Below are 40729 nucleotides of genomic sequence, written 5' to 3' on the forward strand. Positions count from 1 at the left end.
ATTAATATTTTACTTATTCAGTCTTTTTCTAACGATTGCTGAGATAGTCTTTCCATCTGCTCTACCAGCTAATCTCGCCGTAGAAGCACCCATCACTTTTCCCATATCCTGCATTCCAGAAGCACCGGTTACAGCGATCACCTGATCTACCTCTTTCTCAATATCAGCTTCGCTCAATTGTTCTGGAAGAAATTCTTCGATAACAGCAGCCTGAGCCAATTCAGGTTCAGCAAGATCTTCTCTACCCTGTTCCTTATATATTTCAGCACTATCCTTTCGCTGCTTCACAAGTTTCTGCAATAACTTCATTTCTTCGTCTTCGGTAAGTCCGTCTTTAGAAGATGATCCTGTGTTCGCCAAAAGTATTTCACTTTTAACAGCACGCAAAGCCTCCAACTTCACACTATCCTTTGCTCTCATGGCCGCTTTCATTTCGACCATTACTTGTTCCTGTAAACTCATGACTGAAAAATTATGCAGCGAAGATAAAATTTTCTACAAGAAAACACTATAGAATCATAGAAGGAAAATGAAGTAATACTATTAAAACAATTCCGTATAAATCATCAGCATATCCACTCTGCTAGAAATCAACAGATTTCAATAAAAAAGCCCCGGGAGCAAAAACCTAAACCCGGGGCCAACAAACTAAAACTTACGATTTAAATTAGGTGGAAATCAACTTTCTTTCTTATTCTTCCGGAGCTATTCTCATAGCATTTATGTAGAAGAAACCATTGCCGTTGTCATTGTTAGCTCCTGAAGTAACTTCTATTATGATCTCTCCATTTGCATCTGCCTGGATTCCCTGAACGCAGGCAACCTCATCAGTATTACTCGCGGCGTTTATTGCTGCTGAACCAGAATTACTTCCTATCACCGTATAAAGCGTTTCGCGATTATCGCTGGCCGTTCTCGAACCGAAGAAACAGAATTCATAAGTGCTATCGTCCTGGAAGCCGCTTAGCTTAAGCACGCCCTTTTCTATTAATAATCCTGCCCATTCACCTTTGGAGTTTCCGTAGAATGAATTTCCGGAAACTTCTGCCGGCATATTAAATGGCGTTGAAGTTGCGGTTTCACCTGCAGTATTTTGCCCGTTAAACCTGCTGGTTACCGTTAATTCGATTCCGGTGAATTCGTTGTCTTCATATTTAAGGTTAGGGATAGTGGCGTCTTCCAGGAAGCTGGTCAAACCGTTCCAGCCTGTGGAGTTTGAAGTAGTCGAAAAATCTATCAACACATTTTTAGTTATCACACCATCTCCCCCAGCTGATTGATAGTCGGTTAATTCAGTGATCATCATTGGATTTTCTACCGCAGCGTGAGCAGCTTGCTGAGCAATTTCTGCATCCAGAGCCACAAATCCTTCCGGTACATAGCTATTTCCAACAACACTCTTATTGAATAAGATCTCGAACCAGGTACTTGCCGCAGTATATTTCCCAATTTCGTTCAAGTGATATCCATCTCTATTGAAGTTATCACCAATGTAGCTCGTTCTTGCATTCTGAATAGCCGTACCAGCCGGAACAACGCTATATGTTGGAATTAGATTGCTAGCCTGATCATACGCATCAACTATTGCTTCGTACATTTTGATCTGGTCATTATCATAATTCACAAATCCTGAATGGGTCGAATTCTCAGAATATGCCCAGGTCTGATGCAGTAAATATTTAGTATCTTCATTATCTACATTCGCTGAAACATATTCGTAAAGTTCAGTTAATGGCGTTACAAAGGTTTCATATTGACCAGATTTCTGGCTCACCTGCTGAAAGCTGATATAATCCCAGTTCTCGTCATTCAATGCAGTAGAGATCGCCACATCTGCTGTGGTATTCTTTACACCTTGCGCATTGATCTTTCTATAGCTATAATTTGCATTATTTTCAGTGGCATTTTGTGCATGAAGATCAAGTTCAGCACCACCAATATAAAGATTTCCAATTACGATATCTTCGCCTGCTGCATCAGCAAGTCCATATAAATAAGATTCTAAGGCATCTTCAGAAAAACTATTTCCTATAGCAAGAATTTTAAGAACTCCATCATTTTCATCTTCTACAGTTACGGTTGTAGTACCCACAACTTCCCCATCATCAGACGAAATGGTTAATTCTGTAGAACCTACCTGTAATCCCTGAATCTCGATAGCATAGGTTTCCGGGTCGGTTTCGATAGAGACAATACCTTCTGGATTTGCAGACCAGGTGTAATTTCTGGTTGGTCTATCTACAAGATTGAAATCCGGAACAATGCTAACCGTAGATTGAGTGTACGCGGTAATGGTAGCCGGCAATCTAACTTCAGATTCCTGGATCAAATTGGTCTCGATCGTGGTACTGGCTTCTTCAGTTCCGTCCAAAGAATTGATAGTTGCTGTTGCACTACCTTCCCCAATGGCTCTTACCGTTGCCGCAAAATTATTTGCCACAGATACGATTTCAATGACGGTTGAATCTGAAACCGACCATTCGTACTCTTTAGAAGTATTTTTGAAATTTCTAATTAGCGGAGTCAGCGTTAGTTCATTTCCAACCACCATATGCGCATAATCGAGTTCTAATGCGATCGCTTGTTGTGGTTCTTGAATGTCATCGTCTTCGCACGCCGTGAATGCCAATAGCATTGCCGCGAAAATGAGTAAGACATAGCTAAATCTGTATATTTGTCTTGAAACTCTCATAAAAATTGGTTTAGATGGTGGTTAATAATTCTTTGATTTAATTAATATGATATCAGTTATTTAAATTGAAGCTACCTGCAGCTTCTATAGCGGAAGAACCTCCAATGAAAAATTCAAATTCTCCCGGCTCTGCAACAAAGTCCAGTTGAGTATTATAAAATTTCAGATCTTCTTCTGTGATCTCAAAAGTGACTATTTTTGACTCCCCTTTTTTCAGACTTATTTTCTGAAATCCTTTTAGTTCCTTTACTGGCGGAGTAACACTACGCACCTTGTCATGAATATAAAGCTGCACAATTTCTTCTCCATTGTAATTTCCGGTATTGGTCACTTTCGCACTCAGGCTAATCTTTCCATTTCTTGTAAGCTCCTTTTGATCAGCTTTTACATCAGAATATTCAAAAGTTGTATAGCTCAATCCATAACCAAATGGGATCAAAGCTGAATTTTTCGCATCCAGGTAATTGGTTTTAAATTTGGCAAAATCTTCTGAAGGCGCAGGTCTTCCGGTAGTTTTTACAGAATAATAAACCGGAATCTGCCCAACATTTCTAGGCCATGAAGCAGTAATTTTTCCGGAAGGATTGTAATCTCCAAAAACAACATCAGCAATCGCATTTCCAGCTTCCACTCCGGGATGCCACACCTGTAAAATGCTCACTGGCAGGTCCATTTCCTCAGAAATATCTAAAGGTCTTCCACTCATTAGAACGAGTACAACCGGTTTGCCGGTAGCCGCCAATTCACGGATAAGTATCTTCTGACTTTCCGGAATTTTAATATCGGTTCTGCTCGCCGCTTCACCGCTCATCTCCGTCGCTTCTCCAACTGCTGCGATAATAATATCCGATTTTTCAGCGGCTGCCAGTGCTTCTTCCAGCATACTTTCCGCAGACTCTTCAGAAATCATGATACGTGGCCCAAAGACATTTACCTTTTTGGCAAAACTTGTATCGTTAGAAATATTCGCCCCTTTCGCATAAGAAATAGTTGCTTCAGGCGCTACATTTTTAAATCCTTCCAGAATGGAAACCGAAAGAGATGGATCGCCGGTTGGCGCCCAGGTACCCAGCATATTATTCTTATTATCAGCCAAAGGCCCAACCAACGCAATTTTTGCCGATTTTGATACTGGCAATGCATCCTGATGCTTTTTCAGAAGTACAAACGAACCGCGCGCAGCTTTTCTGGCAAGGTCCCGGTGTTCCTGAGTAAGAATATCAGTTTCCGGTCTTTTGCTGTCCAGGTATTTATAAGGATCTTCAAAAAGCCCTAATTTATGCTTTGCTTCCAAAATTCTTCTGGCAGCAGTTGTAATTTCTTCTTCGGAAACTTTTCCTTCTTTTACAGATTTTCCAAGAGTTGTCAGGAAACCTTCCCCAACCATGTCCATATCCAGGCCTGCCTTTAAAGATAAAGCGGAAACTGCCTTCAGGTCTCCCAGACCATGAGCGATCATTTCATTTACAGAAGTATAATCTGAAACCACGAAACCATCAAATCCCCAGCGATCACGCAATAATTCGGTAAGCAACCACTTGTTTCCGGAAGCCGGAATACCGTCTACGTCATTGAAAGAACTCATAACACTGGCCGCACCTGCATCTAATGCTGCTTTGTATGGTGGCAGGTATTCGTTGAACATTCTTAGCCTGCTCATATCGGTGGTATTGTAATCTCTTCCGCCTTCCGCAGCGCCGTAAAGCGCGAAATGCTTCACGGTAGAGATCATCGTATTTGGTAAAGCAAGGTCTTCGCCCTGGTAACCTTCTACCATCGCTTTGGCGATCTGGCTTCCTAAATACGGGTCTTCACCGGCTCCTTCAGCAATTCTTCCCCAACGCGGATCGCGAGCGATATCTACCATTGGAGAGAAATTCCAGTTAATTCCATCTGCAGTAGCTTCGGTAGCAGCAACCTGAGCAGTTTGCTTGATCAGGTCCATATCCCAGCTGGAGGCAGTTCCTAAGGGAATCGGGAATGTTGTTTTATAACCATGTATCACGTCTGATCCAATTAAAAGCGGAATTCCCAGGCGGGTATCATTTACCGCATATTCCTGGGCGATCCTGATCTTATCTGGTCCCGAAACCCCGAAAAGTCCTCCAACCTTTCCTTCTTTGATCTTATCTTCTACATTCTTGCTCACTACCGCACCGGTGGCAACTCCGCCTCCGGGAGTCACGAGATTCAGTTGCCCGATCTTCTCTTCCAGCGTCATTTTGGATAGAATTTCTTCAACCTCCGGAATGCGTTCCTGCGCCTGTATAGATAATCCAAACAGGGTAAAACATAGCAGGGATAAATAGACTTTCTTCATTACTTCTCTTTTCTAAATTTAATTTTCGGTTATTCTACAGTTATAATTTGGGTCTGGTCTGAAATTCCATTTTCATTAAATGCTTCGATACTAATATAATAGGCAGTATCACGGTCAAGATTTCGCATAAAATGGTTTGTATCTTCATAAATAAGCCAGGAATGGTAAAGTTTGTCTGGTGCGATGCCCCAGCGAATATTGTAACCCTGAGCGCCTTTCACTTTATCCCAGCTTAAAGAAGCATCTCTGCGATCTTCTTCTCTTGTAACTTTGAAATTCTTCACTTTCCTTGGAACTGAGCCATAGCCTTTCCCGAAAACCCGGATTTCTGAAAGAGCCAGATTGTTGCCGGGCACAGAAATATTATTGTATCGAACAAATTTTGCTTTTTTCGGATTCTCTAGTCTCAGGTAAGCATTTGGCGCGTCTTTCTGACTGTCGCTGCGATCTACAAGCATCTCCCAGTTTTTTCCATCTTCGGAAGTTTCAATGGTAAATCGATGTTTTAATCCTTCAGTTCTGGTGTAAATTCCAGATTCGTGATCATGAAAATTCAGCTGAAGCGCATAAATATCGCCTGGAGATTTTAATTCAATTTGCACCCATTGCTTGTCGTCATTAGCTTCTGCTACCCAATAAGATTTCGGACTTTCATCGGTCAATAAAGGTGTTGTTATCTGGTCATTCTCATCTCGAATAAGCTCAATCTCTTCAATATCGTATTGTCCGTCTTCCGAAGTACTTTTGCGCACCTGCAGCTGTGATGAAGAAACCGTAGTTTTTCCACGATAAGAAAGCAACATCCAGCCAGTATGTTCACCCGGTTTCGTTGGATGATCTGGAGCAAAAAGTGGGTAATCCCCGTAACTGGTGTTGGAATACATCAGGCCTTCCTTGTCAAAATAAGTGGGGAACATAGCCAGTCTGCGTTCCCAGTGAGAATTGGAAGCCAGCGCCATGGTTGAAAAATGCCAGTATTGACCATTGGTTTGTTTTACCGTAATGCCGTGGCCTGCTCCGTTGGTGAATCCTCCCGGCTTAAAGCTAAAGGGATTATTATTCATGTATTTAAATGGACCTAGCGGAGTATCGCCCACATAAGCGGCATCTGCATACACATTGAATTGCGTTCCGGGAGCAGCATATTGCAGGTAATATTTTCCATCGTGTTTGGTCATGGAAGCTCCTTCCATATAACCTTCTTTCAAGGTTGGATGAAAATTATTTTCCCCGAAACGCTCCCATCCATGTTCTTCTTCTACAAGATTGATGAGCTCCTTTTGAACACCGGTTTCCAGAAACCGATCGTCCTTGTTCAGCATTTTTACTTTAAGCGGATGCACGTTGGAAGATCCCCAGTACAAATAGGTTTTTCCATCGTCATCAATAAACAATTCGGAATCCTGAATATTATTTGAGATCGAAGCGACCGGTTGCCACTCCCCTTTTTTAGGATCATCGGTATAAATAATACTTCCGTATCCAGCTGGATCACCGGCAAAATAAACCAGCGAATCTTTATATTTGAAGGCTGTAGGAGCATTGGAACCTTCGAAAAACCACTGCTTTGGTTTAATAAATTCCCAGTTTACCAGGTCTTTAGAATGCCAGTATCCAAAAGAACGGGTGACGAACATAAAATACTCCCCACGATATTCGATCACCGCCGGATCTGCGCCAGATCTATAGGAAAGATTCTTACTAGAATTATAAACCATGTAAGTATAATCGATATCCAAAGGGTTGCAATACGTTTTTGGCAGGTTGTCTTGTGCCATCAGGAATCCTGAAAGCAATACTAATATCGTGGTAGATAATGTTCTGAAACCTGTCATTAGATCTTAGCTTGAAATGCTTTTATTTTGAACTGTTTTTACTGAATGAAAAAAGCCATGGTAGTAGATAAGGTTCTGAAAATGCAGAATCCCAGCTATTGTGATTATCATCAGGATACAAAGAAAGTTTAGCGTTTCCACCATTATGATTGATCTCGCGCGCCATTGACTTTGAATATTTTGGAAGCACGATATCATCTTTTTCACCATGGAATAGCCAGATATTGAAATTATCGGGATACTCCTGGGCGATCTCTGTATTGGCACCTCCACAAATGGCGAATGCCGCGGCAAACATTTCAGGTTTTTTATAGATGATCTCGAAAGTTCCCATACCACCCATGCTCAATCCACCAACATAAACCTGGTCTTTATTCACAAATTTCTCATTCACCATCTCATCCATCAGGTTCATCACCAGGGTCAAAGACTTCGAGCTTTCTTCTTTATTTTTAAAATCGAATTCGAAAGGTTTGACGTCGCGATTTACTTCCACTCTCGCCCAGTAATCATCTTTTGGAGCCTGAGGAAAAATTACAATTGCCGGAAATTGCTCTCTAACTGAATCTTTTGAAAACAGATCACCACCGTGTACCAGTTGAGATTCGTTGTTATTCCCGCGTTCACCAGCACCGTGAAGAACCAGAAGTAGTGGATATTGCATTTCCTTGTCAAAATTCTTCGGAAAAAGAATACGATAGTTTAAAGTGTCGGCTCCTGAAATGAAATGCTCTTTTTTAAATTCTGATCTATCCTGAGCAAAACTTAGTAAGCTGAAGAAACATGCTAAAAGTGTCAGTTTGAATTTCATATATTTTGATTGCTAAATTGAAAATCGAGTTTTTTTAATCCATTCTGAACTTCGGGAGCCTGCATGAACAGATCCCAAATAAGCCCGGAACGATAATTTTCGATCATGACCACCATCGGTCCCTGATCTATCGCCAGATATTTTTTAGTCACCCAGGGTTCATCTTCGAGACTGAAAGCATCATAAAAACCGGCTGGCCCCCAAAGCAGATCATTTTGCTCCTCGAAAAAGTATCGCATTGCTGCCAAAGACTTTTCCGGAGTATATGGAATGGAACTTATCGCTGCGGTTGGTGAAACCACCTTACGGTCGTTATCTGGTGAATGTGCGGTATAACCTGTAGAATTATCCTTATTTCTGGTATAGCTGGCAGTTAAACCCCAGGAGTTATCGCTGTAAGTCTTGGAGCTATCGGCATGTTCCAGGGTATATTCATAATTGATCAACGTATGGTTTCTATTCAAATCCCAATAATTCGCGTATCGATCACTCAAGCCTTTCGGATTGAGACCCAAATAGGAATAATGTGCCCAGAAAAGCGGACCTCCCATATTGCCTCGGGTGTTATGCTTCAGAATAAGAGGAAGTCCGTAAGCTTCCGCATTTGTTCTAATATTTCCGCTTCTCGCCCATCCTTTATGATAAGCATCGGCATCTATAGCGTATTCCGGACTGGAAGCTGCGAGAACATAGGTAATCAGGCATTCATTATAACCTTCGATCATAAAATCCATTTCCCACTCATACTCAGGAGACCAGTGCCAGTAAATACCATCTTTATTGTTGGTGTACCAGTTCCATTCTATGCCTTTCCAGAGTTGATCATATTTGGTGGCAACGGCTTTTTCTTCCTCGCTTCCGTTTTTCAAATATTCTCTAACCACTATAAAACCCTGCGCAAGAAATGAGGTTTCTACGATGTCGCCTCCATTATCCTTTTCTCCGAAAGCCTGTACATCACCGGTTTCTCCATTGAGCCAATGTGACCAGGCGCCGTGGAATCTTGGAGCGGCATCAAGAAAATCTGCAATTTTGTTTAGTCTCGCCAAAGCCGAATCTTTGGGAATAAAACCTCTTTCAACTCCTGCCACTATGGCCATCAGGCCAAAACCACTTCCGCCGGTAGTAACCACATGCTTATCATTTTTGGGATAGTTCCCGTCCGGATGGTAACGTTCACGTGCCATCCCGCTATTAGGTTCCGCAAAATCCCAGAAATATTTTAGAGTTTGCCGTTGTACCGTATCTAATAATTCAGCTTCAGAAAGCTTTAGGGTTTCAGCTCTATTTTCGGCAATTAATTTATCTTCTTGTTTCCCTTCATCTTTACAGGAAACAAAAAGAACCATTGAAAAAATTAGTAAGGGTAGATATTTCAATTTCATTCCATTCAAAAATTTAATAGCTGAAATTCAATTTATCCAGACCATCCTGAATTTCAGTATTCTGCATAAAAAGTTCCCATGGCAGGCCAGTTCGATAATTTTCGATCATCGCAATGATCGGTCCCTGATCGATCGCCAGGTAACCATCTGCATACCAGTTATACTCTTCAGAAAATGCATCATAAAAGCCCATTTCTCCCCAAAGGTCGTCTCCCAACTCTTCGTAGAAATATCTTAGGGCGTTCATAGATTTTTCAGGAGTATAAGGAAAAGAAGATAATGCCGCAGTGGGAGTAATTACTCCCAAATCATTGGTAGGGCTATGAGCGGCATATCCATCTTTAGAGTCTGATGCTGTTAATCCCCAGGAATTTTCTCCGTAACCTTCGAAATTCTTAGGATTGCGAACAGCATATTCATAATTTATCAGGGTGTGTGCGGTGTTCTGTTCCCAGTAGTTGGCATATTGATCCTGCAGGTTTCTAGGATCCAGACCAATAAAAGTGTAATGACTAAAGAATAACGGTCCGCCATAGGATGGACCTAGCGGCAGATTAATGTTATAATGCTCACGGTTATTGACCATATTTCCATTCAAAGCCCAGCCATTTGTGTAAACTACCGGTTCTATAGAATGTGTAGGAGAAGAAGCCGCCAAAACATACACAATTAGCGATTCATTCCATCCATTGATCTGTAGATCTTTCTGAAAGGCAAAATTTGGTGACCAGTGCCAGTAAAGCACATTTTCTCCTTTGGTATACCAGTCCCATTCCACAGCTTCCCATAATGCTGTAATCCTGGAATCGATCTCGTCATTATCAAAATACTCTCGACAAATTAAAAGTCCCTGAATTAAAAATGCGGTCTCCACTAAATCTCCTCCATCATCTAACTCTCCAAAAGGTCTTGTTTGCGCAGTATTCCCCATATACCAATGTGAAAAAGCTCCGTGATAGGTAGGAACCGCCTCAAGAAAATCAAGAATTTTAACCAGACGATCTTCAGCTTCAGTTTTACTTATCCACCCACGTTCTACGGCTGTAGGAAAAGAGGCTAATCCAAATCCTGTTCCACCGGTTGTTACGATATTAGGAGCATCTCCACCATAGGCATTATCCTGAGATCGCTCTCTTGCCATGCCGCTATTAGGTTCCGCGAAATCCCAGAAATAGGTGAACGTTGTCTCCTGCACCATATCCAGCAGTTCTTCATCTGTAAGCGAAGGAACTTCGGCCACTTCATCATCTGTAGGATCTGGATTTGGGTTATAGGGTTCCTGATACCCTGGCCCAGAATCGTCTGAACATGCTGTAAAAAGAAGGATATTCAGAAAAAGGAAAATTCCCGGAATTTTAATTTTGAGCATAACAAAGATTTTACCTGCTTTAAAATCCTGGGATCTTAAAATCAGAAATTATATTTTGAAAATGAAAAAGCTTCGGAATGAGTATTCCGAAGCTTTACTTATTTATTTACTGAGCCATCATTGATGCTATTTCTTCTTCGGTTAGAACCTTATTGAAGAAAGTTAGTTCATCCATGTTGCTAGTATCTGCCAGGTGTCCCCACCCGGTGAATCTCGGTGCTCCAGACATGATAGAGAGCATGTCTACTCCAGTCCAATCTATTGGGGCAGAAAGTGTTCCTGTGTTTACGGCTTCACCGTTTAGATAGATCACCGTTTCTGTACCTGAAATTGTAAAGGCAACGTGTACCCACTCTCCAGCGGTTACGTCTATTACTCCACCATCATTCCAGCTTTCGCCTTCTCCTGTACCAACATTCAATTTAATACGTTGCTCTTCAGCATTACCTTCTCTAAATAATCTAAATCCTTGAGTACGCTTATTCTGTGCGTCCGGATTGTCTGTATCTTCAGGACCCATCACGAGGATTCCCGCGCGGTCATTCGTTGCATCTACTTTGTACCAGAAGGTAGCACTAAGTTTAGAGGAAGTAAGCCCTTCCGCAGAAGCTGTTAGGTAAGATCCATCAGCGCCCGCGTAAGCATTAGAACCTACTGCTGCATCGCCAGTAAAACCTGGATTTCCAACCGCAGTAATTTGACGATTGCTTGCCGCATCCTGATAATTTCCATCAAAAGAAAGACTCAAAGTTTCCGCAGATGCATTGATTAAATTTGAAATTTCATCCTGGCTAAGAGCCTTGTCAAAAAATCTTAGTTCGTCCAAAGCACTGCTATCATATTTATGATCCCAGTAACTAAAAGTTTCACCACCTGCTCCAATCGTTAATTGCTCAACACCAGTCCAGTCTATTGGTGCCGCAAGATTACCTGTATTTACAGGGTTTCCGTTGATGTAGATCGTAGATTGTGATTCTGTCACCGTAAAGGCTACATGCACCCATTCTCCGGCATTCACATCTATAACTCCACCGTCGTTCCAGCTTTCACCGGCTCCAGTACCTATATTCAATTTAATTCTTTGTTCATCTGCACTTCCTTCTCTGAATAATCTGAATCCCTGAGTACGATTTTCGTCTGCTCCGGCTACCAATATTCCTGCTCGAGAAGGATCCCCGCTTACTTTATAGTAAAAGGCTGCTGTAAATTCAGTTCCCACAGAACCATTGAAAGGAAATTCTAACCACGAGTCTGGGGATCCTGTAAATGCATTCGATCCTCCGAAAGATTCTCCCGCAAAACTAAGATCTCCGGTTACATCAGAACTTTGAAGCGTAATAAGGTCTACGTAATCTCCATCAAACGGCATGTATAGATATTCATTCTCAAACTTAGGAGTATATGGTGGCTCTTTACTGAAGTTTACAGTTTCAGAAGTCACGTTGCCTTCAAGGTCTGTAGCCCGAACAGTAACCGTGTGCTCTCCGTTGGTAACATTATCAAAAACAACTTCACGATTTACAATTCGGTAATCCATGAATTCACTCATGGTAGCGATCACATTATCATTCACCAGGACTTCAATCATAGCAACTTCAATATCGTCTTCTACTCCAAATTTGATCACGATACTGGATACTTCGTCTATGACCTTGATAACATTTCCGTCTGCCGGAGACATGATAGTCACTTGCGGAGCTCCCTGATCTGGACCTGGATCTACTTCTGTAATAGGATCTATTCCTTCGTATTCACAAGAAGCGAACACAAATAAAGCGGATAGAAGTCCCAGAAAATATATGTTGAATTTTTTCATTTTTACTTAGTTTAATTGGTTCAAAATCTCATTCATAACCGTATTTCTGTCAACAGAGGTTGCGTTTAATGGCAAGGCATCAACCTGGGCTTGTGGATAAGGTAAATACTCATTGGCTGCAGAGAAAGTTCTACCGTCATAACTTAATTCATCATATAGATCTAATCTTATCAAGTCATAATATCTATTACCCCATTCCATGGCTAATTCAGCGAACTTCTCATCGATCACATCCTGAGTAGTTACTCCGGAAAGTGATGAAAGTCTTGCTCTGCTTCTCACCATATTCACCGCTTCATCTGCTGAAATCGCCGTTGCTGAAGCACCATGAGTTACTGCCTCTGCGTACATTAATAAAATTTCAGCATAACGTATAACTATATTGTTTTTTCCGGCGCCATAGTCATTTCTACCATCTGTTAATTGAACTGAAGGCAAATAATGTTTTCCGCTGGCGAAAAGAGCACGCGCATAATCATTGATCACATCACCAGATTCTGTAGTATTATCTATAAATCCTGGAACATTTACTCCATTTTCTTCAAGAGCGGTAATCCCTCTATCGGTAAACAATACTGATGTTTCCAGACGAGTTTCCTCTCCTCTATCTATCATGAACTCGATCCACTTCATGCTTGGCTCATAAAATCCCCAACCGCTGCTTGCATTCTCTCTTGCCGGAGTCCAGTTTGAAGGACCAAATGGAGCATATAAATGGTAAACTTCTCCACCGCTTTCCTGACCAAAGTCTGAATATTGCATTTCCAGAAGACTTTCATTGCTCAATTCTCCCGGTTTCTTGAATAACTGATAAAAATCATTATACAGAGAAAATCCTCCATTATTGATGATTTGTCCTGTAGCGTTCGCAACTCCCTGATAATCCTCTAATTCCTGATATGCTAAAGCCTGAATAGCCAATGCCGTATACCTGGTAACTCCACCAGGAATATCTGTTCTCTGGTTAGGTCTCATATCTGGCAAATTCGGGATCGCTTCCTCCATTTGATCTACGATCCACTGCATTACTTCCGCTTTTGAAGCCGGCCCGGCTTCTACCTCACTAGCAGGCTGATTAGATGTAATAATAAAAACATCTTCCCAGGTTCTTGCAAGGTTCAAATGAAACCATGCTCGAAGCACACTGATCTCAGAAATATACTGATCTGCTTTAGCTACATCATCTCCTTCAGCAAACTCTTTAAATGATTCTACCTGAAGGATTGCCGTATTCATATTTACGATATCATTATAATGTACATTCCAAAGAGAGTTGTACATCCAGTAATCTTTATCGTATGTAAATTGGTCTGTTGCAGAAAATGGCTGTTGATCCCCTTCTCCTCCGGCGTTGACATCATCTCCTCTAACTCCAAGAAGTAATGGTTCTTCCCAACCTCTGGTGGTAAATTCGTAATAAGCTCCAATTACAGGCTGGATCATATCACTGGTATTTGTATAATCGAGGTCGCCAGTATTTAGCTGACCTTCCCGCGTATCCAGCTTATCGCTACACGAAATTGCAGTAGCAAGGAAAAGCATAGAAAATACGCCAAGAATTACTGATCTATCAATTCTTTTCATATCGTGTTTTTTTAAATTTTAATGTTTAGTCCAATAGTATATACCGAAGGTATTGGATAGGTTTGTCTGTCTACTCCATTTGATACTTCAGGATCAAAACCATTGTAATCAAAGAAAGTGAAAGGTCTTTCAGCTGTAAAATACAGTCTGGTTTGAGGTAGTGAAGGACTCTCGATCGTATAGCCAAACTGGATATTCTGAATTCTGAAGAAATCTCCTTCTTCTACCCAGAAGTCACTCAGTTTCTGGTTCCACACCTTACGCAATCCTGCAGATGATGGATACGTATTGCTTGTACCTTCACCATGCCATCTGTTAATAGCAAGATCGGCATCCATGTTCGTATCATTCGTGAAAATGATCTCCCCTCTTTTACGATTTAGGATTTCGTTCCCAACCTGTCCATAAAAACTTGTGGAGAAATCCCAATTCTTATAGTTGAATCCTATATTTCCACCAAAGGTGAAATCCGGAAGAAACGATCCAAGAATAACTCTATCGGCATCGTCAATGACACCATCACCATTCTGATCCTTGAAAATTAGATCTCCGGGAACAAGACCGTTGTTTACAGCAATTGGATCTGCGTCAACCTGGGCCTGATTCTGGTAAACTCCGGTTCTCTCATAACCATAAAAGGCGAAAAGAGGACCACCTTCCTGTGTTCTTTGACGAAATTCTGCTGAACCAGAATCTATATAACCACTTTCATTAGCTATTTCTAAAGCTTCATTATTAATAGTAGTAAAGTTTGCACCAATTCTATAACTGAAATCATCATTTACAGATTGATTCCAATTCACAGCTAATTCCAAGCCTTCGTTCCTGATTACTCCAGAATTTTGATTTACACTTCTGTTGATGATTGGAATGAAAACCGGAAGAATGGCATCTTTAGTATCTCTAATATAGTAGTCGGCATCAATAGATAATCTATTGTCAAGCGCTTCAACATTAATACCGAAGTTCTTTTCTTCGATGATTTCCCAAGTGTTATTCGAGAAAACACTGGTAGAAGTGATTCCGGAAACTGGCTGATCATCTATCGCGGCAGTAATGACACTGATCGTGTTCGATCCATCACTGGCTGCTACATTATCATTACCTAATTTACCCCAGCTCGCTCTAAGTTTCAGAAAATCTACAACGCCGTTGTCTTCCATGAAGTTTTCTTCAGAAATAACCCAACCAGCTCCTACAGATGGGAAGTAACCCCATGGATCTTTGGTGAATTTCGAAGAACCATCTGCTCTAAAAGTTCCGTAGAGAAGATACTTGTCATCAAAATTGTAGGCGATCCTTCCGAAGTAGGAGATCCCATAATATCTTCTTCCAATTTCACTTACGTTGTTATTAAAAGATTCATTATCTGCAAAATCCAGATACCAGCTTGATTCAAGTTTAATACCTGCAATATCGGTTCCTGTTGCAGCAAAACCATTGTTAGCCTCATCACGATAAGATGCACCGGCCATCACAGTAAGATCATGATCGCCAAACTCATTTTGATAGGTTAGAATGTTATCCCAGTATTGATTAGAAAAAGTATTGTTTACTCTTCTAATACTTGATCTTCTTTCCACATTATTTCCTAAAGTATATGGAAGATCTACATAACGCTCTTCCAATGCTGAATAGTTGTGACTATAGGTTGTTTTGAAATCAAGTAGTTCAGGAATCACCTCATATTGAAAATATACACTGGCCAAAATTTTTCTAATCTTAAGCCTGTTCTCATTAAAAGTAAGGTCTGTAAATGGATTCTGTGTTCCCCGGTAGCCAAGGTTTTGAGCATTAGCATAAGGAATTGGTTGCGCATCTGTATTCGTTGGGTCCAGTACTGGCAAAATTGGCACTGCGAAATATGACTTGAACCACGCTGCATTTTCGGGAGCGTATTTTGTAGCATTACTGAAAACCGTATTCACTCCGGCTTTAAAACGATCTGTAACGTCTACATCAATTTTAGATCTAAGGTTGAATCTCTCATATTCGTTTTTCATATCCAGAATCCCTTCCTGTCCGAAATAGTTCGCTCCTAAGGAGTAAGTAACTTTATCTGCTCCTCCAGTGATTCCAATACTATGGTTTTGAATAATACCATCACGAAGAACTTCTTCGTACCAATCTGTGTTAATAGCAGGTACATTAGGATTGATCCTGCTACGACCATAACGTTCCATAGCATTTAATACAAACTGTACATCTGGAGCGGAACCAGATTCGTACGCCATCGTAGTAAACTGCTCGGCATTTGCCATTTTCAGAACATTTTGAGCTCTTTGTATCCCGGTGTAACCGTCATACTCAATTTGAGGCTTCTGATTCTTCTTACCAGACTTGGTTTCGATGATTACTACCCCATTAGCCGCTCTAACTCCATATATAGCGGAAGAAGAGGCATCTTTTAATATGTTTATCGACTTAATATCTTTCGTATTCAGGAAATCGATATTGTCATATAGAGTACCATCTACGACATAAAGGACATTAGTTGCATCCTGGTAAGTACCAAGACCTCTAATTCTCACTGTAGGTGAATCTCCGGGAGAGCCAGCACTTACTATCTGCACTCCAGAAACTTTACCCTGTAAAGACTGCATTACATTGGAAGTAGGCGTTTTTTCAATTTCTTCGGAATCTACTGAAACGATCGCTCCGGTAAGATCTCTTTTCTTCTGAGTACCATATCCAACTACTACAACCTCGTCTAATTGTCCGGCATCTTCTTCTAGAGAAATATTGTATTCATTATTAGAAGTAACCTGGACATTCTGCGCTTTAAACCCTAAAAAGGTTACTCTAAAAGAATCTCCCTCTTCAACACCTTCGAGGCTGAAGTTACCATCGAAGTCTGTAACATCAAAAATATCTTTATCTATTACTTTAATTTCTGCACCTGGTAATGGAACACCTCCTGTGTCTGTAATAATACCAGAAATGGTTTTTGTTTGCTGTGCGTGAGCGAGTACAGAACATACTCCAAAAATCACACAGGCTAATAGTAATTTTACCTTCATACTTGTTGGGTGTTTATGCTTATTTGAAGTCACAATATACATCCAAGCTCAAATTTTACGCAAACGTTATAGTACACATCTACTACTTCAAGTATAAAACCAGTGTAACTACCTAATTAATAAAGGTCTGCATTAGTTTTGAAGTAATTTGAAATTAAAAAATATTGGAGTTGATGTAGTGTTGTAGTACTTAAATTTTGTAAAATTTATGACTGTTTACTAATGATTTAGAAATTCTTTATCAGGAATTTTGTCAAATTCACATCGCTTTCGAGCGCCATTTTCTTTCGTAAGCGATATCTGTGAACCTCAACACCCCGAACAGAAATTCCCATTAATGGAGCGATTTCTTTCGAGCTGAGGTTCATTTTTAAGTATGAACATAGTTTGAGATCTTTACTGGATAGTTTTGGATATTCGACAAGAATATCTTTAAAGAAATCTTCATGAACTTCATTAAAATTAGTTTCAAAGACTTTCCATTCATCTTTACTTTTCACAGCCGCATTGATCTTGTTCATTATATGTTTCATTCGATACTGGTTGGAGAATGAATTTTTATCTTTGGAAAGCTCACTCTGTATTTCCATAAGAACCTCATTCTTCTTTGCTGCCATCATGGTAGTATTCGCCAGTTCTTTTCTTTTCAGATCAATTTCATTAACCAGGCGATCGTGCTCTATTCTTGCTAATCTTTCCTGATGCTCATTTTCAAATTTTTCTTCCAGCTTCTGCTGATGTTTTCTCAGCTTTTTTCGGTTAATTAGAAAGACTACGGCTATAAGAGCTATAAAAAGCAATACATATAAGGCTTTCATCCACGCAGATAAATACCAAGGTGGAGCGATTGCAAATGAATATTTCGCGAGAATTTTCTTGCTTTCCTGATCGCTATCATAAATGATATCAAGAGCGTAATCACCATATGATAGATTTCGAAGATTTAACCAGCCGTCATTACCTATTTTACCTGTATATTCTTCATCTCCTTTAAGTCTATATGATAGCTCATCCAGATTAATATCTGGAGCTCCAACCTGTACACTAATATTTCCTGATGTTCTGTACTTCAAGGTTGGAGAAGAAGTAAGATCATAGTAATCATCATTATCACCGAACTTCTTTATAAATGCCACCGATTCCCATTCTTCGGAATCCATCACTTGAAAGGCAGAAAAGTCAAGTTTCGCAAAGCCATCATTGAGTGTTATATAATAAGTAGAGTCATTCGGTCTGATTAAATTTTCATTTGCCTTCACTAACCTGTTATCCAGAAGACTCGCAGAAAGTGCAAGTTTGCTTTTATCGAAGTCTGTAAATAGTATACTTCCATCTTCCTCATTATTAAAGACAAAGTAATCGCTAGTATCCTGAAGTAACCTAAAACCTTTAAGATCTTTGAATTCTTTAAATTCTTCAAAAGTCTCCTTAAATGGATTATACCTGTACCAGTTCGCGTTTACAAAGCAAATGATCTGGCCATTCAGTTTATATAAGTTTACTCTGTAGTTTTCAGTTTCTCCTAATGCCGGAAGTTTCAGGACTTCTACATTTTGAAAATTGTTATGCGTTATTCGGTACAAACCTTCGTAAGGGTGGGCTGCCCAAAGTACCTCATCATTCTCAAATACAATTTGCTTCACTGGAAAATTCACTCCTTCTATTTCCCTTACCTCTCCGGTATTTTGATCGTAAATACTAATTCCCGTATACTCTCCCAGTAAATAAAGGCTTTCATTCCCGGGAACTTGCACTATACAGAAACTACCCGTTCTTTTCTTAACTGGAATGAATTGTTCATTTTGTACCTGATAAATACCTGTATTATGATTCACAAAAAGTTGATCATCAACAATTTCAAGGTTCCAGACATGATCCTGACTTCCTTCCAGCAATCTCATCTCTCCATTTTGAAAAGTGTGTACGCCTGTATTACTAGCCAGATAAGTTTTACCCTTAAACTCTTCGATATCATAGACTGCGCCTAGTTCGCCAGAATGATCTGTAAAGAATTTTAAAGGTGAATCAAGATGAAGTTTGTCTATTCCTTTGTCTAATGCCAGCCATAAATTACCCTGGTGATAACTCATTCCCAAAACAGTATTGTTTTGTAAACCTTCAATACGGTTGTAAAACCGAAGTTCTTTAGTATCAAGATCGTATTCTGCTACACCATTTTTGATGGTTCCAATTAGAACTTTTCTTTCTGAAACGCTTAGAATATGGTTAAGCTCAGATTCTGATAGAAATTCATTCAGTTCTATGTCCTCTATCTTAGTTAATTCCCCTTCGGAATAAATAAAAAGAGAATTTTTACTTCCTATATATAAGGTATCGTTTAGAGCGAATAATTCTATAATATTTAATCCTTCCAGATCTGAAAGATCTCCTTCTAGTTCCTGCCTGGTATTCTCATTCGTTAAATAATATATTCCCTTGCTTCTTTCGGCAATTACCAAGCGGTCTTTAAATACCTCCATCGCCGTGGAAATATGGTTCTGAACTTTTAAGATCTCATTATTTTCATATTTGAAAACACCTCCAAAAGATCTGAAGTAAATGGTTTCACCCAGGGATTCTATGCTCCAGAATTCATCACTCTGCAATTCCAGTCCCGCCATTAATTCACTCAATGAGTGATAAACCATTTTACCTTTTTCATCGGTCTGCCAATAACCAAATTCTCTAAAAGATCCTGTGTATATTCTCTCTCCATTTGGAAATACAGATCGAATGATGGAACCACTTTCAAGTTTATGCAATTCCCAACTTAAACCATCAAATTCAAGAAGACCCTGATTATTTGCGGCAAAAATCACCCCACGGTCGTCTACTGCAATATCCCAATTCTGGCTGGCAGCGTTATATAAAGCAGGTTTATAGTTTTGTATAGGTGGAAGTAGTTCCTGAGCATAAGCGGCATTCAGGGCTATAAATATGATTATCAGTATTTTAAAAATTTTATAAATCATTTCGTACAGGTAATTGTGCATGCTATGAGCAAGTGAAAATTAAACAATTCCTATAAAACTTTTGTATTTTTCCTCAGTACAAAATCTATCTTAATGCTACATCGAATCTCGCCTATTCAATTTCTAACACTTTTATCCTTGATCCTTTTGCAATCCTGCCAGGAAAAAACTGCTGAAGATCCAATTGCAGATAAAAAGCCCAATATCATCTTTATTATGACAGATGATCACGCGGCTCAGGCTATAAGCGCATATGGGCATCCGGTAAGTCAACTAGCTCCAACTCCAAATATTGACCGGATTGCAAATAATGGAGCTCGCTTTTTGAATAATTTCTGCACGAATTCTATTTGTGGTCCCAGCAGGGCTGTGATCTTAACTGGAAAGTTCAGTCATATTAATGGCTTCAGAATGAATGGGGACACCTTCGATGGTTCTCAACCTACACTGCCAAAATATCTTAGAAATGCAGGATACAATACCTCTATCGTTGGAAAATGGCATTTGCACGGTAAGCCAGAGGGTTTCGATCACTGGCAGATCCTCAACGACCAGGGAAATTATTACAACCCCGAGTTTATTACCAAAAGTGACACCAGCGTAGTAGAAGGATATGCTACAGACCTCATTACCGATATGAGTATAGAGTGGTTACAGAACCGAGATTCCGATGAAAAGAAGAAACCTTTCTTCCTGATGGTTCATCATAAGGCTCCACATAGAAACTGGATGCCACCAATAAGACACATCAACACCTACGATTCTATTAAATTTCCACTTCCAGAAAGTTTTTACAGTGAACATGAAAATCAGCTTGCTGCAAAGCACCAGTTACAAACTATTTATAAAGACATGTATGAAGGCCATGATCTCAAAATGAGCATTGAGAAAGGCAGTGATTCGTTGAGACATAATCCGTGGAAAACAGATTTTGATAGAATGACAACACCTCAGGTTGCCGACTGGAATAAAGCCTACCGACCCAAAAATGACGCGTTCCATGAAGCTGATCTGAAAGGAAAAGATCTTGCGGAATGGAAAGGGCAAAGATATATGCGGGATTATATGGGAACTGTACAGGCTGTGGATGAAGGTGTTGGAAAAATCCTCGATTACCTGGATGAAGCAGGACTCACTGAGAACACCATTATCGTTTATACCACAGACCAGGGATTCTATCTGGGTGAGAAAGGCTTTTTTGATAAGCGTTTTATGTATGAAGAGTCTTTGGCCATGCCTTTGCTTATTCAATATCCTAAAGCGATTGCAAAAGGAACTGTCATCGACGCACTGACTCAAAATCTGGATTTCGCTCCAACCTTTCTGGACTATGCCGGCGCTAAAATACCTGAAAAAATGCAGGGTAAATCTCTTAAGCCGTTACTCTCCAATTCTGAAAACAATAAGAATTTCAGAAATGCCATTTACTATCATTATTATGATTTTCCAGCTTTTCATATGGTTAAAAGGCACTACGGAATAAGAACGGACCGATATAAACTGATTCATTTTTACGATGATATTGACGAATGGGAACTTTACGATCTTGAGACAGATCCAAAAGAATTAAATAATCTATATGCTGATCAAAAGTATGCTGACATTCAGAAGAAACTACACTTAGAGTTAGAAGAACTTCAGAAGAATTACGAAGTGACTGAAGAGGAATTCGCCACTACGCCAAAAACTCAGGTGAAAAAAGCCTATGAAAATTTTGCCCGTCTTGCTGATGAGGAGCCAGATACTTATGAAGGTTATCAATATTTAAAACAAAATTAATCTTTTGAGCTAATAGTTTATCGTTTAGTAGTCAGTACGGTTATGGAATATTTCCTACTTTTGGATAAATTCCTAATTATGGATTTCGATCGAATAAAAGAAAAATTAAATATCCTTGCAGACGCTGCTAAATATGATGTTTCATGTTCCAGTAGTGGATCTAAGCGAACTAATACTAAGAAAGGTCTGGGTGACTCTTCAGGAATGGGGATTTGCCATTCCTATACTCAGGATGGCCGTTGCGTCTCCTTATTAAAAATCCTTCTTACGAATCATTGCATATTCGACTGCGCCTATTGCGTTACCCGAAAATCTAATGATATTAAAAGAGCTGCTTTTAAAGTACAGGAAGTTGTAGATCTTACGATTAGCTTTTATCGTAGGAATTACATTGAAGGCCTTTTTCTAAGTTCCGGAATCTTCAAGAGTCCCGATCATACGATGGAAAGATTGATTCGGGTAGCCAAAAAGTTGCGGGAAGAGGAGAACTTTAATGGTTATATACATCTTAAGAGTATTCCAGGAGCCAGTGATGAACTAATGAGGGAAGCCGGACTCTACGCGGACAGACTAAGCGTAAATATTGAGATCCCAACAAAATCAGGTTTGAAACTACTTGCGCCAGAGAAGAAACATGAGGACTTTATGAAGCCAATGGAGAAGGTGAAGAATGAGATCATTCAGTACAAATCTGAATCGAAACTTATTAAGAGCACTCCTAAATATGCTCCCGCTGGTCAAAGTACCCAGATGATTGTTGGAGCTACTGGCGAAAGCGATCGGGATATCATGTATTCATCGGCATTCTTCTATAAGAACTATAATATGAAGCGGGTGTATTACTCTGGTTATGTCCCGATTAGTAATGATCCGCGGTTACCTGCTTTAGGGACACAGGTTCCCATGATGCGTGAAAACCGGCTCTATCAAACAGATTGGTTAATGCGCTTCTATGGCTATGATGTTCGGGAACTTTTAAATAATGATTTTCAGCATCTTGAAATGGACATAGATCCTAAACTGAGTTATGCACTTCGCAACCGACATTTATTCCCTGTAGATATCAATAAAGTCGACAAGCAGTTATTACTACGCGTTCCGGGAATTGGACTAAAGTCGGTTAATAAGATCCTTCAGGCACGAAAATTTAGAAAATTGAATTGGGAGCATCTTAAAAAGATCGGCATCTCTATGAATCGCGCAAAATATTTTATCACTTGTGATGCCAGGGAAAAGGAACTTAAAGACGTAAGCAGTGAAAACTTAAAGCAGTTAATTATGCAGAATTCTTTCAGCAAATATCGAAAGGAGTTTACCCAGCAACTTAGTTTATTTTAATGAAAAGCGTAGTACTGAAATATGATGGGAGTTTTCCGGGATTTTTAACCTGTATCTTTAATGCCTATGAGCAGAAACTGGAAATTGCTGAGATCATTCCTGAAGGAGAAGATCAAAAACAACTATTTAGTGAAACTCTAGAAGTAATAACTGAAGATTTCAAGGTACAGAGAGTTTTAAAATCGTTGAAGAAAAAGTTGTCATCTAACGGGTTTACGAGGTTGTATTATTCTTTCCTAAGTGAAATTCCTGGGATCGAATTGAAGATGTATGATATGATACGATATGTTTATAGTTCGCAGGAGAAAGCAGAACTGGACTACTCGCATCCTTCAGTGCTGGATATATCTAAAGCTGCAAAACAGGTTGGACGCGAAAAGCATAGAATGGAGGCATTCATAAGATTCAGACTTACTAAAGATGATCTTTATTTCGCGGTGATCGAACCAGACTTTAATGTATTGCCTGTGATCACGAAGCATTTCAAAAGCAGATATGCAGACCAGCGATGGTTGATCTATGATCTTAAGCGAAAATTAGGTGTACACTATGATCTTCAGAAGGCAGAATATGTTTCGATGGAATTACCCGAAGATATAGGCATCTCAGGCGGAAATCCCGACTATTTTGCTGAAGGAGAAATCTACTTTCAGCATTTATGGAAAGAATATTTTGACTCTACAAATATCAAAAGTCGAGTAAATATGCGGCTTCACATACAACACGTTCCTAAAAGATATTGGAAATATTTAAGTGAAAAGAGTCCTTTTGCATAATAAAATTTTGTTTAAATTTGTGTCTTCAACTAATTAAACAATTTACAATGAAAAAATTTTTATTATTATTTGCAGTTGCATCAATGAGCCTTTCTATCTATTCTTGTAGAGAAACTACTGAAGAGAACATGGAAGAAGACATGGAGCAAGCAGGTGAAAACGTAGAAAACGAAATGGAAGAAGCTGGTCAGGAAGTAGAAGCTGCTGCTGAGAACGCTGAAACCGAAATGGAAGAAGAAGTAGAAGGAACTGACGATATGAACGGTGATGATGATATGTAATCATTTTCTTTCTTAATATGATTAAAGCCATTCATTTGAATGGCTTTTTTTAGTTTAACCCTAAAATTATAAATAATGAAAAAAACTGTAATGACCCTGGCCTTAGCTGCAATGAGTATTTCTTTGTATTCCTGCCGAGAAACAACCCAGGAAAAAACTGAAGCAGCAGCAGAAGCGATTGGAAATGACATTGAAGATGGAGCGAGAGAAGCTGGAGAAAAGATTGAGCGCGGAGCTAAGAAAGTTGGTGAAGAGATCGATGAAGAAATTCACGATACAGACGATGTGAATAATGAGGAAGCGACAGATGATGCTGTCCAGTAGCATGAAAAGCGGCACGATGTGTCGCTTTATTTTTTTCGTTCTATAACGTAATTTACCATTAGCTCTAAACTGTCCCGGTATTCAGATTCCGGATAGTCCTGCAATAATAAGAGAGCTTCTTTCTGGAACTCTTTCATACGTTTAACTGCGTAGTCCAGTCCGCCGTTGTCCTTCACGAAATCAATTACTTCTCTTACCCTTTTGCGATCCTTATTATGATTCTTGACAGAATTGATCAACCACTTCTGATCTTTTTCAGAAACAGTATTTAAGGTATAGATTAAAGGCAAGGTCATTTTTTGCTCTTTAATATCAATTCCCGTAGGTTTCCCTATCTTCTCAGTACCATAGTCAAAAAGGTCATCCTTAATCTGGAAGGCCATACCAATAAGCTCCCCGAATCTTCGCATTTTTGCGACATCAGGACTTTCAGGATTTACAGAAGCCGCACCAAGACTACAACAAGCCGCGATCAGTGTTGCAGTTTTCTGTCTTATAATATCATAATAAACCGCTTCGGTAATATCAAGTCTTCGGGCTTTCTCGATTTGCAGCAGCTCTCCTTCGCTCATTTCGCGAACTGCAACAGAAATAATCTTCAACAGATCAAAATCATTATTATCTATAGAAAGCAATAATCCTTTACTTAACAAATAATCGCCCACAAGAACGGCGATCTTATTCTTCCATAAAGCGTTTATACTGAAGAAACCTCTTCTTCTGTTGGAATCATCTACAACATCATCATGTACCAGGGTGGCAGTATGAATCAGCTCAATGACAGATGCGCCACGATAAGTTCTCTCGTTCACATTACCTTCAGAAACCATTTTGGCAACCAGGAATACGAACATGGGACGCATTTGCTTCCCTTTTCGGTTTACGATATAATGAGTGATCCTGTTTAGAAGGGCTACTTTGGAAGACATGGATTCGAAGAACTTTTTTTCAAAAAGTTCCATCTCTTTTTCTACCGGTAGCTTTATTTGAGAGATGACCTTCATTAAGGCTGTAAATATAAGAGTTTTAAAGAGGTTTTATCCTTTATCATTAAGCTGATTTATTCGCCAGCTGCCCACAGGCTGCATCAATATCCTTACCTCTTGAACGCCTTACTGTTACTGTAATATTGTTCCTTTCCAGCATTTGTTCGTACATTCTCGTCGCTTCTCCAGCTGCCTGCTGGAAGTTACCATCATCAATTGGATTGTACTCAATAAGGTTCACCTTACATGGAACATACTTGCAGAAACGCACCAACGCCTGCGCATCTTCCCGGGTATCGTTAATATCTTTCCAGACAATATATTCGTAAGTAATCCGGCTTCCGGTTTTTGAATACCAGTATTCAAGAGATTCTCTAAGATCTTCCAGCGGGAAAGTTTCATTGAATGGCATGATCTGCGTCCGCACTTCGTTTCTAGCCGAATGCAGGGATACCGCCAGTTTGATCTTAGCTTCATCATCAGCCAGCTTCTTTATCATTTTGGGAACGCCGGAGGTTGATATTGTTATTCTTTTTGGTGACATGCCCAGACCTTCCGGAGAAGTGATCTTTTCAATAGATTTCATTACGTTATTGTAATTCATCAAAGGCTCACCCATTCCCATGAACACGATGTTGGATAAAGGGCGGTCAAAATATAACCTGCTTTCGTTATCGATCGCAACCACCTGATCGTAAATCTCATCAGGATTGAGGTTACGCATACGTTTCAACTTTGCTGTAGCACAAAACTGGCAATCAAGACTGCAACCAACCTGTGAGGAAACACAAGCCGTAGTTCTTGTTTTTGTTGGGATCAATACAGATTCTACAGTAAGTGAATCATGTAATTTTACTGCATTCTTTATCGTACCATCACTGCTACGCTGCATACGATCTACTCGAATATGATTGATCACAAAGTTCTCATCCAGCATTTGCCGGGTAGACTTCGAGAGGTTCGTCATATCCTCAAAAGAATGCGCTGCTTTACTCCATAGCCATTCATAAACCTGAGTTCCACGAAAGGATTTATCTCCCTGTGACACAAAGAACTCCTGCAATTGCTGCTTGGTTAATGCCCGTATATCTTTTTTCCTGTCTTTCACGCTGCTAAATTACAAAGTTATTACCGAAGCTTCAGTCTTTTACCAGACAATAGCTTACAAAAAAGGCCATAAACCGACATCGGATTATGGCCTTTAAATTTTATTTAAAACTCATTAGATGATCAGCATTGCATCACCATAAGTATAGAATCTGTATTTTTCCTTTACTGCTTCTTCGTAAGCCTTTTTCATAAAATCATGACCGGCAAATGCAGAAACCATCATCAATAACGTAGATTTTGGCGTATGGAAATTAGTGATCATACAGTTTGCAATATTGAAATCGTATGGAGGGAAGATGAACTTGTTTGTCCATCCACCAAATTCGTTTAAGGTTTGATCAGAAGATACAGCGCTCTCAAGCACCCTCATTACAGTTGTACCAACGGCACAAACTCTGCGCTTATCGCGTTTCGCCTGGTTGATAACATCTGTAGCGTTCTTTTCAATAAAAGCTTCTTCACTATCCATCTTATGCTTGGAAAGATCTTCAACTTCCACCGGGCTGAATGTTCCCAGTCCAACGTGAAGTGTAACCTCAGCAAAATCAACACCTTTGATCTCCAAACGTTTAAGTAAGTGCTTGGAAAAGTGTAGTCCTGCAGTAGGAGCTGCAACAGCACCTTCATTTTTGGCGTAGATCGTCTGGTATCTTTCTTCGTCTTCAGGCTCTACTTCTCTCTTGATATACTTCGGAAGAGGGGTTTGCCCTAGATCCTTTAATTTCTGTCTGAAATCACTGTAAGATCCATCGTAAAGAAAACGAAGTGTTCTACCTCTTGAAGTTGTATTATCGATTACTTCAGCTACAAGGCTTTCGTCTTCACCAAAGTATAATTTATTACCAATTCTTATTTTTCTTGCAGGATCAACAAGTACGTCCCACAATTTTGTTTCTGGGTTCAGCTCTCTAAGTAGGAAAACTTCAATTCTGGCCCCGGTTTTCTCTTTATTTCCGAAGAGCCGCGCAGGAAAAACTTTCGTGTTATTAAGAACCATCACATCTTCCGGTTCGAAATAATCAATTAAATCTTTAAATTTTTTATGTTCAATCGTCTGCTCTTTACGGTTTAGAACCATTAGCCTTGCTTCATCCCTGTTTTCAGAAGGATATTCAGCCAAAAGTTCCTGAGGCAGTTCAAAATTGAAATTAGAAAGTTTCATTCCCATAGTTCCTGTTTTAAAAGCTGCAAATATACAATCTCAACATAGGCGTTGTCAAGTAAATGGCGGTTTATTTATAGAATAATTCTATTCTTTACAGGTGTAGCCAAGTTCTTTAAGATCTTCCCAGAAATCTGGATAGGATTTAGATACAACCTCTGCGTCCAGAATGCGCAGATCTGTCTTTAAAGCAAGTGGAGCGAAAGCCATCGCCATGCGATGATCGTTATAAGTTTCGATCTCAACACCCTGCTTCAATTCGGGATTTGGAATTAGTTGTAAACTATCTCCAGTAATTCTGACTTCTGTACCAAATTTCTCAATTTCATTTTTGAGAGCCTGCAACCGGTCTGTTTCCTTGATTTTCAGAGTATGTAAACCTGTGAGCATACACTCGGTTTTTGTCGCAAGACAGGTAACGGCGATAGTTTGTGCGATATCTGGAGAATTACGAAGATCTTCCCGGAGGCTTCGAGCACGAGCCTTCCCTGTCTTCTTCAGCGTGATACTATTTTCAGTGTAAATGGTTTCCACACCAAAATGCTTATAAATTTCAGCAAGAGAAGAATCTCCCTGCCTGCTTTCCTTTCGGTAATTATTAAGTGTAATTTCCGCAGTTTCAGAAATAGCGGCAAGACTATAGAAGTAAGAAGCAGAACTCCAGTCTGATTCCACAGGAATAGTTACCGGTTTTACAGATTCCTGAGGTTCAATAAAGATCCTGTCCTTTACAAATTTACCATTGAGCCCAGCCTGTTTGATAATTTCCAGCGTCATAAGAATGTAGCTCGTGGAAGTTACGGGACCTTCCAGAATGATCTCAAGCCCTTTTGGTAAGGTTGCACCTATAAGCATCAATGCAGAAATATACTGGCTGCTCACATTGGCTTCCAGCTTAACTGAAGAAGCGTGTAATTTTTTTCCCTTAATAACTAAAGGTGGGTAACCGGTCTCATTTTTATAAGTGATATCGGCGCCCATACGTTGTAAAGCATCCACCAGTAATCTAACTGGTCGCTCCTTCATTCTTTTGCTTCCGGTAAGCTCAACTTCACAGCCTTCATTCACCGCAAAGTAAGCCGTTAGAAAACGCATTGCCGTTCCCGCGTGATGTATATCTATGATCCCGTTCCCTTTTTCAAGGGCTTTTTTCAATACTTCAGAATCATCACTATTCGAAAGATTTTCGATCGAAATTTCAGGGTATAATGCCTGCAGAATGAGCAAACGATTCGATTCACTTTTAGAACCGGTGATTTGAAGCGCTGCTTTCAGATTTTTTTCTTCGGTATGTAGGGATAGATTCATGAGAGTTCGTAAAAATGAATTACGAAATTACTCTTTCTTTTCTTTACTGCGAAACTGTCCAAAAGACAAAATAAATCCGTAAAGAAACGAAGCGATCAACTGTCCCAAAATAAAGCGAGCTAATTTCCCATTTGCCGTACGCTCTTCAAAAAATCTCGTGAATTCAAAACCGCCATATTCGAATAGCATCGTGATCACATTATACAATACGAGAAAAGAAAGGCCTAACCAGAAAACCGACTTCCAGAATGGACGTTCAGAAACCATTTCTTTGAACTTCATTATTGCAGTTTTTCGTTGTTCTTATGTCTGTCCTTATCACGTTCTGTCTTAAGGTCCAGTTTTTTATCGAAGGCATCCTGCAAGTTAATTCCAGTCTGGTTTGCCAGGCAAAGCACTACAAATACCACATCTGCCAGCTCCTCACCAAGGTCTTTGTCCTTATCGCTTTCTTTCTCGCTTTGCTCCCCATAACGACGGGCAATGATACGTGCGACCTCTCCAACTTCTTCTGTTAACTGAGCCATATTGGTAAGCTCGTTAAAGTATCGCACTCCGTGTTCCTGTATCCAGTTATCTACCGCTGTCTGCGCGTTCTTCAAGTCCATCTGCTGAAATTTTCTTCAAAACTATGCTTTCATTTTGTTTTTTGATGATGTTGTCGTAAAACTTTTGAATGTATTCATAGTCTGTCGCAGAAAAAATTGTTTGCGCGAGATTCACTTCAGATTCTATTCTTATCACATTATTGCTGTGTTTTACCAGGTATTTAAACTCTCCGGCAGCATCCTTTAATTGCACCATAGCACTCTGCGGAAGCGATTCCACCACATAGCCTTCAGGAATCAACATGTTCACCTGGTGATGCTTCTTCATTGGAAAATCAAAATAGATTGGAAGTGTTCTGGTTTCAGCCTTAAAAGGATTTTCAGAAGTTACATCAAACAACATAGGCTTTACGTAGATCTTGTCCCCGATCACATCCTGACCACTTTGGGTATTGAACTCATAGGTATTGTGAATTCCTTCTCCAAGATGCTCAAAGTTTTCAATCTTTACTTCAGAAATGGAATAGTTGCTTAATGCCGATTCCAGGTTTGCCGTAGCATCGCTTAAATTTCCATGATTTAATCTGAAGTTTCTAGCATAAAGAGCATCGAGATTATTGAAGTATTTACCTGAAATTCCATCTTCTGCCAGCTGAACATTCAGCCTGGTTTTATTTTCTGAAAAATATAAAGGTTGTAGGTTCACCCATTCTGAAGTTCCATCTTCGCGAATCAATCTACCTTGCCAGTTTCTTGCTCTTTTAGGCAGCTCCCCAGGAATAGCCAGTGGATCGCTTGCATCCATAAGGATCACTTTATCCCCGATTTTTGCGGCAGCAATTAAGTAATTAAATCCATTCTTTGTTGGAAACAATGGAGTTCCATTGCTAACCGTACTTACCAGGACTGGATTTGCATCGATATTTGCATACTTCAGCATGGAAACCAGTAACAAGTTGATATCCCCGGTATTTCCAATGCCTTCCTCGTAAGCATCACGCAGTCCATTTTCAGCTATATAACCCACGTAATCATTCCAGGTCATCTTCTGCTTTACAAAACTGAAGATCTTATTCATTTTTTGTTCCTGGCTGGTCAATGTTCCAAGCAAAGCATCGATATCATCATCGAAAAAACGCTGATTGCGGAGTTCTGTGTTGAATCCGCTATCATTATAAATCGACTTTGAAACGCCTTCCCAGGTTTGCGAATAATTATCTATAGGAGAATTTGGAAACTTTGTAAACTTTAATTCCCAATCTAAAAATGCTGCGTAATTCTCCATATAATCTACGTGACTTTCAGTCTTCAGGGCAGGGATATCTTCCTGGTCGATCTCATAAGTGTTCTGCATATAATCTAGCACACTGTTACTGGTAGAATGGCTAACAACTTTTCCGCCGTAGGAAGAATTTCTCTGATTATTAGAAAAGGATCTTTTAAATGGCTTGGTTCCCTGATTAATTTTCGCGTAAAAAGCTGCTTTTGGATTGTTATAAACTCCAAAATTTAAATATTCCGGGATTGTCACGCTTATGTTCAGCTTGTCAATAGGAATTGTATACTGTAAATTGATACGATCCATGGAGGTCGTGATTCGGTCGCTGATTTTCTTATACTCATATTCGATCACCGTTCCCTCTTTTACTGCCGGCATGGTGAACGTAGTAAGCTCGCGATATTTGCTTGCCTCTTTCTCGTAAATATCCTTACGATCAAGTTTGGTTTCCTCAACTTTTCCGTTTTCCAGGTTATAACTTACACCTCTTACTCCAGAAACATTTTCCTCGTAACCTCCTTTATAAGCACTAATATGATGCGTTGCCCAGTCGAAACCATCTTTGTTGTAGATCTTGATACGCTCGTGATATTCGGTTACCACAAAAAAGCCGGTGTTTTGTTTATAATCATAGTATGTGCGCTGATATTTATATAAAACCGCAGCATTCGCATCTGGATCTTTGTCGTGTTGTTTCTGGGCAACTTCACTTTTAGATACTTTCCCGAATTTATAATTTTGCGCATAGGTCGTGCTGCTCAGAATTAGGAAACTGAGGATAAAAAGGTATTTGGTCATGGTTAGGATTTTTCAGATTTTGCGATTACTGCTTTTAAATTATTTAAGGTGTTTACCTTGTCGATAAACTGGGTGAAATTCTGGAATTGCTCACTAGGCCACTCCCCTTCGTGAATAATGAGAACTCTTTCTACTTCTATACTTTTATTTTCTTCGGAAGCGCTTATGTTTATGCTGAATTCTCCAAATTCTGAAGCAATCTCGTCACTTCCAGGTAATGCTTCGATCTCATAACCTAGCGGAATCTTAAAGCTGAAGTGATCTTTGTAGGTTTTTCCACGTTCGAACACAAAAGGCATCGTTCGCTCCTGTGAAGTTTTCTTCATGATGTTTCCCTGCTGAATAAAATTGAGCGGAACCAGTAATCTTTCCCCGGCAGGACTCGCCAGCCTGCTACCTCTAAACTTCAGTTTCTCCTCAAATTGAATAGCGACCCGATCATCTTCAAAAGCAATGTTCTCAAAATGCAGATTCTGAAGTCTGCCCCATTCATTTCTATAGTATTTTTTAAGATCATCTTCAGTTTCTCTCTTTAATCCGTAGCGATCACCGTAAGGAATACCTTCTGAGATTCTGATGAATTCTGCGTCGAAATTACCGTTTTCGTCCAGCTGAATATCGCATTCTATCGCCTGTACATTATCTGATACTTCATATTTTCTGGTACGTATGATCTCTCCACCTTCTTCTGTAACTCTTAGCGCGTAGCGATCATCTGTGAAGTCCCCCATATAGTTGAAAGGAGTAGTCTGGCTTGTACATTCCAACCACAGATCTGTTCCATCTTCCGCAGGAATATTGAGAATCACATGATTCCCCTGCATGATGGTGAAATCTGGCTCTATATCACGTTTTGAATCGCCTGCATGGATTACAGTGTAATAAGATTCGATCCCCTGACTTTTAAGCAAGGCTTTCGTATAATTCGTTAATCCTTTACAGTCGCCATATCCCAGCCTGTCCACATTCATGGCAGTTTCAGGTTCCCAGCCACCTATACCGTACTGCACAGAAATATATCGGGTATTTTCCTGAACGTACTGGTAAATAAGCCTGGCTTTTTCTTCATCACTACTGGCAGAGCTGGTCAAATCTTCTATTTTCGTAATAGTGCTCTGCGGGAGGTGATCATGTTCTGCAACAAGATTATCATACATCCATTTTCCAAAATGTTTCCAGTTTCTGGTTTCTCCGGCAACACCCTTCAGTTCAAATTTTTCCAGGCTAAATAGAAGGTTAGGTGTAGTTCTGCGTAAGGAGGGTTCGAAATCCTCGTGTTTTCTCGCTTTGACATTTCGCAGTTTATAAAGGAAATGATTTTCCACCGAATGATTTTCTATGGCAACCTTGTCGAAATTATTTTCCTGAAATCTAAGTGCATGTGCATCAGGATTTTCAAGCTCGAAAATAGATTCTTCAATGCTTACATTATAACCTTCCAGAGGAAACCATTGATCGAGGAATACGGTGTCTTCATTCTCGAATTCACTGGTATAAATTACGGTATAAGGATAGTTCCTGGCGTTATAATCCAAATAACTAACCCTATTGTCTGCAAATAAGGTCCCTGAACCAAAAGCACTAACGTCTGAAAAGTCTTTTTTCCTGAACTTTTCAACTTCATTTCCCATAGCATCAACTATGATGGCCTGTTGTTTTTCTATCCCATCACCCTCATCGTAATGCTGGTAAGCATCAATGAAGTATTCACCATTCTCATTGAAAACAGTGACTATCCGGGTAGTATATACTACAACTTTATCTATGTCTTCAACAACGAGTTTTGTATGCATCTTGCGAACGACCGCATCTGCATTTTCCAATAATTCCGGGGAAATTTTTAAAATAGAATATTCTTGCTGGGAATACATGAAAGACATGCAGACCAGCAGCAAAAAAGTGATGATTCTTTTGCGCATTAAGCTGAAAATAGGTTAGTTCAGCCCGCAATATATAAAAAATTAACTCTTTTTAACGCTTTTCTTTCGAATCGATAATAATTGTTACCGGACCATCATTGAGCAAGGATACTTTCATATCTCCTCCAAAGACTCCTACCCCAACGCTTTTACCAAATTCTTTTTCGAAGGACTTCACAAAATCCTGGTATAATGGTTCTGCGATATCAGGTTTCGCTGCATTTATAAAACTGGGCCTGTTTCCTTTTTTAGTACTGGCGTGTAGGGTAAACTGACTTACAACAATAGCATCCCCATCCACCGTTTTGAGAGACTCATTCATTTTGCCCTCATCATCTCCAAAAATTCTCATGTTAATGATCTTACGGCAGAGCCAGTCGATATCTTCCTGGGTATCGCCCTCCTCAACTCCAAGTAGGATCACTAAGCCATCGCGCATTACCGCGCATACTTTATGATCTACGGTGACCGATGCTTCTGTGACTCGTTGTATTACTGCTCGCATTATTTCTGGTATTGATCTACTCTGTAGTTTTCATCTTCACCTTCCATGATCTGTAAATAACTTTTATATCTCGACCAGGCGATTTCTCCTTCTTCGAGACCATCTTTTACAGCACATTTTGGTTCATTAAGATGCAAACAATTATGAAATTTACAATGCTGTTTTAACTGAAAAAATTCGGGAAAATAGTCGCCAATTTCTTCCTTATCCATATCCACCACTCCAAAACCTTTAATTCCGGGAGTATCAATGATTCTCGCGTCAAATTGAAGATCAAACATTTCAGCGAAAGTTGTGGTATGCTGCCCCTGGCTGTGCTGTCTACTAATTTCGGAAGTTTTAAGATCGAGAGTAGGCTCTATAGCATTGATAAGAGTAGATTTTCCGGTACCACTATGACCAGAGATCATACTGGTCTTTCCAATCATCTTATCTTTTACTTTATCTACGTTTTTACCTTCTTTGGCTGAAATTCCAATACACTCATAGCCTGCACCGCGGTAAAGTTCTGCAAGGTATTTCACCTCAGCAAGTTCCTCAATGCTATAAGTATCTATTTTATTGAAAAGCAGTACTGCCGTGATAGCATAGGCTTCCGCAGTCACCAGAAAGCGGTCTATAAAAGTGGTTAAAGTAGGCGGATTATTAAGGGTAATAAGCAAGAAAACCTGGTCGACATTTGAAGCAATTATATGAGTTTGCTTTGAAAGATTAACCGACTTCCGGATAATATAGTTTTCCCGTTCGATGATCTTTTTGATCACCCCGGTTTCCTCCTCGCCATCTTCCACATCAAATCTTACAACATCTCCAACGGCAACAGGATTTGTACTTTTAATTCCCTGTATCCTGAACTTTCCTTTGATCCGGCATTGGTAAAATCGGCCATTCTCGGCTTTTACATGATACCAGCTCCCGGTAGACTTATAAACTACTCCCTGCATTAAGCTAAACTATTCATATCTAATAATTTCTTTCCGCAAATTTAGGCATTAATTTAAGAAGCTGCCGGGTAGCGTGAAATCATCCCTTATACATCAAGGATTTTCTGTTGGTGATTAATAGATTCCTGGTGAATGGCTTTGAATAATCTTAAAACGAATTCTTCACTCAGGCCTTTATCTTCACCTTCCAGAACCATTTTCCCAAGGATCTCGTTCCATCTTTTAGTTTGCAGAATGGCTACGTTCTGGTCTTTCTTCACCTGTCCTATTTCTTCGGAAATTTTCATACGTTTAGATAAGATCTCCAGAATCTGACTATCGGTAATATCAATTTTAGAACGCAAAGCAGTTAGCTTATTTTGAAAATCCTGACTGGCAGAGATCTCTTTTCTAACCTTTAGATCTTCCATCATCTGGATCAAAGCAGCGGGTGTGATTTGTTGAGCCGCATCACTCCATGCTTTATCTGGAGTGTGGTGAGTTTCCACCATGATTCCGTCGAAATTAAGATCAAGTCCTGTTTGGCAAAGATCAAAGATGATATCTCTTCTTCCTGCGATATGAGATGGATCCAGGATTAAAGGAAGGTCCGGGAATTTATTTTGTAGTTCAATAGGAATCTGCCATTCCGGGTTGTTACGGTACTTCGTTTTCTCGTAAGCAGAGAAGCCACGATGTATTACTCCAAGGTTGTTGATATCTGCCGTATGTAAACGTTCAACTGCTCCCAGCCACAAGGCAAGATCTGGATTTACAGGGTTTTTAACCAGTACGATCTTATCAGTTCCTCTCAAAGCGTCTGCGATCTCCTGTACAATAAATGGAGAAACAGTTGTTCGCGCTCCAATCCAGAGAATATCCACGTCATGTTTCAATGCAAGATCAACATGGTTTGGGTTTGCAACTTCAGTAGTAGTTAGCATTCCGGTTTCCTCTTTCGCTTTCTGAAGCCATTTTAGGCCCAGCGCCCCAACACCTTCGAAATTTCCAGGGCGCGTTCTTGGTTTCCAGATTCCTGCTCGTAAAACAGTTGCGTCACTATCTTTTAACTGGTGAGCGATCGTTAATACCTGCTCTTCGGTTTCTGCACTACAAGGCCCTGCGATCACCAGCGGGTGAGACAGGTTGAAGTTGTCTAACCAGCCTCTGAGTTCTTTTTTATTTTCCATTCTCCTGTAATTTTAATTCTTCGTTCTTATTTATTCCGTTTAATACTTCTTTTATATGATTGGTTCGATCCATTTCCTGGTAAAGCTGATCGAAATTGTCTTCCTGCATCAATTTTCTGAAATGCTGAAGATTCAGAATGTATTCATTAAGAGTTTCCAGGACATTTTTTTTATTCTGACTAAAAATTGGTGCCCACATTGCCGGTGAACTTTTGGCAAGTCTTACGGTCGAGGCAAAACCACTTCCTGCAAGATCGAAAATATCACGCTCGTTCTTTTCCTTTTCCAGTACTGTTTTTCCCAGCATAAAGGAGCTAATATGCGATAAATGAGACACATAAGCTATATGACGATCATGTGAACGCGCATCCATGTATCGTATTCTCATTCCTATCTTCTGAAATACCTCTAAAGCTTTTTCCTGAAGTTTAAAGGCAGTCTTTTCTACTTCACAGATAATATTGGTCTTATTTCTGAATAATCCATGAATTGCAGCCTGCGGTCCAGAAAACTCCGTTCCCGCAATTGGATGCGCTGCCAGAAAATTTCTTCTTTTCGCATGATCCTCGACTACCCGGCAAATATTTTCTTTAGTGGACCCGGCATCTATCACCACGCAATCATCTTTTACTCTATCCAAAACTTCAGGAAGCACCTTAATGCTGGCGTCTACCGGAATTGCAAGATAAACAAGGTCGGCGTCATGAATATCTTCCATCGTAGACATCCTGTCTATGAGGCCCAGTTCAAGCGCCTGCTTCAGGTGATCCTCATTTCCATCGATTCCAGCAATACTAATCCCTGGAATACCGGCTTTTAGATCCAGCGCGAAACTTCCGCCTATTAACCCAATTCCTACTATAAATACTTTCATGATCTAATTCTTTTTAAAGCTTCATCGATCATTTCTTCCGTAGCACAAAGCGAGAAACGAACATAATCCCTACCCTGCTCACCAAATATAAAACCCGGTGTTACGAACAGATCTTTATCGTACAGTAATTCATCAACCAGGCTCTCCGCACTTTTACCTGCTGGTGCTTTCGCCCAAACGAAAAGTCCAGACTGCCCCGGAGCTGCTTCACAATTCAAGGTTTTTACCAGTTCCAGAACTTTCTTTTTTCTGGAACTGTACAACTCATTCAATTTTAAAAACCATTCATCTGAAAGTTGAAGTGCCTTTACTGCCCCAGCCTGCAAAGGATAAAACATGCCGCTATCCATATTCGACTTTACTTTTAGAACAGCTTCTATATTTTTTGAACTCCCGGCGAGCATTCCAACTCTCCAGCCAGCCATGTTAAAACTTTTACTTAGCGAATTAAGTTCCATCACGTAATCGCTCCTTATATCGGTATCTAGAATACTCAAAGGTTGTGTATTCTGAATAAAACTATATGGATTATCATTGACTACCAGAATTTCATTCTTTTCAGCAAAAGCAGTCAGTTTTTTAAAGAAATCTGCAGTCGCTTTGGTTCCCGTAGGCATATGAGGATAATTCACCCACATGATCTTTACATTTTCAAGTCCCAGTTGCTCTAATGCTTCCAGATCTGGCAGCCATTTCTGCGATTCATCTAAGGTATACTTCTGAACTTCTGCCTGTAGCAATCCAGAAACCGACGTATAGGTAGGATAGCCTGGATCCGGGACTAAGACTTTGTCCCCTTTATTCAGAAACGTCATGGAAATATGCATAATTCCTTCCTTACTTCCCATAAGCGGAAGGATTTCATTTTCAGCATTCAGATTTATATCATAATACCGAGAATAAAAGCCTGTCATGGCATTTCTTAGTTCGGGTATTCCTTTATAAGGCTGGTATTGATGCGCTTTAGAATGTTTTAGCCCATTTTGCATCGCATCCACTACTTGCTGCGGTGGTGCAAGATCCGGACTTCCAATTCCAAGATTGATCACCGGCTTGCCCTGTTCCCGCAAAGCTGCCACTTCCCTTAATTTTTTAGAGAAATAGTATTCCTGTACGCTTTCCAGTCTTTCTGCTGTCTTCATGACAATCTGCTTTTGTAAATTCCTAATATATTAAGGTCTTCGGTCATTAATTTCAATACATTCATCGCACGATCAAAATCTTCTCGTTTATCAAAGATCACATCTACGAAAAATGAATATTTCCAGGGCTCGTCTATAATTGGCAAAGACTGTATCTTCGTTAGATCCAAATAGGAATCCCGTAAAATATTAAGTACTGAAACCAGGCTTCCACGATCGCTTTTCAGATCGAATTTCAGGGATGCTTTATCGAGAATATCTCCGTTAGGTTTTTGTTCTTCTGTTCCCAGAACCAAAAATCTGGTGGTATTGGATTTGATCGTATGAATGCCTGAAGCTAGAATTTCGAGTCCGTACATACTCGCTGCCGCAGGACTCGCCACTGCCGCAACTCTCAATTTTTCTTCGGAAGCAATTCTTCGGGCAGCCTCTGCAGTATCTGCATCTTCGATCAACTTAATATGGGGATGCTTTTTAAAAAATTGCTTGCACTGCAACAAGGCCATAGGATGAGAATATACTTTTTTGATATCCTCTATTTTCTGACCCCTTACCGCCATCAAATTCATATTTACCGGAGTATAATGCTCACCAATGACCTTTAGCTTGTAATCATTGATCAGGGCATAATTAGGAAGAATAGAACCGGCAATACTGTTTTCGATAGCCATCACAGCTTCTGTCGTCCCACCTGAGGCAAGCGTTGTGGTAAGTTCCTGAAATGACATATGTTCAGCCACTGCAGTTTGCTCTCCAAAATAGTCCATCACCACGAGGTGATGAAAAGACCCTTTAATACCCTGAATTCCGACTTTTCTCATTTTTTTCCAAAAAAAAAGTCCCGATCTAAGATCGAGACTTTTATATAATTTTAGCTTACTTAATCATATAGCATTCCCGATTCTATTCCTGGTATAGAAATAAAAATAATAGAATGCGTTCCAGTTAATTAAGCTTGTCATTTCAATAATTATGAATTACTAAAGTAGTACTAATATTCAAGACTCAAAATTAAACGGGATCCAAATTGGAACTTTTCCCATATTCGGAAAATTCGTGTGAATTATTTACAGATTACGATTTAATACCTCAAAATTGACGACTAACTTTGAAAGATAATCAGTCAGTTCTCTGAAGATTTATTCATAATTTTGAGCTCAGTCTATGTCTATACACGTAAATAACATATCAAAAAGCTTCGGAGATCAGCAGGCGCTGGAAAATATAAGCTTTGAAATTGGCCGCGGGGAGATCGTTGGATTTCTTGGACCTAATGGTGCAGGAAAATCGACATTAATGAAAATCCTTACCGGCTATCTTACTGCAGATTCCGGAAAGGCCAGGATCAATGACTTCGAGCTGGACACTCAGCTGGCAGATCTTCAGCGAAGTATTGGATATCTACCAGAGCATAATCCTTTATATACTGAAATGTATGTTCGGGAGTACCTGCAGTTCCATGCATCCATATTTTCAGCTTCGAAAGACAGGATTGAAGAAGTCATTAAACTTACCGGGCTTTCACCTGAAGCAAACAAAAAAATAGAACAGCTATCTAAAGGATACCGGCAACGTGTGGGACTTGCGGCTGCGCTTTTGCATGATCCTGAAGTTTTGATCCTGGATGAACCTACTACAGGTCTCGATCCAAATCAGCTGGTAGAAATAAGATCCTTGATTAGTTCTATTGGAAAAGACGGAAAGGATGGTAAGCGGGGAAAGACCGTATTTCTTTCCACTCATATTATGCGTGAGGTGGAAGCCATCTGTGACCGGGTCATCATTATTAATAATGGAAAGATCGTCGCCGATAAGTATCTCAAAGATCTTAGGAATGAAAAAGAACAGGTGATCTTTGTAGAATTCGACTATCGAATTGAAGAAATTGCTCTTCAAAAAATCCCTGGAATGATCTCTGCAAAAAATACCGGCGGCTTTACCTATGAGCTAATTTTTGATTCCAATAAAGACATGCGTCCGGCTGTTTTTGATTACGCTCATGATAACGGACTCAAAACGCTACAGCTAAATCAAAAGACGAAGAACCTGGAAACTCTGTTCGCTGAACTTACTCAGAAATGATCGAATTTCAGTTCAAATTAAGGAGTTACTGCTTTTGAAAATTTTTTGCGTTAGGGATTGCGGCGGCATCCTTTTAACATCAGGCTGAGCTTGTCGAAGTTTCATGTTGAAAGATAAAGCGGAAAGCCCGGCCCGAAGGGCAACGCCCGTATTTTTAGGACTCTGCAGTAGTTACCTGGAAACTCTCTTTATGGACCAACAAAAATAAAATGGTCCAGCGCAGGTTCAGTAACTCAAAACTACAGTTATATCTCTCAACCTATATTATAGCTTTTTGCGTTAGGGATTGCAGCGGCATCCTTTTAAAACGAGGCTGAGGTTGTCGAAGTTTCGTGTTAAAAGATGAAGCGGAAAGCCCGGCCCGAAGGGAAACGTCCGTATTTTTAGGACTATGCAGTAGTTACCTGGAAACTCTCTTTATGGACCGACAAAAATAAAATAATCCAGCGCAGGTTCAATAACTCAAAACTATAATTGTAAGTCTCAACCACCCTTTTATTTGTTTGCGTTAGGGATTGCAGCGGCATCCTTTTAAAACGAGGCTGAGCTTGTCGAAGCTTCGTGTTAAAAGATAAAGCGGAAAGCCCGGCCCGAAGGGAAA

General features: G+C 39.9%; 31 protein-coding genes. 6 read left to right on the forward strand and 25 right to left on the reverse strand.

The genetic code is table 11. The features are described from left to right. Positions 1–9 precede the first annotated feature (9 nt). The 11 genes from ACNKXS_RS00990 to ACNKXS_RS01040 form a co-directional block, all read right to left on the reverse strand. Positions 10–462, reverse strand: coding sequence for a GatB/YqeY domain-containing protein (locus ACNKXS_RS00990; protein ID WP_417919251.1), 453 nt, complete (start codon positions 460–462; stop codon positions 10–12). Positions 463–691: 229 nt separating this feature from the next. Continuing rightward, positions 692–2692: a DUF4886 domain-containing protein gene (locus ACNKXS_RS00995; RefSeq protein WP_417919252.1), complete on the reverse strand. Its 2001-nt coding sequence runs from the start codon at positions 2690–2692 to the stop codon at positions 692–694. A 52-nt stretch (positions 2693–2744) separates the two neighbouring features. Next, on the reverse strand, positions 2745–5012 hold the full coding sequence (gene bglX / locus ACNKXS_RS01000) for a beta-glucosidase BglX (protein WP_417919253.1): 2268 nt from the start codon (positions 5010–5012) through the stop codon (positions 2745–2747). Between the two features lie 29 nt (positions 5013–5041). After that, complete coding sequence (locus ACNKXS_RS01005; protein ID WP_417919254.1) at positions 5042–6847, reverse strand: family 43 glycosylhydrolase; 1806 nt, start codon at positions 6845–6847, stop codon at positions 5042–5044. Positions 6848–6869: 22 nt separating this feature from the next. Then, positions 6870–7658: a carboxylesterase family protein gene (locus ACNKXS_RS01010; protein ID WP_417919255.1), complete on the reverse strand. Its 789-nt coding sequence runs from the start codon at positions 7656–7658 to the stop codon at positions 6870–6872. Further along, a complete protein-coding gene (locus tag ACNKXS_RS01015; RefSeq protein WP_417919256.1) occupies positions 7655–9043 on the reverse strand; it encodes a glucoamylase family protein in 1389 nt (462 codons plus the stop codon). Before ACNKXS_RS01015 ends, ACNKXS_RS01010 begins: the two co-directional genes overlap by 4 nt. A 13-nt stretch (positions 9044–9056) precedes the next feature. Beyond that, complete coding sequence (locus ACNKXS_RS01020) at positions 9057–10412, reverse strand: glucoamylase family protein (protein WP_417919257.1); 1356 nt, start codon at positions 10410–10412, stop codon at positions 9057–9059. A 106-nt stretch (positions 10413–10518) separates the two neighbouring features. Beyond that, positions 10519–12228 carry a LamG-like jellyroll fold domain-containing protein gene (locus tag ACNKXS_RS01025; protein ID WP_417919258.1) on the reverse strand — a complete coding sequence of 570 codons (1710 nt, stop codon included), beginning with the start codon at positions 12226–12228 and terminating at the stop codon, positions 10519–10521. A gap of 6 nt (positions 12229–12234) precedes the next feature. Then, positions 12235–13812, reverse strand: a complete 1578-nt coding sequence (locus ACNKXS_RS01030) for a RagB/SusD family nutrient uptake outer membrane protein (RefSeq protein WP_417919259.1) — start codon at positions 13810–13812, stop codon at positions 12235–12237. Between the two features lie 11 nt (positions 13813–13823). Then, positions 13824–16832, reverse strand: coding sequence for a SusC/RagA family TonB-linked outer membrane protein (locus ACNKXS_RS01035; RefSeq protein WP_417919260.1), 3009 nt, complete (start codon positions 16830–16832; stop codon positions 13824–13826). Positions 16833–17059: 227 nt separating this feature from the next. Beyond that, entirely contained in the window at positions 17060–19804 is a 2745-nt protein-coding gene (locus ACNKXS_RS01040) for a helix-turn-helix and ligand-binding sensor domain-containing protein (protein ID WP_417919261.1), read from the reverse strand. Between the two features lie 93 nt (positions 19805–19897). On the opposite strand from ACNKXS_RS01040, the gene ACNKXS_RS01045 reads away from it, so the two are divergent. From ACNKXS_RS01045 to ACNKXS_RS01065, 5 genes are all read left to right on the forward strand, one after another. Next, positions 19898–21583: a sulfatase family protein gene (locus tag ACNKXS_RS01045; protein WP_417919262.1), complete on the forward strand. Its 1686-nt coding sequence runs from the start codon at positions 19898–19900 to the stop codon at positions 21581–21583. 78 nt (positions 21584–21661) lie between these two features. Next, complete coding sequence (locus ACNKXS_RS01050) at positions 21662–22921, forward strand: putative DNA modification/repair radical SAM protein (RefSeq protein WP_026914324.1); 1260 nt, start codon at positions 21662–21664, stop codon at positions 22919–22921. Further along, positions 22921–23697 carry a TIGR03915 family putative DNA repair protein gene (locus tag ACNKXS_RS01055; protein WP_417919263.1) on the forward strand — a complete coding sequence of 259 codons (777 nt, stop codon included), beginning with the start codon at positions 22921–22923 and terminating at the stop codon, positions 23695–23697. The genes ACNKXS_RS01050 and ACNKXS_RS01055 overlap by 1 nt, the downstream gene beginning before the upstream one ends. Before the next feature lie 47 nt (positions 23698–23744). Then, the gene (locus tag ACNKXS_RS01060) at positions 23745–23978 is read left to right on the forward strand and encodes a hypothetical protein (RefSeq protein WP_417919264.1); all 234 of its coding nucleotides are present in this window, start codon (positions 23745–23747) and stop codon (positions 23976–23978) included. 75 nt (positions 23979–24053) lie between these two features. Then, positions 24054–24302 carry a hypothetical protein gene (locus ACNKXS_RS01065; RefSeq protein WP_417919265.1) on the forward strand — a complete coding sequence of 83 codons (249 nt, stop codon included), beginning with the start codon at positions 24054–24056 and terminating at the stop codon, positions 24300–24302. Positions 24303–24328: 26 nt separating this feature from the next. Here ACNKXS_RS01065 and ACNKXS_RS01070 read toward each other — a convergent pair whose 3' ends face one another. The 14 genes from ACNKXS_RS01070 to ACNKXS_RS01135 all read right to left on the reverse strand — a co-directional run bounded on the left by ACNKXS_RS01070 (position 24329) and on the right by ACNKXS_RS01135 (position 38867). After that, positions 24329–25306, reverse strand: coding sequence for a polyprenyl synthetase family protein (locus tag ACNKXS_RS01070; protein ID WP_141878566.1), 978 nt, complete (start codon positions 25304–25306; stop codon positions 24329–24331). Positions 25307–25352: 46 nt separating this feature from the next. Next, entirely contained in the window at positions 25353–26396 is a 1044-nt protein-coding gene (gene rlmN, locus ACNKXS_RS01075; RefSeq protein ID WP_295180542.1) for a dual-specificity RNA methyltransferase RlmN, read from the reverse strand. 114 nt (positions 26397–26510) lie between these two features. Then, positions 26511–27560 (reverse strand): tRNA preQ1(34) S-adenosylmethionine ribosyltransferase-isomerase QueA, encoded by a 1050-nt coding sequence (queA, locus tag ACNKXS_RS01080; RefSeq protein ID WP_295180556.1) that lies wholly within the window; start codon positions 27558–27560, stop codon positions 26511–26513. Positions 27561–27647: 87 nt separating this feature from the next. After that, positions 27648–28868 (reverse strand): 3-phosphoshikimate 1-carboxyvinyltransferase, encoded by a 1221-nt coding sequence (aroA, locus tag ACNKXS_RS01085; RefSeq protein WP_417919266.1) that lies wholly within the window; start codon positions 28866–28868, stop codon positions 27648–27650. Positions 28869–28895: 27 nt separating this feature from the next. After that, on the reverse strand, positions 28896–29150 hold the full coding sequence (locus tag ACNKXS_RS01090; RefSeq protein ID WP_417919267.1) for a hypothetical protein: 255 nt from the start codon (positions 29148–29150) through the stop codon (positions 28896–28898). After that, the gene (locus tag ACNKXS_RS01095; RefSeq protein WP_417919268.1) at positions 29150–29476 is read right to left on the reverse strand and encodes a nucleotide pyrophosphohydrolase; all 327 of its coding nucleotides are present in this window, start codon (positions 29474–29476) and stop codon (positions 29150–29152) included. The genes ACNKXS_RS01090 and ACNKXS_RS01095 overlap by 1 nt, the downstream gene beginning before the upstream one ends. Continuing rightward, positions 29442–31493 carry a DUF3857 domain-containing protein gene (locus tag ACNKXS_RS01100; protein WP_417919269.1) on the reverse strand — a complete coding sequence of 684 codons (2052 nt, stop codon included), beginning with the start codon at positions 31491–31493 and terminating at the stop codon, positions 29442–29444. The genes ACNKXS_RS01095 and ACNKXS_RS01100 overlap by 35 nt, the downstream gene beginning before the upstream one ends. Before the next feature lie 2 nt (positions 31494–31495). Further along, positions 31496–33412: a DUF3857 domain-containing protein gene (locus ACNKXS_RS01105; protein WP_417919270.1), complete on the reverse strand. Its 1917-nt coding sequence runs from the start codon at positions 33410–33412 to the stop codon at positions 31496–31498. A gap of 52 nt (positions 33413–33464) precedes the next feature. Next, on the reverse strand, positions 33465–33917 hold the full coding sequence (gene dtd, locus ACNKXS_RS01110; RefSeq protein ID WP_417919271.1) for a D-aminoacyl-tRNA deacylase: 453 nt from the start codon (positions 33915–33917) through the stop codon (positions 33465–33467). Next, positions 33917–34861 (reverse strand): ribosome small subunit-dependent GTPase A, encoded by a 945-nt coding sequence (gene rsgA / locus ACNKXS_RS01115; RefSeq protein WP_417919272.1) that lies wholly within the window; start codon positions 34859–34861, stop codon positions 33917–33919. The genes dtd and rsgA overlap by 1 nt, the downstream gene beginning before the upstream one ends. An 86-nt stretch (positions 34862–34947) precedes the next feature. After that, complete coding sequence (locus ACNKXS_RS01120; protein ID WP_298528245.1) at positions 34948–36030, reverse strand: bifunctional 3-deoxy-7-phosphoheptulonate synthase/chorismate mutase type II; 1083 nt, start codon at positions 36028–36030, stop codon at positions 34948–34950. After that, positions 36020–36904 (reverse strand): prephenate dehydrogenase, encoded by an 885-nt coding sequence (locus ACNKXS_RS01125; RefSeq protein WP_417919273.1) that lies wholly within the window; start codon positions 36902–36904, stop codon positions 36020–36022. Before ACNKXS_RS01125 ends, ACNKXS_RS01120 begins: the two co-directional genes overlap by 11 nt. Further along, a complete protein-coding gene (locus tag ACNKXS_RS01130; protein ID WP_417919274.1) occupies positions 36901–38046 on the reverse strand; it encodes a pyridoxal phosphate-dependent aminotransferase in 1146 nt (381 codons plus the stop codon). The genes ACNKXS_RS01125 and ACNKXS_RS01130 overlap by 4 nt, the downstream gene beginning before the upstream one ends. Beyond that, positions 38043–38867: a prephenate dehydratase gene (locus tag ACNKXS_RS01135; protein ID WP_417919275.1), complete on the reverse strand. Its 825-nt coding sequence runs from the start codon at positions 38865–38867 to the stop codon at positions 38043–38045. The genes ACNKXS_RS01130 and ACNKXS_RS01135 overlap by 4 nt, the downstream gene beginning before the upstream one ends. Positions 38868–39210: 343 nt before the next feature. Here ACNKXS_RS01135 and gldA point away from each other — a divergent pair, with 343 nt between their 5' ends. Beyond that, complete coding sequence (gldA, locus tag ACNKXS_RS01140) at positions 39211–40128, forward strand: gliding motility-associated ABC transporter ATP-binding subunit GldA (RefSeq protein WP_417919276.1); 918 nt, start codon at positions 39211–39213, stop codon at positions 40126–40128. Positions 40129–40729 lie beyond the last annotated feature (601 nt).

The sequence above is a fragment of the Christiangramia marina genome (assembly GCF_048285865.1).
Classification (GTDB): domain Bacteria; phylum Bacteroidota; class Bacteroidia; order Flavobacteriales; family Flavobacteriaceae; genus Christiangramia; species Christiangramia marina.

Excerpts from the sequence above, each read along its gene's own strand:
- ACNKXS_RS00990 (WP_417919251.1), bottom strand. The coding sequence starts at position 462 with ATGAGTTTACAGGAACAAGTAATGGTCGAAATGAAAGCGGCCATGAGA.
- ACNKXS_RS00995 (WP_417919252.1), bottom strand. The coding sequence starts at position 2,692 with ATGAGAGTTTCAAGACAAATATACAGATTTAGCTATGTCTTACTCATT.
- bglX (WP_417919253.1), bottom strand. The coding sequence starts at position 5,012 with ATGAAGAAAGTCTATTTATCCCTGCTATGTTTTACCCTGTTTGGATTA.
- ACNKXS_RS01005 (WP_417919254.1), bottom strand. The coding sequence starts at position 6,847 with ATGACAGGTTTCAGAACATTATCTACCACGATATTAGTATTGCTTTCA.
- ACNKXS_RS01010 (WP_417919255.1), bottom strand. The coding sequence starts at position 7,658 with ATGAAATTCAAACTGACACTTTTAGCATGTTTCTTCAGCTTACTAAGT.
- ACNKXS_RS01015 (WP_417919256.1), bottom strand. The coding sequence starts at position 9,043 with ATGAAATTGAAATATCTACCCTTACTAATTTTTTCAATGGTTCTTTTT.
- ACNKXS_RS01020 (WP_417919257.1), bottom strand. The coding sequence starts at position 10,412 with ATGCTCAAAATTAAAATTCCGGGAATTTTCCTTTTTCTGAATATCCTT.
- ACNKXS_RS01025 (WP_417919258.1), bottom strand. The coding sequence starts at position 12,228 with ATGAAAAAATTCAACATATATTTTCTGGGACTTCTATCCGCTTTATTT.
- ACNKXS_RS01030 (WP_417919259.1), bottom strand. The coding sequence starts at position 13,812 with ATGAAAAGAATTGATAGATCAGTAATTCTTGGCGTATTTTCTATGCTT.
- ACNKXS_RS01035 (WP_417919260.1), bottom strand. The coding sequence starts at position 16,832 with ATGAAGGTAAAATTACTATTAGCCTGTGTGATTTTTGGAGTATGTTCT.
- ACNKXS_RS01040 (WP_417919261.1), bottom strand. The coding sequence starts at position 19,804 with ATGATTTATAAAATTTTTAAAATACTGATAATCATATTTATAGCCCTG.
- ACNKXS_RS01045 (WP_417919262.1), top strand. The coding sequence starts at position 19,898 with ATGCTACATCGAATCTCGCCTATTCAATTTCTAACACTTTTATCCTTG.
- ACNKXS_RS01050 (WP_026914324.1), top strand. The coding sequence starts at position 21,662 with ATGGATTTCGATCGAATAAAAGAAAAATTAAATATCCTTGCAGACGCT.
- ACNKXS_RS01055 (WP_417919263.1), top strand. The coding sequence starts at position 22,921 with ATGAAAAGCGTAGTACTGAAATATGATGGGAGTTTTCCGGGATTTTTA.
- ACNKXS_RS01060 (WP_417919264.1), top strand. The coding sequence starts at position 23,745 with ATGAAAAAATTTTTATTATTATTTGCAGTTGCATCAATGAGCCTTTCT.
- ACNKXS_RS01065 (WP_417919265.1), top strand. The coding sequence starts at position 24,054 with ATGAAAAAAACTGTAATGACCCTGGCCTTAGCTGCAATGAGTATTTCT.
- ACNKXS_RS01070 (WP_141878566.1), bottom strand. The coding sequence starts at position 25,306 with ATGAAGGTCATCTCTCAAATAAAGCTACCGGTAGAAAAAGAGATGGAA.
- queA (WP_295180556.1), bottom strand. The coding sequence starts at position 27,560 with ATGAAACTTTCTAATTTCAATTTTGAACTGCCTCAGGAACTTTTGGCT.
- aroA (WP_417919266.1), bottom strand. The coding sequence starts at position 28,868 with ATGAATCTATCCCTACATACCGAAGAAAAAAATCTGAAAGCAGCGCTT.
- ACNKXS_RS01090 (WP_417919267.1), bottom strand. The coding sequence starts at position 29,150 with ATGAAGTTCAAAGAAATGGTTTCTGAACGTCCATTCTGGAAGTCGGTT.
- ACNKXS_RS01095 (WP_417919268.1), bottom strand. The coding sequence starts at position 29,476 with ATGGACTTGAAGAACGCGCAGACAGCGGTAGATAACTGGATACAGGAA.
- ACNKXS_RS01100 (WP_417919269.1), bottom strand. The coding sequence starts at position 31,493 with ATGACCAAATACCTTTTTATCCTCAGTTTCCTAATTCTGAGCAGCACG.
- ACNKXS_RS01105 (WP_417919270.1), bottom strand. The coding sequence starts at position 33,412 with ATGCGCAAAAGAATCATCACTTTTTTGCTGCTGGTCTGCATGTCTTTC.
- dtd (WP_417919271.1), bottom strand. The coding sequence starts at position 33,917 with ATGCGAGCAGTAATACAACGAGTCACAGAAGCATCGGTCACCGTAGAT.
- rsgA (WP_417919272.1), bottom strand. The coding sequence starts at position 34,861 with ATGCAGGGAGTAGTTTATAAGTCTACCGGGAGCTGGTATCATGTAAAA.
- ACNKXS_RS01120 (WP_298528245.1), bottom strand. The coding sequence starts at position 36,030 with ATGGAAAATAAAAAAGAACTCAGAGGCTGGTTAGACAACTTCAACCTG.
- ACNKXS_RS01125 (WP_417919273.1), bottom strand. The coding sequence starts at position 36,904 with ATGAAAGTATTTATAGTAGGAATTGGGTTAATAGGCGGAAGTTTCGCG.
- ACNKXS_RS01130 (WP_417919274.1), bottom strand. The coding sequence starts at position 38,046 with ATGAAGACAGCAGAAAGACTGGAAAGCGTACAGGAATACTATTTCTCT.
- ACNKXS_RS01135 (WP_417919275.1), bottom strand. The coding sequence starts at position 38,867 with ATGAGAAAAGTCGGAATTCAGGGTATTAAAGGGTCTTTTCATCACCTC.
- gldA (WP_417919276.1), top strand. The coding sequence starts at position 39,211 with ATGTCTATACACGTAAATAACATATCAAAAAGCTTCGGAGATCAGCAG.